This window comes from Ectothiorhodospira sp. 9100, from assembly GCF_022227565.1.
GTDB classification, from domain to species: Bacteria; Pseudomonadota; Gammaproteobacteria; order Ectothiorhodospirales; family Ectothiorhodospiraceae; genus Ectothiorhodospira; species Ectothiorhodospira marina.
Genome location: NZ_JAJNAN010000004.1, coordinates 1 through 56,854 on the forward strand (window position 1 = coordinate 1; position 56,854 = coordinate 56,854).

Consider the following 56,854-nt stretch of genomic DNA (forward strand, 5'->3'; position numbering starts at 1 on the left):
CGCCGAGCCCCTGACACCTTGACATCTTAATGATAATAATTATCATTCATTAAAGATTTGCCCAGCCCGCCAACGACCCTCCCGGGTCAGGTAGCCAGCCAGGCCGCTTGTACCACAAGCAACCCGCGACCCCGCGCCCATCGCCTGGAGGGCTTTCATGCCGCAACACCGCTATACCGTTCCTGTCATTGCCGCCTCCTTGACGCTGGCATTGCCCGCACACGCCGACACCCGGCCTGATCACGAACAGGTGGCCTCACTCACCCTGCCCACCATCATGGTGGAGTCCACCCGGGTGCCGACGGCTCTGGATCAACTGGGGGCACCCGTCGCCGTGCGTGACAGGGCCACCCTGAACCGGGATCAGGCAACGGACTTGGCGGACGTGCTGAATCGCATGCCGGGCGTGGACACCAGCGGCGGCCCCCGTACCACCGCTCTGCAACCCGTGATCCGCGGTCTCGGTGGCGAGCGGGTGGTCATCCGGGTGGATGGCGCACGTCAGAATTTTGCTTCCAGTCACAAGGGCCGGGCGTTCCTGGATCCGTTTCTGCTGGAGCAGGCCGAGGTGCTGCGCGGACCAGCCTCCAGCCTGTACGGCTCGGGCGCCCTGGGCGGCGTGGTGAACTTCCGCACCCGCGACCCGGAGAATTTCCTGGGAGACGATGCCTTCGGCGGCCGCATCACTGCGGGTTACCAGGATCAGGGCAGCCAGCAACTGCTGTCGGCCATCGTGGCCGAACAGGGTGAGCGGGGCTCCTGGCTCGGCAGCATACTCCAGCGGGATCAATCCGACCTGGAGGACGGCGATGGCGACACCATCCGTTTCACCGGCGATGACATCACTTCCGGGCTCATCAAGGGCACGCTGCGTCCCGCACCGTACCATCGGCTCACCCTGAGCCTGCAGGGATTCCGTGATGACCATGAGATCCCTTCCAATGCCACGGCCTCGGGTACCGGCGGTGGCTCGGCCGGCATCATCGTGGATCGCCGTACCGACAGCCGCACCCAGACCCTGCGCTACCAGTTCACCCCGGACAACGACTGGGTGAACCTGGACGCCACCGTTTACGGCAACCAGGTGGAACTGGAGGAAACACGGGTCGACACCGAGCGGTACGACGAGACCCGGCTGCGCACCGTGGGCCTGGACATGACCAATACCACCTGGCTGCGCACCGGCGCGGTGGATCACGAGTTGCTCGTCGGACTGGAACACTACCGGGACCGTCAGCGGGGACGGCGTGATGGAGACCGGCGGCCCCAGTATCCCGACGCCCGCCAGGACACCACCGGTGTGTTCATCACAGACCGCATCCTGATCGGTGAGCGTTGGGAGGTCTCTCCGGGCCTGCGCTACGATCGCTTCCACAAGGATGCCGACGATCAGCCCTCCATCACCGAATCGGAATGGTCAGGGCAGTTGACGGCCACCTTCATGGTGGCCCTGGGCTGGGATCTGTTCGGTGGCTATTCGGAGGCCTTCCGCGCGCCATCCCTGACCAACCTCTATGTGGGCGGGGTGCATTTTGGCAACAACTTCTTTGAGCCCAACCCCGACCTCAAGCCCGAGAAGGCTCGCAACAAGGAACTGGGACTGAGCTACCACGGGCAGGGGATCTGGCAGGCACAGGATCAGGTGCGAGCCCGGCTATCCATCTACCAGAACGATGTGGAGGACTTCATTGACCAGCGGGTGGAAATGGAAATGCCCGCGTTCGGTCCTCCCATTCCCGGCGGGCGCACCTACTTCGAAAACGTTCAGGACGCCCGTTTGCGCGGCCAGGAACTGGAATTCCAGTATCTGCACCCTGACTACTTCGTGGCCATGAACGCCAGTCGGATACGCGGAGATAACCGCACCGACGGGGAACCGCTCTCCGGCATCCCCGCGGACAGTCTAAGCCTGGAAGGTGGCATCCATATCATGGATGGACAGCTCACCCTGGGTGGACGTCTGACCCGCTCTTGGTCCCAAGATCGCGTCCCCGATGGCACCGAGTCCACTGACGGTTACACCCTCACGGATCTCTTCCTGACCCTGCAGCCAGAAGCTGCAGGCGAGCGCCTGCGACTGGATTTCGGCGTCGACAATGTCACCGACAAGACCTATCGCCCTCACCTCGCGGCCATCAATGACCCCGGCCGCAACGTGAAAGTCCAAGCCAGTTACCGATTCTGAACGAGTCACGTACCTTAACGGGAGACAACGCACATGGCAGTCATCACTCTTATTCATTGCCCAACTGCCCTGAATCACGCAACTGCCCGGCACCTCGCTGGCCAGGAGCCTTGCCGTGCATCGTCGTGACCTATTGCGCTGGCTCGGAGGTGGTGCTCTGGGGATCGCATTTAGACCGCTGACGGCCGGAACAGCCTACGCAAAACACGATATATGCGCGGAACACGATATGCGTGTAGATGGAGGTCTAGTGTCCATCGGCGGAGGACTGACCGAAACTATCTTCGCCCTAGGGGCCGGCGACCAGATTCTAGGCGCGGATACCACCAGCACCTACCCGGAGCCCGCCAATGCATTGCCCAGGGTGGGCTACCAGCACACGCTCACCCCAGAGAGCATCCTCTCCTTGCGGCCTGATGTCCTGATCCATGACGGCAGCGCCGGCCCGAGCACCACTCTGAAGCGTGTGGCCGGGGCGGGTGTCAAGCTGCTCACCGTGTCCGGGGAAACCAGCCTCAATGGCTTCAAGACTCGGGTGGTCACCCTGGGGTGCTGGCTGCGTGCCGAGGCCCGCGCCATGGAAATCATCCGCTCCGTGGAGGCGGATCTGGACGAGGCCCGGAAGATCCAGGCCGATCTGGGACGTCCGCCCCGGCTGGTCCTGCTCATGGCCCATGGCCAGGGCAATGCCGTGGCCGCCGGTCGCGACACCAAGGCGGATGCCCTGGCGCGCCTGTGTGGGGGCGAGAACGTATTCCAGGATTATTCCGGTTATCGGCCCGTGTCCCGGGAAGGTGTCATGGCCCGGCGACCGGATGCCCTGATCATCTCCGGAGAGGCGGCGGCAGACTTTGGCGGTTCGCTGTCCCGGGTGCCCCAGTATGTGGGCGACACCCTGTTCCTGCTGGGCTTTGGTCCCCGACTGGGGGAGGCCGTGCTGGATGTCAGTCGCTTCCTGAACCGGGACCTGGCCGGCCACCCCGTGGGCATCGGGCACGCATGAGTGCCGTGGCTCCCCAATGGGTGCGGCCCGGCCCGACCGTGAAGCCGGAAGGCTCCCGGTCCGCCCGTGCGCGCCTGGTGACACTGGCGCTGATCCCGGCGGTAATCCTCGCCGCCATGCTCGGACTCACCACCGGTGCCGTGGCCATGACGCCCTGGGATGTACTGCGCATCCTCACCGGGCAACTGGACGATCCCTTCCTCCACGAGGTGATCTTCAATCTCCGGCTGCCACGGGTGTTGGTGGCCATCACCGTGGGCGCTGCGCTCGCCATGAGCGGCGTGGCCCTGCAGGGGCTGTTCCGTAACCCCCTGGCCGACCCCGGCCTGATCGGCGTGTCGGCCGGTGCGGCCCTGGGGGCCGTGGCGGTGATCGTGCTGGGCACCACGGTGCTGGCCCCCCTGGTTTTGCCCCTGGGGGTGCTGGCGCTGCCCCTGGCGGCCTTTGCCGGTGGCCTGGCCACCACCTGGCTGGTCTATCGCCTGGGGAGTCGAGGTGGGCATACCTCGGTGGCCACCCTGCTGCTTGGCGGCATTGCCATCAATGCCATTGCCGGCGCCGCCACCGGGATGCTGGTCTACATGGCCGATGATCAGCAACTGCGCACCCTGACCTTCTGGAACATGGGCTCCCTCGCCCATGCCGGGTGGACCTTGTGGGCGGTCAGTGCTGGCTTCGTGGTGCTGGCCCTGGCCGCCCTGCCCTTCATTGCCCGCGCCCTCAATGGCCTCATGCTCGGCGAATCCGTGGCCACCCATCTGGGTTTCCCGGTGCATCGCATCAAGACCCTGGTGGTGATCACCGCCGCCCTGGCAGTGGGCGCTTCAGTGGCCATCGCCGGCATCATCGGTTTCGTGGGACTGGTGGTTCCCCATCTGCTGCGCCTGACCATTGGCCCGGACCACCGCTATCTGCTACCCGCCTCGGCCCTGGGCGGCGCCCTGTTGCTGCTGCTGGCCGATGCCCTGGCCCGGGTGATCGTTTCTCCGGCGGAATTGCCCATCGGGCTTTTGACCGCGCTGCTGGGCGGACCCTTCTTTTTGTGGTTGTTGATGCGTCAGCAAGGGAGGCTGGGATGATCGCCTCGATCCTTCATGGGCGATGGCCCCTGCCTGCATCCTGGCGCCTGACGGCTGGCCAGGTCCCGACCACGCCGTCTTCAGAGTCATTCTGTACCGGCATCCAGGTCCGGGATCTGTGGGTGGAACGCCAGGGCCGCACCCTGGTGGACAGGGCCAACCTGGATCTGGAACCGGGCACCGTCCATGCCCTGGTGGGCCCCAATGGTGCCGGCAAGAGCACCCTGCTGTCGGTGCTGGCGGGCGAAACCAGGCAGAACCACGGCCAGGTGACCTGGTCGGGACGGCCCCTGGATGACTGGTGCCCCAACGCCCTGGCCCGCTGTCGCGCCGTGCTGCCCCAGGAGGCGGTGGTCACCTTCCCGCTGACCGCCTGGGAGGTGGCGAAAATGGGCCGCCTGCCCCACCGCACCCCGGAACAGGATACCCCCATTGTGCACGAATGCCTGAAACGGGCCGGAGTGCTGCATCTCTCCGGCCGGGATTATCGCAGCCTGTCCGGCGGCGAACGCCAGCGGGTGCAAATGGCCCGGGTCATGGCCCAGGTGTATGAAACCGGGCCACAGCGCCCGGGGGTGCTGCTGCTGGACGAACCCACCTCGGCGCTGGACGTCCGTCATCAGCTGCGACTCATGGAGTTGCTGCGAACCGACGCCGCCAGGGGGCGCGCCATTCTGGTGGTGCTGCACGACCTGAATCTGGCCGCCGCCTTTGCCGATCGCATCACGATCCTCGAGGGCGGTCGCGTCGCGGACAGTGGTGCCCCGCGGGATGTCCTTGTGCCCGCCACCATCCGCCGGGTCTGGGGTGTCGACTGCGTGGTGGAAACGGACACACACACCCAGTGCCCCTGGGTGCGGTTGCGGTATGGCGCCTCCAACCCCCATTGCGAGCTGGAGTCCTTGCCATGATGACCCACCCAACGCGATCTCCCCAAGCCACACCCCACGACCACCGAAACACCGGACATCCCTCGGTCCATTACGAGAAACGACTCAGGAGTCACCACGACGCCCTGGCCCCTTTGCACGGACTCTCGGCCGGCGCTGTCACGTTGGGTGAACATCTGGAGGGTTGCGAGCACAATGGGGCGCCGCGGGCCATTTACGTGCACATCCCCTTCTGCCGCAAGATCTGCCATTTCTGCAACATGCGGCGCATGAAGGGCGCCCCGGACGAGGCCTATACCGATCTCCTCCTGCGCGACATGGAAGCCCTGGCCCGCTACCCCTATGTGGCCGGGGGACGCTACGGCGCCATCTATTTTGGTGGTGGCACGCCCAGTACGCTCAGTGCCTCGGCCCTTGAGCGCATCCTCGCAGGCCTGAAGCATCACTTTCATCTCACCCATGATGTGGAAATCACCCTGGAGAGCAGCGTCACGGAACTCACCGAGGAAAAACTACTGGCCTGCATGAGATCCGGGGTGAATCGGGTGAGCCTGGGCGTGCAGACCTTCGATGAAACCGGGCGCAGCCTGCTGGGCCGCAGCGGCAACGGACAATGGATTGCCGAACGTATCCGCCGTTACCGGGCCCTGGGGCTGGACAACCTGGGCATGGACCTGATCTATCACTACCCGGGGCAGACACCCGACGATCTGGCGGCGGATCTTGACAGGATAGCCGAACTGGATCTGTCCGGTTTTTCCTATTATGCACTCATGGTGCGCGACAAAAGTCGGCTGGCCCACCAGCATCCCGGGTGGATATCACAATCGGCGGAAAGCCTGCATCGAGAATGGGGCCTGTTCCAGCAAATCATGGAACACGCCCAGGATCATGATTTTCAGCTGCTGGAACTGACCAAGCTGGCGCACCCTGGTCGGGACCGCTACCGCTATGTGAATCTGCGCTACCAGGGGGGCGACACGCTGCCCCTGGGGGCGGGTGCCGGTGGTCGGCTGGGCGGCATGATGCTGATGAATCCCCTGGCAACCGAGGCCTACGCACAGGCAGTGGATAACCCGGGCGACCGCCAGGGGCTGGCCACCCGTCATCCCTACTCGGACTTGTATCACTTTATCGGCGGCATCCAGTTCGGACAGGTGGACATTGGCCGCCTACCAGCACCCTGTCGTGAGCCGGTAGCCACGCTCTGCGACAAACGGGTCGCTCAGGGCCTGCTCTCGCCCCTGGCGTCCAATCGCCTGACCCTCACCTTCGAAGGAGTCTTCTGGGGCAATAATCTCGCGGCGGAGCTGGCTACCGCGGCCATGGAGGCCCGGCAGGCATTATGATCCTAATGCTCAACTACATTAGAGCCCAACGACCCACAGGGCGGCATCCTTGGCACATAAACCTTCTCGTCTCCTCAATCCACGGTTGGCTGTGGATTGACCACGACGCTCTGGGTCAATCCGCCACGCTCAAGTCCATGGAAGCGCATAAAAATTTCTCAAGCCTGACCTGATTGATTTTGACAAAAAGAATGATTATCAAAAACAATTGTGCCACCATGCTGAGGTTGACTGGCGACGGCGAGTACCGGCGGGCACTAAACGCTGTCAAAACGTTCGCGAGAGTACCCCATGAACGAGCACAAACCCAAGTATCCGGCCACGCCCAATATCGACCATGCACAGGAAGCGCCGGTCGATGTGGAGGTGCACCCCGGCCATGAGAATCTGCTGTCCAGTCGACGCCTGTTGCAAGGAAGACGTCAGTTGCACATCGAGCATATGGGGGAGATCTATACCCTGCGACTCACCAGCAAAGGAAAGCTGATCTTGACCAAGTAGTTCCAATGCACAGGGCTCAAATCATGCCCTGCCCCCCTCACCTCCGCAACGCTCGCGGCCATGGAAGACCATCTGCGGGATCATCCTGCAGTTCGGGAGATGCGAGGCAACCCCCGGGCGGGCAGCCTGGTGGTTCAATACGATGCCGGTCACACGGCCCAGGAGGACATGGAGAAGGCCGTCCTGGAGCGTGCCTGGCACTACGTGGAGGCCGCCGAACCATCCGGCGAAGCCACACGCGCGACTGGCGGCAAGGCCGCCCCTCAACGGCGTGGCAACTTGCCCCGGCGCCGGGGGCCACGACCGCTGAGGATGCGTATCAACCGGGTGGCCAAGGTGGCCATGCTGGTGAGCCTGGGTGTCTCCCTGGCGGTGGCGGAGTTAAGGCCCCGGGGGTGGAAACACTGGCACGCGATGACCGGATGGGCTTTCGTGGTGGCCTTGAGCGCCACGGGTCAATCTCTACTCAGGGCGAAAAGACGTGCCCCGACGAGCAACCCCGTGTTCACCAGCACCAGCATGGGGGCAAAGGGCTGATCCAGCGGCAGGCTTACGCTCCAGGCCATCAGGAAACCCGTGATGGCCATCCCCTGCGTCCACAGGACGAAGCCACGCAGATCCCGCACCAGATACGCCGCGCCCCAGGCCGGAAGCAACAAAGACGCCAGGGCCGCCGGCAGGCCCAGCACCATGCTGCCAAGCACGATGGTGGCCACCAGCCATGCGGTCTCCGTCCAGCGCAGCCAGGCCGAAGGCGGCGGCGCGGCCGAGACATCGGGCAGGAGTTGGGCGTTTCTCCAGACGCGGTACAGCCCCGGCCCCAGCAACAGACTGGCCACCCCCAGCGCCGCTGAGGCCTGCAGTTCCATCGCCCCTGCAAAATAGAGTTGGCCCTCGGCCCAGGCGGCGGCGGCCAGGCTGGCCTGAGCGAAGTTCGCCGCCAGCAGCGTGATCACGGCAAGTCCCGCAAGAAAAGCCGCCAGGGGCAGGCGCTCCTTGTCGCGACTGCGTTTCAACAGGGCCATCAAACCGGCGCCCAACCCCAGCGCGACCGGCAACACCGGCCAGTGCATGACCGAGGCGAGCACGCCACCGACAGCAGCCCACTGACCAAGCGCCAGTGCCTGCCAGACCGAACCCCGCAAAAAGAGTCCGACCCCGGCCATGGCCAGTGCGAAAGTGACCAACAAGCCAGCCACGAAGGGCGCCAACAGCAAATCACTGGGCATCGACATAGCCCAGAAGCGGGTGATCTTCAACGCCCACCATCTTCAGTAAGTCACCATCGTGGCTGGTCATCAGCAACGTGGATTCATCGGCAAGCCCGGCGATCAGTTCGATGGCGTCATTACGCACTTCGGCATCCAGATGATTGGCGGGCTCATCCAGCAGGACCAGCCGTTTCGACGCCGGGCAGTCCGCGTGGCTGGACAGCGCCGCAGCCAGGCGCAACAACTGCCATTGACCGCCGCTCAAACGATCGAGACGTCGCCCTATCAGGGCCTGTACGGATGCCTGCCGGGGAGGCTCCGTCCCCATGGCGCGAAACCAGTCCCGGCCCGACATCGGCCAGGGATAGGGCCGTGGATGATCCTGCGCCAGCAGACTCACCCGCGTGCCGGGGGCGAGTTGCAGGCGACCGGCATGCAGGCGGGCCTGACCTGTCAGGCCCTTGAGCAGGAGCGACTTCCCGGCACCGTTGGGTCCCGTCAGGGCCCAGCGCCCTCCCGACGGCACCGTCAGGGACAAAGGGCCCAGCACGGGCCGGTCGAACCCCAAGCGGGCGGCATGCACCGTGAGAATGGGCTGGGGGGACTCCAAAGGCATCAGGGCTCCGGTTTGAGCAGGGGCATGAAACAAACGGGTCCCGAAACCAGAGGCTCCAGGACCCGGCAGTGAAAGGAACTTCGGCTTGACTGCCGGATGGTTATAGCACCGTTTAGCGCTGGATCAGCGTTTCGGCCCAGGTCGTCATGAGTGCCAGATAGCCGTCAAGACCCCCATCGGCAGGGGGATCCAGCGGGACCGCATGGGATGGCCAGTCCAGATGACGCTCCAGGAAGCGGGCGCCGCGTTCAGGCTGGAAGATGGCATAAAGTACTGTGCCTTCGGTACCCTTGAGATCGGCCACCAGAGTCTGAAGATGCCGCGCGCTCGGCGGGATGCCCGGGGCCGGCTCCAGGTAACCCACCACCTCGACGGGCAACCATTCCTGCAGATAGTCGAGGTCTTCATGATAAAGCACGATGCGCTGCTGCGGTTCCACCTGCTCGGCCAGCAAGTGGGCATGTTCCCGCAGTCGCGAGGCAACCGTTTGCGCCCGCTCCCGGAAGACGTCCGCCTGATCGGGGCGCAACTGCCCCATGCGTTCAGCCAGTGCCAGGGCCACATCCGCCAGGCGCAATGGATCCCCCTGAAAGTGGGGGTTGCCCTCCGCGTGCATGTGGCCGAGGTTGGGCCCGTCCAGGGTGATCGAGCGGCGCAGTTCGATCATGTCCGCCGCGCGGAAGTGGCCGGGGCGACCTGAATTGATGTCCGGGTTGCCGGCACCACGCTGGGCCGCAGGCAACCATCCCTCTTCCAGCCCGGCCCCCATCTCCAGCAGCATGTCGGCACGTCGCAGCGCCGCCATGAAACTGGGCCGGGCATCCAGGTAATGGGCATCGCGATCCGGTGGTGCGAGTACGCGTACCTCCGTCTCATCACCGCCGATCTCTCGTGCCAATACACCAAGGCTGGAGGTGGTGGCCACGATATTCAGGCCAGCCGCCGCCTGCACAGGCCACAGCACCAGCATGGTGAGCAGGACCAGCGCAATCGCGGTCAGCAGGCGGTCGATCCGGCTGCGCGCCTTATGAAGTGACATGAAAACTCCCTCAGGGATGGTTGTATGGATCTCATGGGCGCGGCATTGGGCGGGCGTTCCGTCACGGCAGCCCTTGCCACTCTGATCAGAACCGGTGCGCGCCATGGGCTCCCAGGGCCACGTTCACCTGCACCATGAACTCCAGGCCACGGTCCCGATGGCCGTGCTCGTCGACAAAATCGTTCTGTGACAACTGGCCTCGCAGGAAGACAGGCTCAACCGGGCGGAAGGTGACCTGGGCACTGTGACGATAGGAGGTATCCAGTGAGTCCGTCCTCATGGGATGGAAGCCGACAACCTTGTTGGTCAGGCCCAATGCCTCGGTACGCAGACCCGCTTCCCAGCGGGGCGCGAAACCGTACACACCCTCCACATACAGACCATCCTGCCGTTCGGAATAGTCACCGCGACGTTCCCAGTGCGTGGGGTCGTCATGTCCACGCTCCACATACTCGTCGAGGTTCCGGCGGGTATAGAAGTACTCGCCGGTGAGCTTGAAGTCGCCATGACCATAGGATTGGCCGGAATCATGGCGATAGGCCGCATCCAGGCCGGCAAACCAGGCATCCCCCTCCAGGGCATGATCATGTTTATCATGACCCTCGATAAGACCCACCTGACTGATATAACCACCGGAGACACCATACTGAACCGCGTGATCAGGCCCCAGGTCCGGACCGATTTTCGCGAATACCGTGACGATGCGAGGACCGCTGTCGCGACTGACAGGGACGCCTTCATCAAATCCGGCAATGCCCTCCTCGTCATCCCCCTGCAGTAATTCAATACCCAAGCGCGTATAGGTCTGGAGGGGGGCGACCCAGGTGGCCTGTACACCCGTTTCCTGGAGGCCATGGTCGCCGAAGAGATACTCGTTCACCAAAGGGCGCTTCACGAACGACCAGTCATGTGGGTGCCGGCTGTTGATGTAGCCGATGTCCGAGAGGAATTTCCCTGCCTTGATCTGAAACCCGGCCGGAAGTGACCGGGTGGCCAGATAAACCTCTTCCACTTCCACATCGCTATCGTCAAAGCCAAGGATGAGGGTGCCGTCCAGCAAATCTCCCAGACTGGCATCGAACACCAGTTCGGAATGCCCCAGATTGAAGCCATCGTCGAAACCGTGGTCGTGTCCATGATCATCATGCTCATGGCCGTGGTCATGGTCGTGTCCATGGCCAAAGCCTGCAGGCGTCTCATTGCCCTGCGACAACTCATTGAAATAGACACCCTCCAGGGTGACCGAGGCGTCAAGGCCCCAGTCGCCATCCGCCACCCCCGCCAGTGACTGCGCGCTGGTCATGCCGGGGACGGCGAAAGTGACTGCGGCCAGGCCAGCCAACGTTGGGCGGTGGAAGCGGGTGGGTTTCATGGCGTAGATCCTCATCAAAGGCAGTAGGTTGTCGCCACAAGCCCGAGCGCAGGTGCTCGCAACGATATATAGTTACGTTTTGAGACGTTATAAAATTACATAAGCAATTGCAAGGCAACCGAAACCCTCACCGCTGAAGGCACCTTGCGACGGGGGCTTTTCCCTCGGCCTAAAGCCCCCTGGGCGGCAGGGGTGGATACGGGGTCTGCAGGCTTGCGGGCAGGCGTGAGGTCCCCATCAGCCACAGGTCGATCTGGCGCGCCGCGTCGCGCCCCTCCCCGATGGCCCAGACCACCAGGGACTGGCCCCGGCTGGCATCGCCGGCCACGAAGACACCGGGGACCGGGGTCATCTTGCGTTCGTCCGTCTGCAGGGTGTGGCGCCGGGTCAATGTCAATCGCTCATCGTTCACTGGTGCGGCCTGTGGCCCCTCGAAGCCGATGGCGATCAGCACCCGCTCGGTGGGCATGACAATACCGGCCTCGAGCACGATCTTGTCGGTACGGCGCCCCTGATCATCTCGTTCCCACTCCACACGTTCCAGTTCCAGGGCGTCCACCCTGCCGTCCTGATCCTGGTCGAGAAAGGCGGACACGTTGAGGCTGAAGGCCTCCTCTCCCCCCTCCTGCAAGGCGTAGGTCTGCTGATGAACCTGGGGTGACTGGGGCCAGGGATTATCCGGCCGACGCGTCTCCGGCAAAGGGGGTGTTGATCTCCCCGTTGTGCACCAGATAGCGATAGGGATGGGCCAGATCCCAGGCCCCCAGGGTATTGGTGGAAAAGCGGGCATGCACCAGCGCCAGCGAAGAGTCGCGTATCGGAAAGATCAGGGAAATAACATCGGAACTGACCGCAGGTGAGCAAGCCCTTGTACACCACTGTGGTGCGCGACAGGGAGCAGATGTAGAACGTCTGCTGCCCGGCACCCACCAGGTTGCGGTATAGCACCTCATTCTCGATGGCACGCCGCAGGACATAGAGCCGCACATCCAGGGCCTTGGGTTCCAACGCCTGTTTCGGCCGGACGAAAAACTGCCAGGTCTGCGGCTCGCTGTTCAGCGCGGTCTGGCCCAGCCCCTCGTTCTGCGTGGGCACCTGCCGCCAGCCGATGAGATCGAAGCCCTCAGCCTGGCAGCGCCGGGCAATCAGCGTCCGGATGGCCGCCCGGTGATCCTCGTCCCGGGGCATGAAGACCTGGGCCACCCCATAATCATCAGGATCACCCAGCCCCGGCACCAGAGTGGAGAGGAAGGCATGGGGCTTTTGCAGCAGCATGCCGGCACCATCACCGGTGTTCTCCTCCGCGCCCCGGGCGCCCCGGTGATCCAGGTTTTCCAGGCATTCGAAGCCATCCTCGATCAGCCCATGGCTGGCGTGCCCATCCAGGTGGGCCAGCACGCCCACGCCACAGGCAGCATGCTGGTGGACTCGCAGCCCCTCCTGGGTGCTGTCATCCACCCGGGCGATCGGGCCATGATGCGGATTTGGAAAGACGGCCATGGGGAGACTCCTGACCTGGGTGGGCGCGGCACGTTCGGCACTGCCGGACCATTCTGCGCCCAGGCCAACGGCAGGATCAACGCGCCCGTTTTCTCGTGCCCTCCCTCGACTTGATGGCACCCCAGCGGACATCATGACGAGACCGACACACCACACCCTCCACCAGCGGCGAAAAAACCGTGACCCACGAACAGACCCTGATTCTCACGATCCTGCTCGCCACCATCAGCATGTTCCTGTGGGGACGATGGCGGCATGACATGGTGGCGGTGGGCGCCCTGCTGGCCTGCGTGCTGTTCGGCTTGGTGGTACCGGCGGAGGCCTTTGCCGGGTTTGGGCATCCGGCGGTGATCACCGTGGCTTGTGTACTGGTACTCAGCCGCGGGCTGCAACTCTCTGGCGCAGTGGATGTGCTCAGTCGCGCGGTATTGCCCACCCGGGCGGGCCCCACACTCAGTATTGCTGCCCTGGTCACCCTGGCCGCAGTCCTGTCCGGGTTCATGAACAATGTGGGTGCCCTGGCACTGCTCATGCCCGTGGCGGTGCAACTGGCGGGCCGTCTGGATCTCACCCCCGGCAAGGTGCTCATGCCGCTGGCCTTCGGGTCCATCCTGGGTGGCACCATGACGCTGATTGGAACACCGCCCAATCTGATCGTATCGGGGTTTCGCGCCGACCAGGAGGATGGCGGAGGGTTTGCCATGTTCGACTTCATCGGCGTGGGCCTGCCGCTGGCGCTGGTGGGTGTGCTGTTCATCGTGCTGATCGGCTGGCGACTGGTGCCACGTCGCGAGCAGCCAGGGGCCTCGGGCTTCGACACCGGCGCCTACACCACGGAGGCGCGGGTGCCTGAAGGCAGCAAGGCCGCCAACATGCGCCTGCACGAGATCGAATCCGTGCTGGATGAGGCCGATGCCCAGATCATCGGTCTGATCCGTAACGAGGTGAAGATGAGTGCCCCCAGCGGCGGCCGGTTGGTCAAGGCTGGGGATATCCTCGTGATCGAGGCGGAAGTCGAGGCGTTATCCAGTGTGCTCGGCACCCTGGGCCTGACACTGGAGGAGGCCGATTCAAACGATGAGTCGGAGGATGACGACGCTCATGGCGAGATGCAAAGGGATGCCAGTCAGGGCAAGGATAAGACTGTGGCATCAAAACAAGCCGCGGCTGAAAACTCGGCCACGGACAAGAGCAAGGACAAAACAGACGAGGCGGAATCCGACAAATCGGCGGAACGCAGCGACGACATCGTCCTCGTCGAACTGGTGGTCAGGCCGGAGTCATCGCTGGAGGGGCGCTCCGCCAAGGATATCCTGCTGCGGTCCCGTTATGGGCTGAATATGTTGGCCGTCTCCCGGGATGGCGCACGCACCAAGGCCCGTTTGCGTACTCTGAAGATCCGGGCGGGTGACCTGCTGCTGATGCAGGGGCCATCCGACACCATCACCGAATTCGCCGCGGATTTTGGTTGCGTACCTCTGGCCAAGCGGGAACTTCGCATCCCGGACAAACGCAAGGCCATCGCCGCCACGGGCATCATGCTGGCGGCGGTGGGCGTGGCAGCGATGGGCCTGTTGCCGGCGGCGGTGACCTTTGCCGCTGGGGTGCTGGCCTCCATGGCCTTGCGCACGGTGCCACCTCGATCCGTGTATGCCTCAGTGGACTGGCCGGTGATCGTCCTGCTGGCCTCCCTGCTCCCGGTGGCCGGGGCCATGCAGAGCACCGGCACGGCGGACCTGATTGCCCATATCCTCCTGGAAAACCTGGCCCAGGGCCATGCCATTCTGGGTCTGGCGGTGATCCTGATCACCACCATGATCCTCACCGATCTGATGAACAACGCTGCCACGGCGGCGGTCATGGCGCCGATCGGACTGGGGGCCGCCTTGCAACTGGGGGTCAACCCGGACACCTTCCTGATGGCCGTGGCCATCGGCGCGTCCTGCGCCTTCCTCACGCCCATCGGCCACCAGAACAACACCCTGATTCTGGGGCCAGGGGGCTTTCGTTTCGGAGACTACTGGCGCATGGGCCTCCCGGTAGATCTACTGGTGATCACCGTCAGCATTCCCTTGCTGTTGCTGGTGTGGCCGTTATAGCCGCTTCGCGGTCGCCCACCCGGGATGACATACACTCACGGCCCGACGTCCTCCCTCAACGATGCAGATCGCCCGCACTCTCGGGCTGATAGAGGATCTTGTCGATACGTACGCGGATGATACCGCCACCGGGGCGGGGCCATTCGATGCTCTCTCCCACCGACAAGCCCAAGAGGGCACTGCCCACAGGCGCCACGATAGAGATGCGGTCAGGCTCCCCGGTGCTATCGCGCGGATAAACCAGGGTCATCTCGAAAGACTCGCCGGTGGACTCCATGACGAAACGCACCGTGCTGTTCATGGTCACCACATCAGCGGGCATCTCATGGGGCTCGACCACCTCGGCCCGGTCCAGTTCTGCCTGCAGGGCGGCACGCCCCGGGAAACTGTCTGCCGGGAGGGAAGCCATCAGGGTATCCAGGCGATCATAATCCTGGCTGGAGACAATAACCTTGGGTTTATCTGTCACGTCCACACTCTTGGAAAAAGGCGTTTAACAAACCCTCATTGTAGCCTTGGCGGACGGGAAAAGCTGCCTTGACCGCAGGCGGCCAGTGTGAAGATGTCCCCAGACCTGAAATACCCTTCGTCGAAATCGTGGTGTGAAAACGCCATGTCAAGACTTGACAGATCAAGACTTTCAGGAACGCCTCTTTTAACCAGGAAACAAGAAGTTACAGATCCTGGCTACTTTTTGACCAATCTGTTCACAGGCCGCGGACCGCCGCGGCCTGTGACACGTTCATGACATTTTGCCCACAAGGTTATCCACAGGTTCTGTGGATGACCGAGGGTCTCACACAGGCTCGTGCAGACCGCACTCACGCTTGAGGCCAAAAAACCGCATCTGCTCGGGGTTTTCGATCTCGTGAACCGAGCGGGTGCTGTGCACATCACCGATGGAGAGATACCCCTGGTGCCATAGCGGGTGGTAGGGCAACCCGTGTCGGGTGAGGTACTGATGCACGTCCCTGTCAGCCCAGTCGATGATGGGGTGTATCTTGGCCCTTCCGTTCTGCCAGGCCACCACCTCAAGCCTCGCACGGGTCTCGGACTGCTGACGGCGCAGGCCAGCCAGCCAGGCATCCGCCCCCTGCTCATTCAGGGCCCGCTGCATGGGTTCAACCTTGTTGATGCGGTTGTAGTGCTTGAGCCCTTCCAGCCCCTGTTCCCACAGGCGCCCGAACCGGGCCTCCTGCCAGGCGGATGACAAGGGGGAGCGGTACACCTGAAGGTTCAGATCGAGCTGCTCCGTCAGTTCATCCACAAAACGGTAGGTCTCCGGGAAGAGATGGCCCGTGTCCACCAGGATGACGGGGATCCCAGGTCGCGCCTGGGTCACCAGATGGAGCATGACGGCTGCCTGAGCCCCGAAGCTCGAACTGAGTACGATGCGCTTCCCGAAGCAGCCCAGGGCCCAATTCACCCGGGCGCTTGCATCCATGGGTTCCAATTCACGGTTAACCCTCTCCAGGGTGTCGCGATCTCCTGAGATCCGATGGGGCGCGTGCATGGGGCCGATCCTCTTGGTGTTGAGCATGTGGGTGTTGAGCATGGCCCTACCTTAACCAAGATTGAGATTACGCAAAAAAGAATGAATAGTTTTTTATCGATTCCATCCAGTTCTTTTGAGGTTGGCAGCACTTATCTCTGATTGATCTAGATTCATTCTCATAAATTCTTTTTCGATATTGATATTTCGCATTATCTTGACCACCCAGTGGCCCTCAGCCGCGCCCCCCCTTCAGAAACCGAGGATGAGCATGTATCAGTACAGCGAATGGGATCAGGCCCTGCTCCGGGAGCGCGTGGAACAATTCCGCGACCAGACCCACCGCTTCCTGTCCGGGCAGTTGAGCGATGAGGCCTATCGGCCACTGCGGCTGATGAACGGCCTGTACCTCCAGCGCCATGCCCCCATGCTGCGAGTGGCCATCCCCTACGGCCTTCTCAGCAGCACGCAACTAAGGGGCCTGGCCCGGGTGGCGCGTGACCACGACCGGGGTTTTGGGCACTTCACCACCCGTCAGAACATCCAGTTCAACTGGCTCACGCTGGAGCAGGTCCCCGAGGTGCTCGCATCCCTGGCCGAGGTGGGCCTGCATGCCATCCAGACCAGCGGCAACTGCATCCGCAATGTCACCTGCGACCCCCTGGCCGGGCTGACGCCCGAGGAGGTGGATGATCCACTCGCCTGGTGCGAGGTCGTGCGTCAGTGGGCCACGCTGCACCCGGAGTTCAGCTATCTGCCGAGAAAATTCAAGATCGCGGTCACCGCCAGCCCCCAGGACCGGGCCGCCACCCGGATCCATGACGTGGGTCTGCAATTGGTGAGGGATCCCGCGGGTACACTGGGCTTTCGCATCCGCGTCGGTGGCGGTCTGGGTCGCGACCCCCATCTGGCCAGGACCCTGCGCGACTTCCTGCCGGCCGACGACCTGCTGGACTACCTCACCGCCATCCTGCGCGTGTACAACCTGAACGGGCGCCGGGACAACCTCTACAAGGCGCGTATCAAGGTGCTGGTAAACAGCCTGGGCCTTCAGGCCTTCAAGGGGCAGGTGGAATCGGAGTGGGCACACATCCGCCGGGAACAACCGGTATCCGCCCTGGAGGCCCACCGCCTTGTCAGCGAACGGTTTGTCACGCCCGCCTACAGGGAGGGTGGCCCATGCCGACCCCCTGCCCTGCCGGCCGGCGCGAGCACCGAACAGGCAACCGCCTATGACCGCTGGCTCAGGTTCAACACCCATGATCACCGGCAACCCGGCTACCGGGTGGTCTTCATCCCGCTGAAGGGGCCCGGACGAGCCCCCGGGGATCTGTCCGACCAGGAGATGGACGCCCTGGCCGACCTGGCCGAACGCCATGGTTTCGGCGTGCTGCGCAGCACCCACGATCAGAATCTGCTGCTGCCCGATGTCCCCATGGCCGACCTGCCCGCCCTGTGGCAGGCCCTGGAGGCCCTGGGATTGGCCCATGCCCATATCGGCACCCTCACGGACATGATCGCCTGCCCGGGGCTGGATTACTGCAACCTGGCCAACGCCGCAACGCTTCCACTGGCCCGGGACATACAGCGGCACTTCGACGATCTGGACTACCTGCATGACCTGGGCGAGGTGCAACTGAAGATCTCCGGGTGCATGAATGCCTGCGCCCACCATCATGTGGGCCACATCGGCCTGCTGGGCGTGGAAAAGCACGGGGCCTCCTGGTACCAGATCCAGTTGGGAGGATCCTCCGGCGAGCAGGCCCGGCTCGGCAAGGTCCTTGGACCCGCCGTGCCCGCCGACAAGGTGGTGGAAACTCTGGACAGGCTACTCAGGTTCTACCTGGATCAACGCCAGCCCGACGAACCCTTTCTGGATACGGTGCAGCGCATCGGTCTCAAACCTTTCAAGGAGCGCCTTTATGGCCCTGATCACTCTCGACGGGCAGATCGTGCCCGACCCGCGACGGCCCACGCCTGAAGGACGCCAGGCCGAAGGCAGACCGCAGGACGTCCTGCTCGACCTGCATCAATGGAGAGAAACGGTGGGCAATGAGGCTGTCCCCGAGGGCGTGGATGGCGTACTCCTGCAACCCGAGGATACGCTCACCGACCTCCTCCCCTGGCTGGACCGCCTGAACCTGGTGGCCCTGAACTTCCCCAGGGTCGGTGATGGGCGCCCCTATAGCATGGCCCGACAACTGCGTTGGCGTGACGGCTATAAAGGGGAGCTTCGGGCGGTGGGCGATATCCAGGTGGATCAGCTGGCCGCCATGCGACGCTGCGGCTTCGACAGCTTCGAGTTGTCGACGGGCGATCTCGCCACACAGACCGCAAGGTATCTGCAGGGCCCCCGTGCCTACCCGCACTGGCAGGACCCTGCCCCCGTAACAGGATAAGGCCATGGATCATTTCCCCATCTTCCTGGATCTGCGCGAACGCCCCTGCCTGGTGGTGGGCGGCGGTCGGGTGGCGGCCCGCAAGGCCCGGCGCCTGCTACAGGCCGGGGCCCGCGTACACCTGCTCACCCCGCACTTGGCACCCTCCCTGGCCGAGGCCGTGGATCAGGGTCTGTTCGAGCATCAGGCAGGCCGGTTTCATCCCCAGGCCGTGGAAGGCATGACCCTGGTCATTGCCGCCACGGACGATGAGGGCGTGAACCGGGCGGTCTACGACGCGGCCCGGCAGCGCGGCGTCCTGGTGAACGTGGCCGACAGACCGACGCTGTGCAGCTTCATCATGCCGGCGGTGGTGGATCGCAGCCCGCTGCTCGTGGCCATCGGCACCGGAGGTGCTGCACCGGTCCTGGCCCGGGGGCTGCGCGCCCGCCTGGAGGTACTGCTGCCACGGAATCTGGGCGCGTTGGCGCAGCTGGCGGGCGGCTGGCGCGATCGGGTGGCCCAGACCCTGCCGGAGCCGGGTCAACGTCGACGGTTCTGGGAGGCGCTGCTAGGTGGCCTGTGGCAGCCGGGCATGGAGAAACAGCCCCAGGATGAGGACTTTTCCCGTCTGCTCAACACCTGGCACAAGGCACAAAAGGCCGAGGGCGAAGTGGCGTTCATCCCCTGCCCCGGGGATGAGCCCGAGCAACTGACCCTCCAGGCCCTGCGACTCCTGCAGCACGCGGATGTGATCCTTCATGACCCGGGCACACCGGCCCCGGTCCTGGATTATGCGCGCCGGGAGGCGGAACTGATCCCGGCAGGCCACTGCAATGACCTCAATGGCATACCCCAAAGCCCCACGCTGCCGATCATGATGCGCCACGTGCGCAGCGGTGCCCGGGTGGTGCGCATTGGCCGAACAGACCCCCGCAATCCCTTCGCTTCCGACCGCGCCACCCTTGGCCAACTGGGCATCCGGGCCTACCCGGTACCGGGTGTCTCGGGCCCGACCGAAAGCCTCACTCAGGCGATGGCCAGTTGACCCAGATCACATGCCGTTTGAAACCCCTGATATTGAGTATTGTCAATATGGGCCACCCCAGCGACTGATCAAGAGGAAATCCATCATGCCCCTTGCCCCCCCGCTCACCCTTTCGCCCCACCGGTTCCGGTTACTGCTCTGCCTGCTGACGGCCCTCATCCTCCTGCCCGTCACCGCACTGGCCTCCGATCATCGTGTGAGTGAATCCTCGCCACTGGGGCAACTGATCGCCACCGACGAGGACGTCAAGGTCTTCAAGACTCCGTACTGCGGCTGCTGTAACGACTGGGTCACTCATATGGAACAGGAAGGATTCAGCGTCGAGGCCGTGGACGTGAGCCAGGAAGAGCTCAACCGGATCAAATACCACGGCGGGCTGCAACCGGGGATGGGCTCCTGCCACACGGCTTTCATCGACGGCTATCTCCTCGAGGGCCATGTGCCCGCCAGCGACGTGCGCCGCCTGTTGGAGGAGCAACCCGACGTGGCCGGACTGGCGGTGCCCGGCATGCCGGCGGGCTCTCCCGGCATGGAGATGGGTGACCGTTTTGATCCCTTCGACGTCATAACCTTTGATCGCAGTGGCCAAAGCGGGGTATTTTCTTCGCACAATCAGGACTGAGACCTCGCCGCTTCAATGGAAAAACAGAACAAGACCCTCACCATGAGCGTGCTCATGACGCCGGACATGACCAATTTCACCGGCCATGTCCACGGCGGGGCCACCCTCAAGCTACTGGACCAGGTGGCCTACGCCTGCGCCGCCCGCTACGCCCACAACTATGTGGTCACCCTCTCGGTGGACCAGGTGTTTTTCCGCGAGCCCCTGCGGGTGGGTGAACTGGTCACCTTTCTGGCCTCCGTCAACTACACGGGCAACAGCTCCATGGAGGTGGGCATCCGGGTGAACGCCGAGGACATCATTCACCAGAACGAGCGCCACGTGATGACCTCCTATTTCACCATGGTGGCGGTGGACGAGCATGGACGCCCGATGAAGGTGCGCCCGCTGGAAATCGAAACCCCCACCGAACGCAGGCGGTATGAAAACGCCGCCTTGCGCCGGGAATTCCGTCGCGAAATCGAACGGCGCAACGCAGAAATCCGCAAGACCCATGGCCCCAGTGACGATAGCCCCTGAACACTCCCGTGCCATCCAGGACCTGGCGCGGCGCCATGGTTGGTATCTGGCGGTTCTGTACGGTTCCACTGCCCGGGAGGGCGCGGGGCGGGATATCGATCTGGCCGTATTGCCAAAAAACGTGCCGGACTTCATGACTCAGGCACGTTGGTTCAGGCAACTGGAAGAGATCCTGCCCGGACCGGTGGATCTTTTGGTGGTGCATGATGGTACGGGGCCATTGATCCGTTTCCACATATTCCGTGACGGGCAGTGCCTCTACGAGGATGAACCCGGCCGGTTCCACCGTGAGCAGGACCGGGCCTTTTTCCTCTATGCCGACTCGGTTCAGTTTCTGAAACACGCCGAGGAGCCGCTGAAATCATGACCCCGGATCGCCAGGAAATCATCCAGCGAAAGCTCAAGCTGTTGAGACAATTCCTCACGGATATGGATCATTATGCGGCCCTGGATGTACCGAGCCGACGCAAGGAGCACTACGCCGTGGAGCGCCTGCTCCAACTCCTCTGCGAGTCTTCAGCGGATATTGGCCTGCAGTTGCTCCGCATGGAAGGACACTCGCTGGCATCCAGCTATCGGGAAGTCTTTGCAGTGCTTCGTGATCGTCTGGATCTACCGGAAGAACTGGCCAGCTCACTGATGGACGCCTGTGCCATGCGCAACCTCCTCACTCACCTGTACGATACGATCGATATCGATCGCGTGATCACCACCATTGAACCCGCGCTGGAAGTCTACGGGCGTTTCGAGCAATGGGTGTCAGGGAGGATCACCTGAAGGTCGGCCTGTATTCACCGGGATGGCCAAAATACCCGGAAGCCAGCTCTGCCGCCCTGCCGGCCACCGCCTCCGGTGTGAACACATAAAATCGCCACAGGCTGGCGTAACGCGCCTCCAGGGCCGAGATCTCGGCGCAGGCGGCGCTGGCCGGGTCATTGAGGCGACGCAGACCAGAGGCGGTCTCCACCCAGGCCCGTGCCTCCTTCATCACCGTCAGGGCTGGGCAATAGACGATCACCTCCTCCGGCGATACCCCAAGGTCCGCGGCAAACACCGCCTCCGCCTCGGCGCGTCGGCTGCCGGAGTCATGATAATGCGCCACCAGTGCCGCGCGTCCGGCCGGCTCCAGACTGTCGGCGGACAACACATAGGCACGCTTGAGCAGGCGCCGCCCTGCCAGGCGTTGCGCCAGGTGACGCGCTCCCGCTGGTGCGCCGGGCTGTTCCAGCCGGTCCAGCAGGGTCCAGTCGTTGAGATGCAGCAACTCAGGCTCGCTCAGCCACCGGGCCTGCAGGGCCAGTTCCACCGCCTTGGAGATCATGGCTCCCGCCACCACCTTGGTGTGGTGATAATACACGCGTTCGGTGAGGAAGTAGCGCATCCGCAGCAACTGCACCACCTCGGAGCGGGCGTCAGGTCGGTCCATGCCATGGCGGGCCATGCGCAGGGCCAGGTGATCATCGGCCACCGTGAAGTAGCGAAACACCCGGTCATCGAAGTCCTGTGTCAGGCCGGTGAACAGGCTGTCGCGGCGCAGGTAATCCAGTAGGTCCGCATCCAGCGTGGAGGCAATCACCTCCCGGGCCCAGGTGGGCAGATCGCTGGGGCTCTCGCCCAGTAGCCCTGCCACCTGCGCATGAACTCCCAGCCGCTCCAGCTCGGCCCCAAGCGCCCCTTTCAGCAATCGCGCCATTCGATCACCCTTGTCGTGACGCGGAAACAGGCGCCGTTCATCTTCCAGGGTGTGCCCAAACGGAATATGGGTGACGTCGTGCAGCAGGGCCCCCACACCGATCAGATCCTCCAGATCAGAAGGCACCGGCGTGCCCTCGCGGCGTAAGCCATCGATCATCCGGTGCGCCAGGGCGCAGGCCCCCAGGGAGTGGTCAAAACGGGTGTGCAGAGCCCCCGGATAGACGTAGTTGGCGGTACCCAGCTGCTTGATACCTCTAAGTCGCTGAACATCCTGCAAGTCCAGCACAGCCTGTTCGAGCGCGCTCAACTCGATATCCCCATGGACCGGATCCCGGATCACCATGGGTTTGAGGCGGCCCTGCACGCCCCTCACCAGGGCAGAGCCTCGCCATCGAAGGACCAGAAGCCACCGCTATCTTCGGGGCGCAACCCATCCAGCACCCGGAGCATGCAGTTCGCGCTGTAGGCGGGCGTGAACAGGGCGTCGGCGGGTACGTTGCGCTGGAAAGGTTTGGAGAGAGCTGTATCCGTCGTGCCCGGATGCAGTGACGCCAACACGAGCTGTGGATGGGTGCGTCGCAACTCGATGGAGAGGTTCCTGATCACCATGTTCAAGGCCGCCTTGGAGGCCCGGTAGCTGTACCAACCTCCCAGGGCATTCTCGCCGATGCTGCCCAGGCGCGCGGACACCGTGGCAAAGAGCGCCGGGCGATCATGGCGCATGAGCGGCGTCATGTGCTTGGCCAGCAGCAGCGTGGGCAAGGTGTTGACGCGGAAATTCTGCATCACGAACTCGGGGTCCACCTGGGCCACGCGCTTTTCGGGGCCATGCGCTCCGTCATGCAGCAGGCCCGCAGCATTGATCAGCCAGTCGATCTCGCCCATATCCTGAGCCAGTCGGGCCACGTCCGACTCATCAGTCACATCCAGAGAAACCCAATCTACCTTGGCGTCCTCCCATGCAGGTTGTGTGCTGCGGTAAGTGGCCACCACACGCTGAACCGCCCCCCGTGCCGCCAGCGTCTGTACAAAAGCGGATCCGATACCGCCGGATGCACCGATGATAAGGATATTCATCGTTGGCTATCCCGCCTTGGTGGACAATTCAGGGTGGCCAGGATCTCCTGGGAAAGGGTGTCCATGACCCACCCAAAACCTTCACCGTAATCCGACTCGTAAAAGCGCTGGCTGCCAAAACTGACACGTGAACTCACCAGCACGTCTCCCCGGGATTCTCGAGCTGCGCGCCGCTGGCCCATCAACTCGCCAGATTCGGCTTTGAACAGATACATCTCCACCTCCGCCCGACGGCTGTGCCGGTTCCTTAGCATGCCCACAGTCTCATACCCGATATCGAGCACGACGCCAGCCACCAGAAAATCCACTCCCAACTCCGCCGCGATCCCCCTGACCCGTTCCCGAACGCGGTCAGAGCGCGGATTGGGAAGATTGCCGTTGAGGGGAGAGAACAGACGGCGATGCGCGGCGCGATGAACCTCCAGCGGAGTATTCACTCCCACCCGGTGCAGAATCTCATTCGGAACGCCCATCTCAAACCCCGTAACGCCCATCAGGGTGTGCTGATGGGGCTTCAGGAGCGGGAAACTCACAGCGCCGATCCGCATCCCTGCCAGGGCTCCACAACCAGTCTGAGTCTCCTCCACACGAACCTGCACGCGATAGAGATCACCTTCCTGGCCCTCGCTGATCACCTCGTAGCGAGACACATGGGTTCCAATCCGAAACCGCGAGTCATCGGACACCACCACACCCTGACTGAGACGAATCTCTCCCCGGATGGTGGTGCCCGATTGCGACGAAGCAGACCAGAGGGCGTCCTTCAACGCCTCCCTACGGGCCTCCGGAACACTCTGGATCGTGGTTGAAGCGACCCCCTCAGCCACAATGGCCTCTCCAACCACGAGGGCAGGCCACCACAAGAGCACGATGAGCACAAACCCTCTCATGAGATCCCTTCGTGATCACTGGTAGTAATAATAGGGTGCCTGTGAGCAATAGGGCTCGGTGCAGTGCTGCCAGTCAGGAACCCGTTGCCTTGCAGGCTGCAAAGGCACCACGCGGGTGGGTGGGCAGGGACTTGCGCCGCAATACTGTTGCGTGACCACAGGCTGAAGGGGAGCCACGGGTCTGGCCGGCTGGCAGAGGTGCGGTGCGGCAACGCACCGATAGAAATCCTGACCCACGGTGTACTCAAGCGTGGTCTCGTAGATATCATCTTCAATGAGCACCACGTCGATGACGCGCGCCCCCCGAATCTTCTTGTCAATGTAGGATCTCACTCTATCACGCTCACCCGCCATGTCACGCAAGCTACTGCCGCTCTCCAACTGGAGGCCATACAGTTCCTCGGCGAGATTGCGATAGGCATCGAGACGACTGGCCCGGATGGCCATGAGTTTCTGCTGCGACTGCGTCAGGTCGGATCTTGGCACACTGGTGCCATGCCCCCTGACCCGAATGGTACGCTCTTCCATTGCCGTGTATTGATACCCTTGAACAGGTACTTGATAGGAGTGGGCACAGCCCCCTGTCAACGTTATAACACCCAAAGCCACAAGCACATACGCCATTTTTTTCATTTTATTTCTCCGTGAGGATAACCAGCCTTAGTCATTCCAGAAGCGCTCAGACCGTCGGATTCCATGGTCACAGATGACACAGCGGGCCATTGCCCGAGGACAGACTGGACTGGAGCCCCAAGCTTTGCAGACGCGGCACTTATGGTTCGTATCGGCAACCACCACCAAGGACTTTAGGCATCACGGCCAATCTCTTGAAAATGACCCGCCTGCCACTCATTCTCGCAGCCCTGATGCTCGCGCCCTTGCCGACCATGGCGCTGGAACTCCAGGGGGGTGGCCATGCCCATCGCACGCATGATCTGCTGGCACTCGCAAACACCCACGATCCCGGTTCGAACAGAGAGATGGCACAGGTACTGGCCGAAGCACGGGCCCGCCTGGATGCCGGCAAGCCAATGGAAGCCCTTCGCCAATTACCCTGGCACCTTGAAGCCCTACCAGACGAGCTGCGCGCTCAGGCGCTGGACATTCAGGCAGCCAGTGAAGCGGCTCTGGGCCGGACGATGGACGCCATCAAGACCTGGCACATTCTTTACACGGCCAGGATCAGTCCCGAGCATTCCGCACACGCGCGCCGATCCATACAGACCATGCTTCGGGGCCTCCCCCCGGGGGATATCAGGGCACTGAAACAGCGTGCCCGAAACCCCGCAACCCTGCACTGGCTGAATGATGCCCAACCCGACGCCGATCGTCCCGAGCGGGATTTTCGGAGATTGACCAGCCCTGGGAGCGTAAAGGAGCTTCCTCAAGGTGTCTATCCGGAACACGTTGCCGTCATCCTGCCGCTATCCGGTCGCTATGGGAACCTGGCCGAGGCTGTATTAAGGGGTGTGAAGGCATCCCACAGGGACGTGGCCTCGTCTCAGCGTCCGCAACTCAGCATTTACGACATGGGCGAGCCCCCGGAATCCGCCTGGCAGAAATACCAGGAAGCTGTCGAAGCTGGCGCAGAAATCATCATTGGCCCCCTCACCCGGGAAGCCGCGGCGCAATTCACTGAGCGACCCTCGCTGCCTGTACCGCTGCTCTTGCTCAATCAGCCGGGAGACGACTTCACGAGCACACCGCAGGTCATCCAGTTTGCCCTCAAACCTGAACACGAAACTGCCCAGGTGGCCCACCTGGCCTATACCCGGGGTCACCGACGTGCCGCAATCATGGCCCCGCAGTCGTCGCTGGGAGACCGCCTGGCAAGTGCCTTCAACCATCAGTTCACGCAGCAGGGCGGGCGCGTGATCTCCGTCCAGCACTATGCCCCGGAAGCCACGGATTTTCAGGTCCTGCTGCGCAGGATCCTGGCTCGGAACGTGGACATGCTGTTTCTGGTCGCAAGTCCGGAGCAAGCCAGGATGATCCAGCCCCAACTGCGTTACCTGCATGCCGGTCATCTACCGGTCTACGCCACATCCCATCTTTTTGAGGTCCAGAACCGGCATGAACAGGATCCGGATCTGGAGGGCATCATCTTTCCGGAGATGCCGGCACTGCTCAGCCGGCAAGGCGCCCAAAGAAATCACAGGCGGTTACTTCATGACAATCCGACATGGCCCCACCTTGTCGCCATGGGCATTGATGCCTTTACCCTGATCCCTGAACTTGACCGCCTGCAGCGCGATCCACAGGCCACCCACACGGGGTTGACGGGTCACCTGCGCCTGGATTCACAGGGACGCCTGATACGGGAATTCGACTGGGCCCATTTCCGCAACGGGCGGCCTGCTCCCCTGCAGGCGCACCGGGACGGCCCATGATCCTTGGTGGGTGAGCCCCCATGTGTCTTATACTCGGGCAAAAATACGGCCGAGTGCCCAAACAAAAACCACAAGGAGATCCCATGGATCATACCCTCACCACCGCCACCTGGTTCTGGCTACTGGTACCGATGTTGCTGTTGGTGCTGTTTTCGCTGGTGAGCCTGATGTTGCACAGCCTGCGGGGAGCCCGGTGATGAGCACGGAAGTGGATGTGAATTTTGCCCTGCTGGCGACCCTGGTTGCCTACCTGATTCTCATGGTTCTGGTGGGGATGCTGGCCTACCGGGTCACCACCAACCTGTCCGACTACATCCTGGGTGGGCGGCGCCTGGGGGCTGGCACGGCCGCCCTGTCTGCCGGGGCCTCGGACATGAGCGGCTGGCTGCTGCTGGGCCTGCCTGGCGCGGTATATGCCGCGGGCATGAACCAGATCTGGATCGCCGTGGGCCTGACCATCGGCGCCTATCTCAACTGGCAGTTCGTGGCTGACCGTCTGAGACGACTCACCTGGGCGGCGCGGGACTCCATCACCATTCCGGCCTATTTCGAAAACCGCTTTCGAGACGATACCTCAGCCCTGCGGGTGGTTTCGGCACTGGTGATCCTGGTATTTTTCACGTTTTACACCTCCGCGGGCTTGGTGGCGGCGGGCACCCTGTTCGAGGGCACCTTCGACATGGATTACCGCCTGGCACTGGCGGTGGGTGCGGCTGTCATCCTGGTGTACACCCTGCTGGGAGGATTCCTGGCGGTCAGCTGGACCGATTTCATCCAGGGCATCCTGATGTTCCTGGCCCTGATCCTGGTGCCTGTCATCACCGTCATGAACCTGGGCGGCTGGACCGAAACCACCCGGATGGTCGGTGAACTGGAGCCCGGGGCCCTGGATGCCTTCCATGACATGACGTTGTTCGGGATCATCTCCCTGATGGCCTGGGGGCTGGGTTATTTCGGTCAGCCACATGTACTCACCCGCTTCATGGCCATCCACAATCCCCGGGATATCCCCCTGGCACGCTTCATCGGCGTGACCTGGATGGTGGTAGCGCTGTTCGGCGCCATCTTCACCGGGTTTGCCGGCATGGCCTTCTTTGGCGAAACGGGCCTGGATAATCCCGAGACCGTGTTCATTCTCCTCATCCAGACCCTGTTCAACCCCTGGGTGGCGGGCTGTCTCATTGCGGCTGTCCTGGCAGCCATCATGAGCACCATCGACTCCCAGTTGCTGGTGTCCTCGTCAGCGCTTTCGGAAGACTTCTACAAACGCTTTTTCCGCCCTCAGGCCAGTGACACCGAATTGGTGTGGATCGGACGTGGCACGGTGCTGGGTATCGGCGTGCTGGCCACCCTGCTGGCCCTGAACCCGGAAGCCGCCGTGCTGGACCTGGTGGCCTATGCCTGGGCCGGTTTCGGCGCCGCCTTCGGTCCGGTGATCATCCTCTCGGTTTTCTGGCGTGGCATGAACCGCAATGGCGCCCTGGCCGGGATTGTGACCGGCGCGCTGACAGTGCTGATTTGGGATCGCTTCGAAGGGGGTCTGTTCGATATGTACGAGATCCTGCCTGGCTTCATTCTGGCGTCCCTGGCCATCATCCTGTTCAGCCGCGTGGGTAAGGGGCCCACGGAGGACATGCTGAGGGAGTTTGACCAGGTTCAGGCTGAGATGCGGCGGCGATGATCCGATGACCCAGGCCAAGACCGCAGGAAGCCCGTTCTCCCGGATCGCCCGGGGATTGACCGCACTACTGGCCACCCTGGCCATTGCAGTGGCCCTTTGGCAGCTCATGTCGGCGCCCCAGGGCCTGGAAATAACCCATGAACGGGTGGAGGGGGTGCCCATCACCGTGTTCAATCCGGTGACCACCGAGCCGCGACCGGTGGCGGTCATCGCCCATGGTTTTACCGGTTCCCGGCAGATGATGCAGCCCCTGGCCATCACCCTGGCCCGCCAAGGCTATCTGGCCATCACCCTGGACTTCCCAGGCCATGGGGCCAACCCCAAACCCTTTGTGCCGGATATCATGGACCTGGAACGGCGCCGCCAATTGCTGGGCGGTGCCCTGGAACATGTCGTGGACCATGCCCGCGCGCATCCCGCCAGCGATGGCCGTATCACCTTGATGGGACATTCCATGGCGGGCGACATCATGCTGAACCATGGCCAGCAACACCCCGGCCAGGTGCGCTCCATGGTGTTGATATCCCCGTTCATTGCCGAAGACACCCGCATGGAGGGGCTGGACAACCTGCTGTTCATTTTCGGGGAACTGGAGCCTGCGGCCTTGCGGGAACCGGCCCTGCCCGCTTTTGAACCTCACGATACAGCCCAGGTACAGCCCGGCATGACCTATGGTGACTTCACCCAGGGCCATGCCCGCCGCCTGGTCATCGCCGAGGGGGCCGAGCACATGGGAATCATCCACGCCCGGCAAACCTTACTGGAGGCCCTGGCCTGGATGGAGGGCGTGGATCCCTCCGAGTTGGATGCGCCCTTTGTGGATGCCAGAGGCCCCTGGCTGGGTCTGTTGTTTCTGGGCATCATTGCCCTGGCCTGGCCCCTGATGCGCGCCCTGCCCCGCGTTACCGATCCGCCGCGAGGTTCGGATATGCCATGGCGGCCACTCTGGCCGGTGGCGGTTGTCCCAGCGGTGCTCACCCCCCTGTTGCTCTGGCAAGTACCGCTGGGGGGGCTGCCGCTGCTGCTGTCTGATTACCTGACCATGCACTTCGCGGTATATGGGCTACTCACCTGGATGGGGCTCTGGCTGCTGCAGCGCCGTCGCGGCAATGTCTTCGGTCCCTTCCCGGGCCGCACGGCATGGGGCGCTCTTCTCGTGGCGGTATGCCTGGCCACAACTTACGGCACCCTGGCCGTGGGGCTGCCCATCCATGCCTTCGTCACCGGTTATCTGCCCATCCCCGAACGCCTGGTGTGGTTACCGGTGATCTTCCTGGGCACGCTGCTGTTCTTCAGTGCCGATGAGTGGCTCACTCGGGGAGAAACCGGCACGACGGGTGCCTATTTCTTCACCAAGATGCTTTTCCTGCTTTCCTTGGTCGGGGCCGTGGGCCTGCGTCTCGAGGAACTGTTCTTCCTGATCATCATCTTCCCGGCCATCGCCGTCTTCCTGCTGGTCTACGGCCTGCTGGCCCGCTGGACATTCACGGCAACCGGTCATCCCCTGGTGGGCGCCATCGCCGTGGCCTTTTCCCTGGCCTGGGGCATGAGCGTCACCTTTCCCCTGGTAGGGGACTGACCCCAGTGGCCTGTCCCCTGTCACATCACACTGAACGCCAGCTCCACAGGGAGTTCCTTGATGCATAAGCGAATCGTCACACTGACCTTGAACCCGGCCGTGGATTCCTCATGCACGGCCGACAAGGTGAAAGCCATTCACAAGGTGCGTACCACCAATGAGCGCTATGACCCTGGCGGCGGTGGCATCAACGTGGCACGCGTGCTCAACGAGTTGGGGGCCGGTAGCTTCGCCGTCTACCTGGCAGGTGGACGGCCAGGGGATGTACTGGATGAACTCATCACACAGGCAGGTGTGATGTCCCATCGGGTACATATTCTGGAATCCACACGGATGAGCCACGTGGTGTTCGAGGAGAGTTCGGGACAGGAGTTTCGCTTCACGCCCGAGGGACCGCAGATCCGGCGCAGCGAATGGCAGGCGGCCCTGGACTTCATCGAAATGCTGGATTTTGACTATGTGGTGGCCAGCGGCAGCCTGCCCCGAGGCGTGCCCGAGGATGTTTACGCCCGACTTGCCGTGTCCGTGAAGCGTCGTGGCGGTCGGCTGATCCTGGACACGTCGGGGCCCGCCCTGGCGGCGGCCCTGGAGGAAGGGGTATACATGGCCAAACCCAGCCGCGGTGAATTCGCGGGCCTGGTGGGCCGGAACCTGGAGGACCCAAAGGACCTGGAAGAGGCCGCGCAGGAGCAGGTGGCCGCAGGAGGGGCGGAACTACTGGCCATCACCCTGGGGCATGACGGCGCGATGCTGGCCACCCAGGATGGCATCCATCGCCTCGCCACCCCGAAAGTCACGGCCCGCAGCGCCGTCGGCGCTGGCGATAGCTTTGTCGCCGGCATGGCTTTTGGTCTTTCCCGAGGAGAGGATGTCCGGCGCGCCTTCGCCCTGGGTGTGGCCGCAGGTACCGCGACCGTGCTGACATCCGGCACGGAGTTGTGCCATCAATCGGATATCGAACATTTCTGGAAACTGCTGCTCACCAGTGAATGACTGAACCGACCGGTAAAAGGTTTGCGTCTATGCCAACTCTTCCACCAGACCGTCCAGTGACTGCACATCCAGGGCCAGGTAGTCGGCCAGCAGATCCTGCGTGGTCTCCCAGTCCGCATAGGTCATGCGTGCCGGGTCAACAGCAGCGGTCGCCCGAAGCGCGAGCTTGAGCATGACCAGCAGATCAGGCGCATCCGGGTGCAGCGTCACCAACCTGTCCAGACGCGCCACCTGGTATTGATGGGCCGTTGCCTGGATAACGCTTGTCGGCGCACGCCACCGCTGAGTGATCAGCGCACCCAGACGATCGTGACTGACCCCATAACGTCGCTGTTCTTCGTGAACGCTGGACTGCCAACCACTCAAATCTGCCTGGCGCTCCACCGTTTCGTAGGCCTCGCCCAACACGCTACGCAATGCCGGTACCCCAACCAGATGAAACAGCCCCAGAAGGTAGGCATCATCCACCAGATCCGGACGCTTCAACAATCGCGCCGCCCCACCACAGGCTTCCGCCAAGGTGACGCTGGACTTCCAGAACTCGTGCATCCGCGGCAAGTGAGACAAGGCGTTACGCAGGGCCACGGTGCGTGCCACCGAATAGACCCGCTTGAGCCCCAGTAGCATGACAGCCTCGCGAATGGAACCGATCTCGCGGCGGCGGCGAAACAATGGAGAGTTCACCACCAGCAGGATGCCCCCGGAGATGCTGACATCCTCCGAGACCAGTCTGGCTACCCGGGCCAGGTCCCCATGCTCATTGTCCGTCTCGGCCGCGATGGCGCGCAGCACGGTGGGCTGGGATGGGATCATGAGTTGCCCCATCATCCGTTCTTCCTCTTGGGACATAACCAGATCAGCCATGATGATGCATCCTTTAGCCCGGGCGGACACCCGTAGCGCGTGGCTTGCTGTAAGGCACAATCGATGAAGTCATTATTGTCGGCGCCAGAACTTTGCGGCGCAACAAAGGGGGGTATCCGTCGATCCCGACACGCCCTTATTCGTCAAAAAACCGACGCAGATCACCTGAAGAGCGGGCCTGCTGGCTCGGCACGAAAAATGCTTATTTTACTGACATGAGCACCGCCCATGAACAATTTCGGCAAGAACAAGCCCATGAGCAGGCTCAAGGCCACCTGGTTCGTGAGCAGAGCCTGATCACTTCCTGTGCCCTGGACGTGATTCAGACCGTCGCCCAGCAACGGGGACGCCCCCTGCAACCCCGGGACCGCATGGCCCTCAAGCTGCTTACCCCCCGCAATGCCGCACTGATGGTCAAGGGAGACAAAAAACACTTGGGTTGCCGGCAAGTGAGCTTCGAGATCCTGACCGATGATCCGGGTCTGGGCAGCTATCGGCTGGTACCGGTCGGCGTACACGTGCTCAACCCAAAAACCCAATGGTGGAGCGACGAATACGGCATCGGTCGTTTCCTGTGGAACCTCTATCTGGGCGAAGAACCGGTGGACGGCATGCATCGCATCCTGGAACGCCTGTTCAAGCTGCCTGGCCAGGATCTGGGGCCCGCACAGACCCACTTGGAAGTGCTGGGTCAGGAGCACGACATTCAAGCCAGCGTGCGCCCGGACCTGGATCTTTACATCCGTCGTCACAAGGGCAGCATCGAAACCTCCCTGCGCCGTCTGCATCGATCCGGCGGTCTTCGCCGGGCCTCGGAACTGGGCCTGGACACCCAGGGACAAGGCCGACTGGCGCTGGTATTTGGCAAGAGCCGGCGCTACGCGGTCAGTTTCGCCGTCGAGAGGGCTTGAACCCAGCGGTCACAAGGGGGCATCATCCCACGCGTCCCCAAGCGCTCCGTCCGCTTCCTTCTTTCACCCATCCAGATTCCTGAATCGAGACCTATGAGCAAAGTCCTGATCATCGGCGCCGGCGGCGTCGGCAGTGTCGTCACCCACAAGTGCGCCCAGCATCCCGAAGTCTTCTCGGAGATCTGCCTGGCCAGCCGCAATGAAACCAAGTGCCGGGATATCGCCGCCAAGCTGGATCGGCCCATCCAGACCGCCCAGGTGGACGCGGATGATGTGGATGCCCTGGTACGCCTGATCGAATCCTTCAAGCCGGATCTACTGATCCACGTGGCCCTGCCCTATCAGGACCTCACCATCATGGAGGCCTGCCTGAAGACCGGCGTGCCCTACCTGGATACGGCCAATTACGAGCACCCGGACGAGGCCAAGTTCGAATACAAGGAACAGTGGGCCTTCCAGGACCGCTATGAAAAGGCCGGCCTCATGGCCACCCTGGGTTGCGGTTTCGACCCCGGCATGACCAACATCTACTGCGCCTGGGGCCAGAAGAACCTCTTCGACGAGATCCACCAGATCGACATCCTGGACGCCAATGGCGGCGACCATGGTTATCCCTTTGCCACCAACTTCAACCCGGAGATCAACATCCGTGAGGTCACGGCCAATGGTCGTTACTGGGAGAATGGTGAGTGGAAGGAGATCCCACCCCTGTCGGAGAAGCGGGCCTTTGATTTTGACGAGATTGGTCCCAAGGACATCTATCTGCTGTACCACGAGGAACTGGAATCCCTGGTACAGAACATCCGCGGGCTCAAGCGGATCCGTTTCTGGATGACCTTCTCCCAGCAGTACCTCACGCACCTGAAGGTACTGGAGAACGTGGGCATGACAGGCATCGAACCGGTCATGTACGAAGGCAAGGAAGTGATCCCGCTGCAGTTCCTCAAATCCGTGCTGCCCGACCCGGCCTCCCTGGGGCCGCGCACCAAGGGCAAGACCAACATCGGCGTCATCCTGGACGGCATCAAGGATGGCAAGCGCCGCAAGGTGCACATCTACAACATCTGTGATCACGAGGCCTGTTATCGGGAGGTCCAGTCCCAGGCGGTGTCCTACACCACGGGCGTGCCCGCCGTCACCGGGGCCATGCTCATGCTGCAGGGCATCTGGAAGGGGGCTGGCGTATTCAACGTGGAACAGATGGACCCCGCCCCCTTCATGGAGCGCATCGGCGACATGGGCCTGCCCTGGCAGATGAAGGAACTGGATCCCGACGCGGATCCGCTGGCTTGAGCCGCGCGATCGAGGTCATGGACCACCCGTTCGATATTCAGGCCTGCCCCACGCCAGCCTTTGTGGTGGATGATGCCCTGCTGATCCGCAACCTGGAGCTGCTGCGGCAGGTCCAGGAGGACAGCGGGGCCCGCATTCTCCTGGCCCTCAAGGGCTTCGCCATGTGGGACACCTTCCCCCTGATCCGCCAGTACCTGGTGGGCACCACCGCCAGCGGCCAGGATGAGGCGCGGCTGGGCGCGGAAACCTTTGGCGGCGAGGTGCACTGCTTCTCGCCGGCCTTCTCCGACAGCGAGATGGAGGTGGTGCTCCAGTACGCCGACCACATCAGCTTCAACTCCCCCGGGCAGTGGTTGCACCACCGGGAGCGTGTTGCGGCCCACCCCCGGACCATCTCCTGTGGCCTGCGGGTCAATCCCGAACATTCGGAAGGCACCGTGGCGCTGTATGACCCCTGCACACCGGGATCACGCCTGGGCACCCGAGTCCGGGATCTGGAAGGGGTGGATCTCACCGGCCTGGAAGGATTGCATTTTCACACCCTGTGCGAACAGAACAGCGATGCGCTGGAGCGCACCCTGGGGGCCTTCGAGGCCCGCTTCGGGCAATATCTGCCCGGTCTCAAGTGGGTGAACTTCGGCGGGGGGCACCACATCACCCGGCCCGATTACGATATCGAGCGCCTGATCAAACTGGTACGCAGCTTTCGGGAGCGTCACAACGGCATCCCGGTATACCTGGAGCCTGGCGAGGCCATCGCCCTGAACACCGGCTATCTGGTGACCACGGTGCTGGACATCATTGACAATGAAGGCCCCATTGCCATTCTGGACACCTCCGCCACGGCCCACATGCCGGACGTACTGGAAATGCCCTACCGACCCGACATCATCGGCGCCGGCATGCCCGAGGAAAAGGCCCACACCTACCGCCTGGGCGGTCTCACCTGCCTGGCGGGAGACATGATCGGGGCCTATTCCTTCGACCGCCCGCTGAAGATCGGCGACCGCCTGGTGTTCACCGACATGGCCCACTACTCCATGGTGAAGACCAACACCTTCAACGGCATGCGCCTGCCGGCCATCTGCCGGGTGGACGCCAACACGCGGAAGGTGCGGGTGGTCAAGCGCTTCGGCTACGAGGCCTACAAGGAACGTTTGAGTTAACAGCAATCTGCAAGGCACGCAGGTCACCCCGCCCCTTCCCCCATGCCTCGGAGAGGGGGCGGGCCCAAACCCCGCACGAGCCGGCCGGACTCAGGCCGCTGGCGTCTCCTGCTCGATGCCCTCCAGACGATCCTCCAACTCCTCTCCGGCGCGCCGCAGGGCTTCCAGGGTCTCATCATCCGGCTGCCAGTAGTTGCGATCCGAGGCCTCCAGGAGGCGGTTGGCCATCTTCGCGGAAGCCGTTGGGTTGAGCTGTGCCAGGCGCTCGCGCATCTCCGGATCCAGCACGAAGGTCTCGGACAGTTTCTGGTACACCCAGGGCTGAACCTGGCCCGTGGTGGCCGACCAACCCATGGTATTGGTGATATGCACCTCGATCTGGCGCACTCCCTCGTACCCGTGCTTGAGGGCCCCCTCGTACCACTTGGGATTGAGCATTCGGGTGCGGGTCTCGAGAGAGACCTGCTCGGAGAGTGTGCGCACCGTGCCATCACCCTTGGTCTGGTCGCCGATATACACGGGGGCGTCCTGGCCTCCGCGGGCCTGGCGAACAGCTCGGCTGATGCCACCCAGGGTATCGAAGTAGTTATCGATGGTGGTCACGCCCAACTCCACCGAATCCAGGTTCTGGTAAGTGAGTTGCACATCCTTGAGCATGCTCTTGAGCAGGGTGTCCTGCTTCATGGGCCGGCCGCTGCGGCCATAGGCAAAGCCCTTGCGCTGGGTATAGGTGTTGGCCAACTCATCCTCGTCATCCCAGCGACCATTCTCCACCAGGTTATTGACGTTGGAACCATAGGCCCCGTCCGCATTGCCATACACGCGCAACGCGGCCGTCTCCAGATCACAGCCGTGCTCCTTCATGTATTCCAGGGTGTGGGCACGCACGAAGTTCTGTTCCGGCGGCTCGTCTGCCGACGCGGCCAGGAAGGTGGCCTCGGCCAGCAGCTTGATCTGCAGCGGCAGCAGATCCCGGAAGATGCCGGACAGGGTGATGAGCACGTCCACCCGCGGGCGCCCCAGCTCCTCCAGCGGAATCAGCGTGGCACCAGCCAGGCGGCCGTAGTTATCGAAGCGGGGTTTGGCGCCCAGCAGACCCAGGACCTGACCGATCTGGCTGCCCTCGGTCTTGAGGTTGTCACTGCCCCACAGCACCATCGCCACGGATTCGGGCAGGCCGTTGCCATCCTCCACATGGCGGGCCAGCAGGCGTTCAGCCTGCATGGCCCCATCCTTCAACGCAAAAGCGCTGGGGATGCGGAAGGGATCGAAGCCGTGGAGGTTACGACCGGTGGGCAGCACATCGGGCTGTCGCATTACGTCCCCACCCGGGGCGGGCTTGATGAAGCGACCGTCCAGGGCCTTGAGGATACCCTCCAGTTCCGTATCCCGGGACATGAGCTCATTGGAGCGGGCCAGCTGCTCGAACTGCTCGCGGCGCTCGTCGTCATTCTGGAACCCGGCCTCCTGAAGGGCATTGTCCACCGAGCCGGTTTTCACCAGGGTTTCCACCACTGAGCGCTCCAGGCGGGTGTCCTGAGAGGCCTCAGCCATGGCGACCAGCATATCGATACGCTCGTCCTCGCTCAGAGGAGTGCCCACCACATGCAAACCGTAGGGGATCAGGGTGTACTCCAGCTCCAGGATCTCCTCGCCCAGCTTGCGTACCCTTTCCTCGGCCTCGCCACCGGGCACGTCCCAGAGGGGCTCGGGCCTGGCCAGTTCCAGCTCGGCGGCCTGGGACTGGATCAGTTCGGCCAGTTCACCACGCTCATGCTCCTGAGAAGGCTCGAGACCGCGCCAGCGATCAATGGAGCTCTTCAGGTCCAGCAACCCACGATACAGCCCCGCATGGGACACCGGCGGCGTCAGGTAGCTGATCAGGGTGGCCCCGGAGCGTCGCTTGGCAATGGCACCCTCGGAGGGGTTATTGGAGGCATACAGGTACATGTTCGGGATATCGCCAATGAGGCGATCGGGCCAGCAGGCTCCAGACATGCCCACCTGCTTGCCCGGCATGAACTCCAGTGCCCCGTGGGTGCCAAAATGCAGCACCGCATGGGCCTTGAAGTCCTCGCGCAGGTAACGATAGAAGGCGGAGAAGGCATGGGTGGGGGCAAAGCCGCGCTCAAACAGCAGACGCATGGGATCGCCCTCGTAGCCGAATGAGGGCTGCACCATCACCAGCACATTGCCAAACTGCCGGCCCAGCACAAAGATGGAACTGCCGTTGGTCAGCACCTTTCCCGGTGCCGGACCCCACTGACCCTCGATCTGCTTGAGCCAGCGCTCACGGCGCACATGATCCTCGGCGGGAATCATGGTGTGTACGTTGGCATCGGCGCCGTACTGATCCTTGTTGCCGTTGATGATGCTGTCCCGCAATTCATCCACGCTGTCGGGCACCTCCACCTGATACCCCTCTTCCTTCATCGTCTTCAGGGTGTTGAGCAGCGACTCAAACACCCCCAGGTAGGCGGCGGTACCGGTGTTACCGGCATTGGGCGGATAGTTGAACAGGACGATGGCCACCTTGCGCTGGGCCCGCTCGGCGCGCCGCAACTCCACCAGACGCCGGACGCGGGATACCAGCATGCCGGTACGCTCCGGACACGTGAACATGTCCTGGGTGTTCTCGGAATCGGTGAACTTGCAATGGCGTTCGCAACCGGCGCAGATGGCGCCTTCCGGGCCTGGGCGTCCGCCGTACACCATGGGGGCGATGCAGCCGTCCAGCTCCGGAATGGCCACCATGATGGTGCTCTCCACGGGCAGCAGGCCACGCTCAGAGTTGCCCCATTGATCCAGGGTCTGGAATTCCACCGGATGGGCGGCGATATAGGGCACATCCAGCCTGGAGAGGATTTCCTGCGCGGCATTGGCATCGTTGTAGGCCGGGCCACCCACCAGGGAGAATCCGGTCAGGGAGACCACGGCATCCACCGTGGGACGACCGTCCTCCATGAAGAATGCCTCAATGGCGGGACGTGAATCCAGGCCCGAGGCAAATGCAGGCACCACCTGCAGGCCGGCCTCCTCCAGACCCCGGATCACCGGGTCGTAATGCCCAGAATTACCCGCCAGCACATAGGAGCGCAGCAGCAGCACCCCCACGCGACCCTGCGCACCGCGTCCGGACACCTTGCCCGGCAGATCCTGCAAGCGATCTGAAAGACGCTTTTTCATGTCCGGATGGTATACACCCACCTCGGGATATTCGGCGGGTGAAGCGATGGTCAGCTTGCCTCGCACACCGCGACGCGGGCCATCCGCATAGCGATCCACCAGGAAGCGGATCATGTTGGCCATGTTCTCTTCCGAGCCGCCCAGCCAGTACTGCAGGGTGATGAAATAGGCGCGCACATCCTGGGCCGTACCCGGGATGAATCGCAGCAACTGCGGAATCCGGCGCAGCATCTTCATCTGCTGAGCGCCCGCGCTGGCCTTGGAATCGCCTTCCTTTTTGCCCCGCAGCCGTTTGAGCAACGACATGGGTCCGCTGCTCGGCTTGGACATGTCAAAGCTGCCCATGCGGGTCAGCTTGGTCACATCTCCGGCCGACATGGCACACACCATGGCGTCGCAGTCATCGCGTCGGGCCTGCAGATCCGGCAGGATCTGCTGAAATTGATCCTCCAGGAACAGCATGGTGGTGATGATGATATCGGCCTGGGCCACATCGGCCTTGCACTGCTCCAGGGCCTCTTCATCGGCAGCCCACTCGGAAGCGGCATGAAGCGAGAAGTGCAACCCGGGCAACTCATGCTTGAGTTCGGCGCGGGCCCGGTCGGCGGCGCTGGCCAAGTGGGTGTCCATGGTCACGATCACCACCCGTATGGGGGTCTGATCAACTGCTGACGAGGGCTTGGATGCCATAGATTCAGGTGCCTGTCGACTTGGGTTTTTTCGGGCGCGGATCTGGATTCACCCTTGGGATGCGTGTCAAATTAGATCGACCCGCGGCGGGTGTCAACCAAGGTGGACATCCGGCTCGCGCATCCGGGCACTGATCGTGCTTCAAGCCCCGGAGACTCCCCACCCAATTCCAACCGCCGTAGCCGCACATTATAGTGTGCCGCGGCCTGGAGGTAAGTCTTGAAAGGATTGACCCGCACATTTCTCGCCGGCCTGGCTGCCATCCTGCCGATCGTCGTCACCGTCACGCTGGTGCTCTGGCTGAGTAACACCCTGGAGCAGGTGCTGGGCGCCATTCTCAAGGCCGTGTTGCCGGATGTACTTTACTTCCCCGGCATGGGCCTGCTCATCGGCATCCTGCTGATCTTCGCGCTGGGGGTGTTGCTCCGGGTTTATCTGGTACAGGGGGTCTTCCATTGGTTGGAAAGCTGGATGGAGCGCATCCCGGTGGTCAAGACCATTCATGGTGTGGTGCGGGACGTGACCCAGCTATTTTCCGGGGAGATTCATGAGCGCTTTGGCGAGGCGGTGCTCGTCACGCTGCCGGGCTTGGAATTTCGCCTGGTGGGGTTCGTGACCCGCAGTGATTTCGAGGGCCTGCCAGACAATCTGGGCACCCAGAGCACTGTTGCGGTCTATCTACCCATGAGCTACCAGATCGGTGGTTATACACTGATGCTGCCCCGCGACCGGGTGGAGCCGTTGAATCTGTCGCTGGAGGATGCCATGCGCTACACCCTCACAGCGGGCGTTTCCGCGCGACGTGAGGACTGACCGCTGGTCTGGCAATGGGCGGACCCTCTGGTCCGCCCAGGCTCATCTCGAAGACCCGGTTATCGCAGGCTGGCCTGCCCCCACTGCTCAACCACGCGCAGCAAGGCCACACCCAGACCATCCGCCAGACGGGAGAACAGATCCTGCTTGCGGGTGAAATCCACGATATCGGGCTCACCAATCACTTCCCGGGCCACGTAGCCGCTACTGCCAAGACCATCCACCAGACCCAACTCCAGGCTCTGCTCGCCGGTCCAGACCAGCCCGGAGAAGATCTCCGGATCATCCACAAGGCGATCCCCTCGTCCTTTCTTCACCGTATCCACGAACTGGCCATGGATGCCATCCAGCATGGCCTGCAAATGGGCCTGCTCTTCTTCCTTGACTGGCAGAAAGGGGTCCATCAGACCCTTGTTGCCCCCGGCAGTGAGCAGGCGCCGCTCAATCCCCAGACGATCAATGGCCTCATCGAACCCGAAACCATCCAGGCGCACGCCGATGGAACCGACGATACTGGCCTTGTCAGCGTAGATCTGATCCGCAGCGGCGGCGATATAGTACCCCCCCGAGGCGCCCACATCCGAGATGACCGCATAGACCGGAATATCCGGGTGCTTCTCCTTGAGATGGCCAATGGCATCATTGATGTAACCCGCCTGTACCGGACTGCCGCCCGGGCTATTGATGCGGATGATGACGGCCTGGGTCTGGCTGCTCTCAAAGGCGGCCTTGAGGGAGCCCACCACCCGATCGGCACTGGCGGCACTGCCTTCACTGATAATCCCTTGCACATCCACCAAGGCCGTGTGACTGCCCTTGCGATCAACATCCCCCGCGGACATACCATCCATGAAGGTGAACAGCAGGAAGAAAAGGTAAAGAAAGCCCAGTGTCTTGAAAAAGATACCCCAGCGCCGGGCCGCCCGACGTTCCTTGACGCCTGCCAGGGCGATCTCACGCAGGGCCTCCCGCTCCCAGTTTTCCGGGGCCTGATCCGAGCCGCGTTGGCTGGTGGCTTGATTTTCGTCACTCATGGTGTGGAATCCTTGCTCAGTGGTTGATGTTGCATCTGTTCATTCCCCAGCCAGACCGGTAACTGCGCCACCCCGTTCAACACAGCCAAGGGTTGATGCAGCGACAGTTCCCGGGCATCGTGCACGCCCGAGGTGACCCCCAGTCCATGCGCACCGGCATTGGCCGCCATGAGCAGATCCAGATGGCTGTCCCCCACCATCAGGGCGTCAGCCGGAGCCACACCCAGTTCATCAAAAATGGATTCGAGCATTTGGGGATGAGGCTTTGAGAAGCTCTCGTCAGCACAGCGTGTGGCCAGAAACCGTCTCTGGAGACCGGTATCCTCCAACACCCGGTCAAGCCCCACCCGGGACTTTCCGGTGGCTATCGCCAGCCAATACCCCTGCTCCGCCAGTTCATCCAGCAAGGCAGGCACGCCAGTGAACAGCTGTGCGGGTGTCTTGTCCGTGTAGAGGAAACGCTCCCGGTAAGCGGTCGTGAATGCTTGAATCAGGGCCTCGTCTGCCTGCGGATACAGTTGCAGAATCGCCTCCGGCATGCCCAGCCCGATGACGTGGCGCAACTCATCCGGCGGCCGGGTTTCCAGTTGCAAGGCAGTGATCGCCCCCTGCAGGCAGGCAATAATGCGCCCGATGGAATCCATGAGGGTTCCATCCCAGTCGAAGATGAGTAATTGATAGGGATTGGCCATAAATACTGTTGGTCTGTTGTCGATAAAACCCGGATCAGCGGGGTTCCAGCTTCTCCAGCACCTGTTCCAGGGCGGGATCCAGCGGCGCTACCACATCGTACGCACAGCCGCGGGTGGGCAGGGTAAAGCGCAGAGACGCGGCATGAAGAAACTGCCTCTTGAGGCCCAGACGCCTCATGCGCCGATTGAACTCGAAATCACCGTAATGCCGGTCACCCGCCACGGGGTGCCCTTCATGGGCGGCATGAACCCGGATCTGGTGAGTACGGCCCGTGCCGATCTGCACATCCATGAGCGTGGCCTCGGCAAACCCCTGGCGTGGTGTAAAGAAGCTATCCGCATCCTGCCCCTCCTCATCCACCTGCACCAGGCGCACCTCGCCACGACGCTCCGTGCGCGACAGACTCTGAACCACGCGCCGCGGCCCTCCCTGCCAATGACCGGCCACCAGGGTGTGGTAAACCTTATCGACTCCGCCATGACGCAACAGTTCATGAAAGGCCAGCAGGGCCGGACGATTGCGTGCCAGCACCAGGCAACCACTGGTCTCCCGGTCCAGGCGATGGGCCAGCTCCAGAAACCCCGCCTCGGGCCTGAGCCGCCGCAGGCCTTCGATGACCCCCACCGGAACGCCACTGCCCCCATGCACCGGCAGACCCGCCGGCTTGTTCAGGATGAGCAGGTCATCGTCTTCCAGTAATACGGACTCGGCCAGGGTTCGCGCCAGCCCCTCCGGCAAGGGCAGATCTTCCAGTTTCTTCTCACTGCGGGTCACTGGCGGGATGCGCACCACATCGCCCACACTGAGGCGGTAATCCGGCTTGCAGCGGCCCTTGTTGACCCGCACCTCCCCCTTGCGCAAAAGGCGGTAGATGCGACTACGGGGCACGCCTTTCAGGCGGCGCATGAGAAAGTTGTCCACGCGCTGGCCATCCTCGTCCCGAGTCACCTGGGCATGGACGACCCGCGAGGCGGGGCTTTGAGGCATTTCTGGCATGCGCGGATAATAACAGGTCATTCAAAGGTTTGATGCCCTTTTGCAACATTGCTATCATACCGTGTCGCGCTGGGTTGACTCGGCAGATATCGGATCGGCCCGGCAGTGTCTGCTGCCCGCCCGGATCGCCCCACCCCGCGACTCAACAGAACACCACCGGGAGACGCCTGCCAACGGCAAGTCACGTCTCCCTCCACGGACAATCGCTCACGAAACGCCAACATAACTTGATGATTCTGAGCGGATTTTTGGACAACCTTGCCCCCACGCCCCGGCGCGAACACCGCGCGGGCGTAGTGTTCCCATGGTTGTGCGCGTGGGCGCTGCTATTCAGCGCCGCGCGCCCCTCCCATGCAGCACCGCCGACGCCGGGTCACCGCCCGGGCGTGGCTGGGCCATGCACTCGAGACACACTTCATGAAACGAATTCTTGTCAACGCCACGCAGCCCGAAGAGCTGCGTGTGGCCATGGTGGACGGCCAGAAGCTCTTCGATCTGGATATCGAACTCCCCTCACGAGAACAGAAAAAGGCGAACGTCTACAAAGGGGTCATCACCCGGGTTGAACCCAGCCTTGAGGCCGCGTTCATCAATTATGGGGCCGACCGCCACGGGTTCCTGCCCTTCAAGGAAATCGCCCGCAGCTACCTGCCCCAGGGCGAAGACGGCGAGGTCTCGCCCAGGACCGGCCTCAAGGAGGGCATGGAGCTCATCGTTCAGGTGGAAAAGGAAGAGCGCGGCACCAAGGGCGCGGCGCTGACCACTTTCGTCAGCCTGGCCGGACGGTATCTGGTGCTGATGCCCAATAATCCCCGTGCCGGGGGTGTCTCCCGCCGTATCGAAGGCGAGGAGCGCAGCGAGATCCGCGAGTCCCTCGCGCAGCTGGAAGTCCCCCAGGGCATGGGCCTCATTGCCCGCACGGCCGGGGTGGGCCGCAGCGTCGAGGAACTCCAATGGGATCTGGAATACCTCAAGACTCTCTGGACTTCCATCGATGAAGCCGCACAGAGCCACAAGGGACCTTTCCTGATCTACCAGGAAAGTAACGTGATCATCCGCACCCTGCGGGATCACATGCGCAATGACATCGCTGAAATTGTTGTGGACGATCCCAAGGTCTTCTCCCAGGCCCAGGATTTCATGCAGCAGGTGATGCCCAACAATCTGCGCAAGCTCAAGCTTTACGAAGACCATGTTCCCCTCTTCAACCGTTATCAGATCGAGAGCCAGATCGAGGCAGCCTTCCAGCGTGACGTCACCCTGCCCTCCGGCGGCGCCATCGTCATCGATCATACGGAAGCGCTGATCTCCATTGACGTGAACTCGGCCCGCGCCACCAAGGGCAGTGACATCGAAGAAACCGCCCTGAACACCAACCTGGAGGCCGCCGAGGAAATCGCCCGGCAACTGCGTCTGCGGGACCTGGGTGGCCTGATCGTCATCGACTTCATTGACATGGCCCCCAACAAGAACCAGCGGGAAGTGGAAAATCGACTTCGGTCGGCCCTGGAAATGGATCGCGCCCGGGTACAAGTGGGGCGGATTTCCCGCTTTGGCCTGCTCGAGATGTCCCGCCAACGCCTGCGACCTTCTCTGGGAGAATCCAGTCAGAACGTCTGTCCCCGCTGCAATGGCCACGGCCACATCCGCAGCGTGGAATCCCTCTCCTTATCGGTGCTGCGACTGGTGGAGGAAGAGGCCATGAAGGAGAAAACCAACCGGGTGCTGGCACACCTACCGGTGGATGTTTCCACCTTCCTGCTCAACGAAAAGCGTCAGGTGATCTCCACCATCGAGTCCCGCTATCACGTGGACATCACGCTGATTCCCAGCCCCAATCTCCTCACGCCCCATTTCACCGTGCGTCGCATGCGTGATGACGAAACCGCCGACGAAATCGGCGACAAGAGCAGCCACCAACTGCTGTCGGAGGAGGAGCCCGAACTGGTCAGCCAGCCACGGGCAGCACGCCTGGAAAAGGCCTTGGTGCAGACCATTTCACCGCCCACTCCAGCCCCGGCGGAGACGCCAACACGGACCGACGCACCCCCCGGGCAGAAAAAGCCGGTTTCTCCCGTCTCGCTCCCCGGCCTTTTCAGCCGCATCTGGACCAGCCTGTTCTCCAATGGCGGCCAACGCCCCGAGTCCCGCAGCATTGATGGCGACAGCCGCGCTTCTCGCCCCCCTCAGCGCACCGCCTCCTCCGGGCAAGGCACACGCACCGGCAGCGGGCAACGCCCCGCACGCACCCGCAACGTGGCTCCCGGCGGCCCCCAACGTCGCGAGCGTCCGCAAGCGGACAAGGACAAAGAGAAAGAGAGCGGCAACGGCAGCCGCAGCAACCGCACACGCCGCAGTGGCAGCCGTACGCGCCGAGGCACCCGCGATGGCAACGAGAACCTGAACGAGGACAAGAACCAGAACCGCAACACACAACCCGACGCCACTGACGAAGCCCCGCAGGCCAAGTCCGCCGAGACCGACAAGGGCCCGCAGGCCAGCGATACCAAAGGCGGTCAAAATGGTCAGAACGATGACGCCCGGCGTCGTGAAAAGGGCAGCCAGACCGCCAGGACGCAGCCCGAGAACCGCTCCCATGAGGCCAGCGAGGCACAGACTGATCCATCCCCGGCCGAGGCCACACCACAAGAGGGCAGCAGCGATCAACCGCGGGAGAAGGAAGGCTCAAACGGCGGTAACCGCAGCAGCAGTGGTCGCAGTCGGGGTCGTCGCGGGGGCCGTCGCCGTCGCCGTAGCAACACCGGCAATACGGATGGGCAACAGGATGGGAACGAGTCCAGTGTCCCGGGTGAAGGCGAATCGGACGATGCCAGATCCAGCGCCGAACAGCCCCCCAAGCGGCAGGGTGCCGATCAACGGGAACGCTCCGACGCCCCAGGGGAAAAGTCAGCCGCAGGCAAGGCCGAAACGCAGACGAGTGATGAGGCTTCTGGAGATAGGGGAGGTCAAAGGGCACCCACCAAGGCCCGGTCAGGCACCGGGGACACGCCGGAGGTGGCAAAACTGACCCACGAGGACGCCGTACCTCACGCCCGCGCCCTGCAAAAGCCGGACGAAGAGGCAAGCACCACGCGCACGGCCGACACATCCACCTCGGCAACCGGTGACGGTGACTCCGAAGAGAAGGCAAAGGCGGATGCCCCGAAAGGGCAGGAGAAGAGTGGTTCATCCGGGCGTGCCCGGGGCAGCCGGAGAAGTTCAGGACGTAGTGAACGTCATGACGAAGGCCAGGGTGCTGGCGGCGGCGAGCGCCGGGTATCGCGGGAAGAGATGGAAAAACTCCAGGCCGTGGCCAAGCAGGCCGCTTCCACCCCTGAGGAATCACAGACCCAGTCCGACCAGCCTCCCAGCGAGACTTCAGACTCGCGGAAGCCGGACCAGTGAGGCAGTACTGGGGTGGGCCCTGGCGGCCCACCCCACCCACGGAGGCAGCGCCCCGGCCCTAGAAACCATGCTCGCGGCGGATCTGCGCCAGCAGACCCCGCGACGCATCATCGATCATATCCAGCACGCGCTCAAAACCATGGGTGCCCCCGTAATAGGGATCAGGCACCTCTTTCTCCGTCCAGGCCCGCGAGTGCTCCATCATCAGACCCACCTGCCCCATCGGGGTCGTTTTCATCAGCGCCCGGATGTTGGCGAGATTATCGCGATCCATGGCCAACACGTAATGAAAGCGCTGCAGATCCCCCGCCTCCAAACGACGGCCCCTCTGGCGACTCAGATCAATGCCACGACTCATGGCCGCCTTGCGGGCACGATCATCCGGCGGCTCCCCCACGTGATACGCATGGGTGCCGGCGGAATCCACGTGAATCCGATCCGTCATCCCCTGTTCCGCCAATAGATGCTCGAACACACCCTGTGCTGTGGGTGAGCGGCAGATATTGCCCAGACACACGAACAGCACCCCCACCCGGGAACTGCTGCCACCCTGCTCGGATTCGGACTGTAATACACGCTGAAACCATCTCATGAGTCGATCTTCTTTGCCGATTAAATCATCAGTAAACACCGGGGCTGGGGCCGCCCTGCGCACCCATGGCGTCTGCCGTGCCTTCTAACCCCGGCCAAGGGGAGTTGACTTCAGCGCCCCGGACATGAGAACAAGTCCCCTCCACCGGGGACATTGCATCCGTATTCCATTGACCACGTTCCCATCCCGGGATTCCATGTCAGCTCAGGTCCATCCGATTCAATGATCGACATCCCCACCAACCTGCCTCGGGTCCAGCTAGCCGACTCTGGCATCATGACCCAGCGCACCCTGCAGGTGGGACAGGTGCTTCAGGCCCGCGTGGTAGGGCAGCCCGCCATGGCGGGTCAGCCGGTGCAATTGAGACTAGGCGGGCAGACGATCGAGGCGCGTCTGCCCGCGCCTGTGCAAACCGGCGATAGCCTGCGACTGCAAGTGGCCAGCGTCAAGCCCCGGTTGGAACTGGCCCTGATGCGTGACGGGCTCCGTGGCGCCGGCCCAAGCATGAACAACCCGCTCCCCCCATTGCTACGTCAGTGGGCTCCTCAACAGGGCAGCCAAGGCCCGCTGATGGCCTCTTTGCAACAACTGAATCAGACTGGAAGCCCGGCTGCTCAGCAACTCCCGCCAGCAGTGCGACAGGCACTGGAAGCTCTCTGGCAGGCCATGCCCAACCGGGAACGGGCCATGACCGGCGAAGGGCTTAAACAGACAATCCGTGACTCAGGCCTGTTCCTGGAGGCCCGCCTGGCCGGCGCAGCCACCACCGGCACGGATCCACGGGGCATCATCCATCAAGACCTCAAGGGCCGCCTGTTATCCCTGGCGGAGCAACTGCGTTCCACTCCCGTGCTCCACCGCCAGGCACGCCTCCCTTCCGGCGATACTCCGCCCCCCCTGCGGGACACACCCCCCGTGGCCCAGGCACGTGCGGCGCCGGCACAACTGGCCGGCCTGATGCCTGAACCCTTGCTGGATACGCTGCGTCAGCAAGTGGAACGCTCTCTGGCGCGCATGGTGATGCATCAGCTGTCCAGCGCTGAAAAGCCCGAGGAAGCGACGCCCCGCTGGCTGATGGAATTGGCGCTGCGCAATGGGCAGAACACCGATCTGGTGCACCTGCGTCTGGACCGCGACACTCGACGGGACAAGGACGCCGAAGAGCGTTCCTGGCGCGCCGACCTGGCCCTGCATCTCCCGGAACTCGGCCCGCTCAACATCCGCGTGGTGGTGCGCGGGGATCACGTCAGCACCCAGTTCTGGTCGGATTCCGAGAATGCCCGGGAGACCATCCAGACCGCCCTGCCCCAGCTGCGCCAGAACCTGGAATCCCGGGATCTTCAGGTGCTGAACATGAGTTGCCGTGAAGGGGAGCCCCCGAAGGACCCTCCGTCCCCCGCGGCCACCCCGACACGCGGCCCCATTGTGGATGGACACGCATGAACGGCAAGGAGTCCAGACCCGACTCCCGACAGGCCATTGCCCTGAAATACACCGGCAAGGGGGCACCCCGGTTGACCGCCAAGGGTGCCGGGGACATCGCCCGGCAGATTCTCGATCTGGCCGATGAGCATGGGGTGCCGATACACGAGGATGCCGCTCTGACCTCGGCACTGGCCCAGATCCCTCTCGGCGATGAAATCCCGGAAAACCTTTACGTGGCCGTGGCCGAGGTGCTGGCCTTCGTCTACATGCTCAGCGGCCGCCGACCCGGCGACCTCCAACCCGAACAGGCCCCTGATAAGGACAAGGACGTTGTATCAGTCACGCCGAGACGGGACCGAAGGTCTCAGGAAGGCGACTGATCCCGGCGCATGGCCAGCAGAAGTTCCGCCTCACCCACCGACAGACCACATTGTTCCACCAACGCCTCGCGCCCGGCCCCCTGCCGCGCCAGTCTCAGGGCATGCTGATAGGCCCCCTCATCCGGCACCCTCAGCAACATGTCTTCCTGCTTTTCAGCCAGCCGTGCGATCTGGCGCTCAATCCGCGCACGATACTCCTCGGCATGCTGGTCCTCCACATGCAGGGCGCTCAGGGCGCCACGCAAAGCCCCCAGGGAACGCTCCTGAGTCTCCAGGCGCGCTCGCAGATCCTTGATTCTTTGGAACTGCCAGACGCACGTCAGCATGCTGGCCACGGAGAGGGTCAGGGCCAGTATCAATACGCCGCCAATTGCTATTGTTAGGGTCATGCGTACTCGTCGATGTGATCGGGATCCTGATCCTTGGGCGGTGGCGGGGGGCGGCCCTTGTCCTGGGTATCATCCCCACCGCCCTCCGGTTCTTTTCGCTCGGGTCGGCGACGGGGATGACGCCGGTGATCATCCCCGTCTTCGAGAACCGGGCGAGCCGGAATACCGGGCTGAATCGGGGCAATCGGAGTTTCAGCCGCCATCGTGACCTTCCCCCTTGAAAAAGTACCCGAGAAAGGCCCACGGGGCCTTCGGGTTCACCCATCAGAACGCTGAATCCCCCAGGAAATGCCGTGCATGACGGCACTCGGAGACATACAGCCTCATCGGGAGGCCGCGCTCAGGCAAGGCCCAAGCGAGTGGCCCACTAGAGATTCGCCACCTCTGCCCACTCGTCGTCGGTGAGCAGTTTGTTCAGATCCACCACAATAGTCAATTCGCCTTCGCGACTGGCCACGCCCTGAATGTATTTGGAACTCTCATCATTACCCACATTGGGCGCCGGATCCACATCCTTTTCGGCCAGTTCGATCACCTCCGCAACACTGTCCACCAGGATACCGATGACCTGTCCACTCACTTCAATGATCACCACTCTGGAGGAATCATCCGATTCCTTATCCATCAACCCCATACGCCGCCGGGCATCGATCACTGTCACCACATTGCCGCGCAGATTGATAATACCCAAAACATAGTGTGGTGCCCCAGGCACCGGGGCAATCTCGGCGACCCGCAGCACCTCCTGCACCTGCATGACATTGATCGCATAGGTTTCCTCGGCCAGCCGGAACGTAACGTACTGGGTGGCGTGGGTCGCGGAGGCGGATTGGGATTCTTTGGCCATGAGAGAGTTGAACCTCAGTCTGTTTTTTACGTGACCTGAAGCTGCCGGTTCCGACGCCTGCCCGGAACCCACCAACACAGCAGCCTGTCAGGTGATTCTGAATCCGTTGAGTGCTCAACCCCAGTTGCCGTCTTCCAGGGAAGACGCCAGATAATCGACATCCAGGATGGCACACAGATGCTGGATCATGGTGCCCGCCAACCAGGGCCTCTTGCCCTGAGCCGATCGCCAGCGTACCTGATCCGCCGTGACGGTCAGGGTTTCTTCAACCCTGTCGCAGGCCAGCCCCCATCGAGCGTCATCAATCAGGATGAGATTGCGCGGGGGGGCACGCTCGTGAATCCGGTCCCGGGGCATCACCAATTGGGTAATGTCCACCACCTTCACCTTGCGCCCGTGACGATTCACCAGCCCCATGAACAGCGGACTATGACCTGGCATGGGCGTAATCTTCTCGGGCATTTCCATGATGCCGTTGAGCTTGATCAAAGGCACCGACAGCGGCAATCCAGCCAGCCGGAACAGCAGACACTGGAAGGCGCCATGGGCCCAGTCAGGGGGCATGGCTTGCCGCGAGGCAACCTGGACAGCAGGCACCGGAGGAGGCACATCAGGCACGGATACCAGCTTCGCCCGGGTCATCACCCGGGGGGGCGCTTCCACCCTGACGTCTGTGGGCTCGGGGTCCACCTCGTCGAGGGCAATCTCCTGGAGCAGTCCGTCCAGATAGGCAGTCAGGGCCTGCTGCTCTTCCACGACCAGGGTTTTCTGGGAACGCTCCTTCATGACACGGCCTTCTGCTGGTAGTGGCTGGCGGAATTGAGCAACCAGTCCAGCAACCGTGCATAGGCCTGACTCCCCCGCGCCTCGGGCATCATCACGGGCAGGGGCTCTCCGGCCACGCTGGCCTCGCGGAACTTGGTGTCCACGGTGATCACACCGGGCCACAGGCAATCGCGGTATTGATCCCGCAATTCCCAGAGTGCCTGGGTGGAGGCCCGCGTGCGGCGATCAAATAAAGTGGGCACTACCAGGTACTCCAGGGGCTGTTTGCGTGATTTCTGGACCATTTGCAGGGTATGGAGCATGCGATCGAGGCCGCGAATGGCAAGAAACTCCGTCTGTACGGGGATCAACAATCGGTCACAGGCCGCCAGCGCATTCACCATCAATACGCCAAGCATGGGTGGACAGTCCAGCAGCACGAAATCAAAGCGATCCTGCATGCTGGCAATGGCACGCTTGATGACCAATCCCATTCCTTCACGAGTCCCCAGCTGCCGGTCCAAGGTGGCCTGAGCCGTGGATGCCGGCATCACGTACAGGTGCTCATAGCGGGTCTGGCGCACGGCGGCATAGGCATCCAGCGGCTTGCGCTCCGCAGAACGCTGATAAAGACTGTAGACACCCCCGGTGGCGCCTTCGGGATCGAAGCCGAAATAGGCTGTCAGGGAACCATGGGGATCCAGATCCACCAGCAGGGTGTCGTGTCCCCGCAAAGCAAGAAGTCCCCCCAGGGTCACGGTGGTCGTGGTCTTCCCCACACCGCCCTTTTGATTGGCTACAGCCCAGGTCACGGTACTCATCAGAACCCCTCCGGACTCACGCGACGCCGCTCCAGCAACATCTCCATGTCCTCCCTGAGCATCTCGGGCGGATCCCCATCCTCGGCACGCGGGCGCTGACCGGCCAGGATGACGATGGTCACTCGCCGGTTTTCCCGCCGACCCTCCGGCGTCTCATTGGTGGCAATGGGTCGATATTCACCAAAACCGATGGCGGCCATCTGGTCCGGGTCCAGGCCATTGCGCGCCAGCAAGTTCACCACTGTCGCCGCCCGTCCGGAAGAAAGCTCCCAGTTGGACGGATACACGGGACTGCTGATGGGAACATTATCCGTATGCCCTTCCACATGGACACGCACCGGGAAACGACTGAGGATCCCGGCCAGCGTTTCCAGCACCGGTATGGCCTCCACGGCCAGGTCCGCACTGCCGCTGGTAAACAGGATGCTGGTATTGATCTGGACCTCGATCCACAAACGATCCCGCCCCACGTCGATCATTCCGGCCTCGATCAAGGGTCGCATGGCCTCACTGATTTCATCGGCCATGAAATTGATCCCGGCCACGGCCTCCGCAAGACCCTCCACATCCACATCCGCCAGCATGGATTCCAGGCTGCGGGTCATCTCCGGCATTTCGATGGGGGCGGTCAACGGTGGGGTCTCGAGAATCGCGGGGCGTGGTGAACGGACAGGCTCACCCACCTGAATCGGGTCCACGGCCCGTGGTGGAGTGCCAAAGGCATTCACGAGAGATTCCGACAACACCCGATATTTACCCTCGTTCACCGAGGAAATGGCGTACATCACCACAAAAAAGGCCAACAACAGCACGAGCAGATCCGCATAGGGAATGGCCCATGCCTCGTGATTCACGTGGTCCTCATGTTTTTTGCGGCGTTTGGCCATAGTGTCAATATCGGCATAAAAGCAATTTTCTCAAGGCCCTAGCGCTGCAGATAACCTTGCAGTTTGGTCTCGATATTACGTGGATTCTCTCCTTCCGCGATGGAGATGATGCCCTCCACGATCATTTCCCGATGGGCAGTCTGATTCTGAACCGTGGTCTTGAGCTTGTTACTCATGGGGAGAAAGAACAGATTGGCCGAAGCGATACCATAGATTGTAGCAACGAAGGCCGCGGCAATACCGGATCCCAGCCGACTCGGATCCGAAAGATTCTGCATCACGGCCATCAGGCCCATGACCGCTCCGATAATGCCCATGGTGGGTGCGTAGATGCCCATGCTCTCGAACACCTTGGCCGCCTGGGTATCGAAGTCCTCCTTGGTGCCCATTTCCACCTCGAGGATCGTGCGAATATTGTCTGGTTCCGTGCCATCCACCAGCAGTTGCAGGCCCTTCCTGGCAAACACATCCGTCTCTTCCTCAGCGAGGGACTCCAGGCCCAGCAAGCCTTCCTTGCGGGCCACCTGGCTCCAATTGACGATCTTCTCGATTGTCGCCTCGGGCTCGAGCCGTGGCTGCACGAACACCCAGGGAAGAATGCGAAAGGCGCGCATGAAAACCGCTGGACGGGTCTGCACCAGGGCCGCCGCAATCGTACCCAGGATCACGATGATGAATGCTGCCGCGTTCCACAAGGCAGCCAGACCACTGCCCTTGGCAATGGTCCCCCCCAGCAGCGCCACCAGGGCAAGCATTACACCGATGAGGGTGAGGATATCCATGATATCAACTGGCCTCCGCCAACAACTTGCCAATCTGGGGCAAAGGTAATATCCGGTCCGCCAATCCCGCCTCGGCTATCGCCGCGGGCATCCCATAGACCACGCAGGTGGCCTCGTCCTGTGCCCAGACCGTGGAACCGCACCGCTTCAACAAGCGGGCACCTTCACGACCATCCGCCCCCATGCCGGTCATCACGATGGCCAGGGCATCGCCGCGGAAACAGGCAGCCGCGGAATTGAAGGTGACGTCCACGCAGGGCCGATAATGCTGATCGGCCGCACTCTCGGTGATTCGCACCCGTGATTGCCCGCCCCGACACTCCACCTGCATCTGTTGCCCCCCAGGGGCAAGCAAGGCCAGCCCTGGCTGCAGGGCATCACCATCCTCCGCCTCCTTGACACGGATTTTGCAGAGTTGATCCAGACGCTGCGCAAAGGCCGGCGTAAAACTGGCCGGCATATGCTGCACCAGCAGCAAGGGGAGTGGAAAATGGGCCGGCAGGGCCGCAAGCACCTTCTGCAACGCCAGGGGCCCCCCCGTTGAGGTGCCAATCAAGACCACCTTGAAATCGCTCAGCACCGGTGGCGCCCGGTCACCGCTTCCCCGGGGTGTTGTACGGGCTGTTGTTGTGGCGGGCGGGGGAACCCCCTGTCGCGCCGTCGGGGCGGGCGCCGACCGTGGCGCTGGCGCTGGGGCGCGGGCACCCAGGTCGCGTCCTGATCTGACAGATGCGCGGCGGCCAATGGCACGCACCCGACGACAGAGGACATCCCGGGCCTCCTGCTGATCGCGGGCAATATCCTCAAAACGCTTGGGCAGAAAATCCACGGCACCGGCTTCCAGCGCATCCAGGGTGGCCTTGGCCCCCTCAAAGGTGAGCGACGAAAACATGAGAATGGCCGTGGGCTGGCGCGCCATGATACGTCGCACCGCCGTGATGCCATCCATCACCGGCATCTCGATATCCATGGTCACCACATCGGGCTTGAGGGCAACCACCTGATCGATGGCTTCCTGGCCATTGCTGGCCGTACCCACCACCTCAAGAGACGGATCCGCATTCAGGATATCCACGATGCGACGCCGGAAGAAGCCGGAATCATCCACCACCAGAACGCGAACCGCCATTCACTGCCTCCGTTATCCATGAGCCCATCCAGCGGGCCGCAATGCTACAGAAGAACCCGACATTCACAAACGCCGGGCGTAACTTTTCAACAGACCGGGCACATCCAGGATCAGGGCAATCCCCCCATCGCCGGTGATGGTGGCCCCGGCCAGACCGGGCACTCCATGCAGGACATTCCCCAGTGGCTTGATCACCACTTCTTCCTGACCGATGAGGCTATCCACCACGAACCCCACACGCTGGTTACCCGCAAAGACCACCACCACATGCCCCACACCCTCTCCAGCAGGCGCGTCGCCGGAGATCAGCCAGCGCCGCAGGTAGTAAAGCGGCAAGGAACGGTTGCGCACCATGATGACCTCCTGGTCATCCACTCGGTTGGTGCGCGACAGATCCAGATCAAAGATCTCGCTGACATTGGCCAGCGGCAATGCAAAACGCTGCTTGCCCAGCACCACCATCAACGTGGGCAGGATGGCCAGGGTCAGGGGCAGGCGGATACTGAGCGTGCTGCCCTGCCCCGGTGCCGAGGTGATCTCCACGCGACCGTTGAGTTGGGCGATGCGGGTCTTGACCACATCCATGCCCACGCCGCGGCCCGAGACGTCGGAGATCTCCGCCTTGGTGGAAAAGCCCGCCCTGAAGATCAGGTTGAAGGCATCATGATCCGTCAGGCGCCCGGCGGCGTCCTCGTCCATCATACCCTTCTCGACGGCCTTGGCCCGCAACACGTCGGGATCCATGCCCTTGCCGTCATCAGAGATGGTCAGCAGGATATGGTCCCCTTCCTGGTTGGCCGACAGAACAACCCGGCCAGCCCGTGGCTTGCCCACCGCCTCGCGCTCATCGGGAGACTCGATGCCATGGTCAACCGCGTTGCGTACCAGATGCACCAGAGGGTCGGCCAGCGCCTCCACCAGATTCTTGTCCAGATCGGTATCCTCTCCCTCCAGCTCCAGGTTGATCTCTTTCTTGAGCGTACGCGCCAGATCACGGACCACCCGGGGAAAACGACCAAACACCTTCTTGATGGGTTGCATCCGGGTTTTCATGACTGCCGCCTGCAGGTCCGCGGTCACCACGTCCAGGTTGGTCACCGCCTTGGAGACCTGCTCATCCTTCATGCGTGAGCGCAGCGTGGCCAGGCGGTTGCGCACCAGGACCAGTTCACCCACCAGGTTCATGATGTCATCCAGGCGCTTGGTATCCACCCGCACTGAAGTCTCCGGGGGCGCCGCTTTGGCTGGCGCTGGCGCAGCCGCGGGCGGCGGAGTGCTGTCGCCACCGGAGGCCGCCTTGGCCGGTGGCACGGACCTGGCCGCCTGGGCCCCGGCCTGATCTGACTGACTGCCCGGCGGTTGCCCGGATTGAGGGCTCTGGCCCTTGCCATGCAACTGATCCAGCAAATTCTCGAATTCGTCCTCGGAGATCAGATCATCCCCGCCCTTGCCAGTCGTCGGCACGGCGGCTGGCCCGTCCGGCTGGCCGCCCTTGCCCTGAAGTTCGTCCAGTAACTGCTCGAACTCTGCGTCCGTGATCTCATCGCTGCCTTGATCAGATCCTTGGGTGGCGGATGCTTTCGGCGGGACACCCCCCCCCGTGGCCGTTCCGGACCCTCCGTTGTCCTTACCTTCCTGCATGGCGTCCAGGAGCGCCTCGAACTCCTCGTCAGTGATATCCCCATCAGCCGCATTTGCGTCCTGCGGGGCTGGCTCCGCCGGGGCAGGTTCTGGCTCGGCGATCACCTCAGGCGCTGCAGCGGCAGGGGGTGACAGATGTGCCGGCTCTTCCCCCTCGGGATAGGTCAGGGGCTCCAGGGCTGCCAGCAGGTGATCAGGTGCCGGTTCGGGCATCTGACCAGCGCGCAACTCATCGAACATCCGATTGAGGACATCCAGCACCTGCAGGATGATATCCATCAGGTTGCTGTCGGCACGTCGCTGTCCCTGGCGCAACAGATTGAATACATCCTCGGCGCGGTGACAGATCTTGACCAGGTTCTCCAGGTTCAGGAACCCCGCGCCGCCCTTGATGGTGTGAAAACTCCGAAAGACGGAGTTCAGCAGATCCTTATCTTCAGGCGTTCGCTCCAACTGCACCAACTGCTCACCGAGGGCGTCCAGGATCTCGCTGGCCTCAATGAGAAAGTCGTTCAGGATTTCGTCGTCGGTGTCCAGAGTCATGCCTTGTTCTCGCGCGTCGTGCGGATGCCCTTCTCACTCCCAGGTTGGCGGCCAACTCCGGGAATTCTGAAATGGGCATACACCCGGGGGTGGGCCCTTGGAACCGTTCAAAAGCCCAGGCTGGAGAGCAGATCGTCCACATCATCCTGCCCGCTGACCACTTCTCCCTTGTCGGAAGTCCCTGAGACCGCCGGTCCGGTCCCGGCACTGGCGGGACCGGTATTGTCACCGGGATCTGCCGACTTCCTGTCACTGTCGGGTTTGGTAAGTCGCTGTCCTGACACCTTGACAAGCCCAACCAGGTTATCCTCCAGATCCTGCACCAGGGTCATGACCCGGCGAATCACCTGACCGGTCAGATCCTGAAAATCCTGGGCCATGAGCACTTCGGACA

General features: G+C 62.7%; 54 protein-coding genes and 1 pseudogene (1 of these 55 cut by a window edge). 27 read left to right on the forward strand and 28 right to left on the reverse strand.

What is annotated here, in order from left to right; translation table 11 throughout:
- The first annotated feature begins 157 nt into the window (after window positions 1-157).
- The 7 genes from LPW29_RS02225 to LPW29_RS02255 all read left to right on the forward strand — a co-directional run bounded on the left by LPW29_RS02225 (window position 158) and on the right by LPW29_RS02255 (window position 7,544).
- Window positions 158-2,185: a TonB-dependent hemoglobin/transferrin/lactoferrin family receptor gene (locus LPW29_RS02225; protein WP_238626621.1), complete on the forward strand. Its 2,028-nt coding sequence runs from the start codon at window positions 158-160 to the stop codon at window positions 2,183-2,185.
- Between the two features lie 229 nt (window positions 2,186-2,414).
- Window positions 2,415-3,188, forward strand: coding sequence for a heme/hemin ABC transporter substrate-binding protein (locus LPW29_RS02230; protein WP_238626622.1), 774 nt, complete (start codon window positions 2,415-2,417; stop codon window positions 3,186-3,188).
- Window positions 3,185-4,267 carry a FecCD family ABC transporter permease gene (locus LPW29_RS02235; protein ID WP_238626623.1) on the forward strand — a complete coding sequence of 361 codons (1,083 nt, stop codon included), beginning with the start codon at window positions 3,185-3,187 and terminating at the stop codon, window positions 4,265-4,267. The genes LPW29_RS02230 and LPW29_RS02235 overlap by 4 nt, the downstream gene beginning before the upstream one ends.
- Window positions 4,264-5,178 (forward strand): heme ABC transporter ATP-binding protein, encoded by a 915-nt coding sequence (locus LPW29_RS02240; protein WP_238626624.1) that lies wholly within the window; start codon window positions 4,264-4,266, stop codon window positions 5,176-5,178. Before LPW29_RS02235 ends, LPW29_RS02240 begins: the two co-directional genes overlap by 4 nt.
- Entirely contained in the window at window positions 5,175-6,506 is a 1,332-nt protein-coding gene (locus LPW29_RS02245; RefSeq protein WP_238626625.1) for a coproporphyrinogen-III oxidase family protein, read from the forward strand. The genes LPW29_RS02240 and LPW29_RS02245 overlap by 4 nt, the downstream gene beginning before the upstream one ends.
- Before the next feature lie 291 nt (window positions 6,507-6,797).
- The gene (hemP, locus tag LPW29_RS02250) at window positions 6,798-7,007 is read left to right on the forward strand and encodes a hemin uptake protein HemP (RefSeq protein WP_238626626.1); all 210 of its coding nucleotides are present in this window, start codon (window positions 6,798-6,800) and stop codon (window positions 7,005-7,007) included.
- A gap of 60 nt (window positions 7,008-7,067) precedes the next feature.
- Window positions 7,068-7,544: a hypothetical protein gene (locus LPW29_RS02255; RefSeq protein ID WP_238626627.1), complete on the forward strand. Its 477-nt coding sequence runs from the start codon at window positions 7,068-7,070 to the stop codon at window positions 7,542-7,544.
- On the opposite strand, the gene LPW29_RS02260 is transcribed toward LPW29_RS02255, so the two are convergent.
- The 6 genes and pseudogenes from LPW29_RS02260 to LPW29_RS15725 all read right to left on the reverse strand — a co-directional run bounded on the left by LPW29_RS02260 (window position 7,463) and on the right by LPW29_RS15725 (window position 12,607).
- A complete protein-coding gene (locus LPW29_RS02260) occupies window positions 7,463-8,236 on the reverse strand; it encodes an ABC transporter (RefSeq protein WP_238626628.1) in 774 nt (257 codons plus the stop codon). The genes LPW29_RS02255 and LPW29_RS02260 overlap by 82 nt on opposite strands.
- Window positions 8,226-8,834 carry an ATP-binding cassette domain-containing protein gene (locus LPW29_RS02265; protein ID WP_238626629.1) on the reverse strand — a complete coding sequence of 203 codons (609 nt, stop codon included), beginning with the start codon at window positions 8,832-8,834 and terminating at the stop codon, window positions 8,226-8,228. The genes LPW29_RS02260 and LPW29_RS02265 overlap by 11 nt, the downstream gene beginning before the upstream one ends.
- Window positions 8,835-8,946: 112 nt before the next feature.
- Window positions 8,947-9,873 (reverse strand): metal ABC transporter substrate-binding protein, encoded by a 927-nt coding sequence (locus LPW29_RS02270; protein ID WP_238626630.1) that lies wholly within the window; start codon window positions 9,871-9,873, stop codon window positions 8,947-8,949.
- A gap of 85 nt (window positions 9,874-9,958) precedes the next feature.
- Window positions 9,959-11,245 carry a zinc-regulated TonB-dependent outer membrane receptor gene (locus LPW29_RS02275; RefSeq protein ID WP_238626631.1) on the reverse strand — a complete coding sequence of 429 codons (1,287 nt, stop codon included), beginning with the start codon at window positions 11,243-11,245 and terminating at the stop codon, window positions 9,959-9,961.
- A 169-nt stretch (window positions 11,246-11,414) separates the two neighbouring features.
- Entirely contained in the window at window positions 11,415-11,945 is a 531-nt protein-coding gene (locus tag LPW29_RS02280; protein ID WP_238626632.1) for an FAD-dependent oxidoreductase, read from the reverse strand.
- Window positions 11,920-12,607, reverse strand: a pseudogene (locus LPW29_RS15725) (hypothetical protein). Before LPW29_RS15725 ends, LPW29_RS02280 begins: the two are co-directional and overlap by 26 nt.
- Here LPW29_RS15725 and LPW29_RS02290 point away from each other — a divergent pair.
- A complete protein-coding gene (locus tag LPW29_RS02290) occupies window positions 12,500-12,859 on the forward strand; it encodes a hypothetical protein (RefSeq protein WP_238626634.1) in 360 nt (119 codons plus the stop codon). The pseudogene LPW29_RS15725 and the gene LPW29_RS02290 overlap by 108 nt on opposite strands.
- A 65-nt stretch (window positions 12,860-12,924) precedes the next feature.
- Window positions 12,925-14,844, forward strand: coding sequence for an SLC13 family permease (locus tag LPW29_RS02295; RefSeq protein ID WP_238626635.1), 1,920 nt, complete (start codon window positions 12,925-12,927; stop codon window positions 14,842-14,844).
- Between the two features lie 55 nt (window positions 14,845-14,899).
- Here the strand turns inward: LPW29_RS02295 and rnk are convergent, their stop codons facing one another.
- Together rnk and LPW29_RS02305 are read right to left on the reverse strand one after the other, a co-directional pair.
- The gene (gene rnk / locus LPW29_RS02300) at window positions 14,900-15,313 is read right to left on the reverse strand and encodes a nucleoside diphosphate kinase regulator (RefSeq protein ID WP_090253935.1); all 414 of its coding nucleotides are present in this window, start codon (window positions 15,311-15,313) and stop codon (window positions 14,900-14,902) included.
- A gap of 327 nt (window positions 15,314-15,640) precedes the next feature.
- Complete coding sequence (locus tag LPW29_RS02305) at window positions 15,641-16,357, reverse strand: phosphoadenylyl-sulfate reductase (RefSeq protein WP_238626729.1); 717 nt, start codon at window positions 16,355-16,357, stop codon at window positions 15,641-15,643.
- A gap of 250 nt (window positions 16,358-16,607) precedes the next feature.
- On the opposite strand from LPW29_RS02305, the gene LPW29_RS02310 reads away from it, so the two are divergent.
- From LPW29_RS02310 to hepT, 7 genes are all read left to right on the forward strand, one after another.
- Window positions 16,608-18,317: a nitrite/sulfite reductase gene (locus LPW29_RS02310; RefSeq protein WP_238626636.1), complete on the forward strand. Its 1,710-nt coding sequence runs from the start codon at window positions 16,608-16,610 to the stop codon at window positions 18,315-18,317.
- The gene (locus tag LPW29_RS02315) at window positions 18,259-18,735 is read left to right on the forward strand and encodes a DUF934 domain-containing protein (RefSeq protein ID WP_238626637.1); all 477 of its coding nucleotides are present in this window, start codon (window positions 18,259-18,261) and stop codon (window positions 18,733-18,735) included. The genes LPW29_RS02310 and LPW29_RS02315 overlap by 59 nt, the downstream gene beginning before the upstream one ends.
- Window positions 18,736-18,739: 4 nt before the next feature.
- Window positions 18,740-19,762, forward strand: a complete 1,023-nt coding sequence (locus LPW29_RS02320; protein WP_238626638.1) for an NAD(P)-dependent oxidoreductase — start codon at window positions 18,740-18,742, stop codon at window positions 19,760-19,762.
- Between the two features lie 85 nt (window positions 19,763-19,847).
- Window positions 19,848-20,384: a DUF411 domain-containing protein gene (locus LPW29_RS02325; RefSeq protein ID WP_238626639.1), complete on the forward strand. Its 537-nt coding sequence runs from the start codon at window positions 19,848-19,850 to the stop codon at window positions 20,382-20,384.
- Between the two features lie 15 nt (window positions 20,385-20,399).
- Complete coding sequence (locus tag LPW29_RS02330) at window positions 20,400-20,903, forward strand: acyl-CoA thioesterase (RefSeq protein WP_238626640.1); 504 nt, start codon at window positions 20,400-20,402, stop codon at window positions 20,901-20,903.
- Window positions 20,893-21,270 carry a nucleotidyltransferase family protein gene (locus tag LPW29_RS02335; RefSeq protein ID WP_238626730.1) on the forward strand — a complete coding sequence of 126 codons (378 nt, stop codon included), beginning with the start codon at window positions 20,893-20,895 and terminating at the stop codon, window positions 21,268-21,270. The genes LPW29_RS02330 and LPW29_RS02335 overlap by 11 nt, the downstream gene beginning before the upstream one ends.
- Window positions 21,267-21,680 carry a type VII toxin-antitoxin system HepT family RNase toxin gene (gene hepT / locus LPW29_RS02340; protein ID WP_238626641.1) on the forward strand — a complete coding sequence of 138 codons (414 nt, stop codon included), beginning with the start codon at window positions 21,267-21,269 and terminating at the stop codon, window positions 21,678-21,680. The genes LPW29_RS02335 and hepT overlap by 4 nt, the downstream gene beginning before the upstream one ends.
- Here hepT and LPW29_RS02345 read toward each other — a convergent pair.
- From LPW29_RS02345 to LPW29_RS02360, 4 genes are read right to left on the reverse strand one after another with little or no spacing between them, the layout of a single operon-like run.
- On the reverse strand, window positions 21,673-22,962 hold the full coding sequence (locus LPW29_RS02345; protein ID WP_238626642.1) for an HD domain-containing protein: 1,290 nt from the start codon (window positions 22,960-22,962) through the stop codon (window positions 21,673-21,675). The genes hepT and LPW29_RS02345 overlap by 8 nt on opposite strands.
- Before the next feature lie 5 nt (window positions 22,963-22,967).
- Window positions 22,968-23,675 carry an SDR family NAD(P)-dependent oxidoreductase gene (locus tag LPW29_RS02350; protein ID WP_238626643.1) on the reverse strand — a complete coding sequence of 236 codons (708 nt, stop codon included), beginning with the start codon at window positions 23,673-23,675 and terminating at the stop codon, window positions 22,968-22,970.
- On the reverse strand, window positions 23,672-24,565 hold the full coding sequence (locus LPW29_RS02355; protein ID WP_238626644.1) for a flagellar assembly protein T N-terminal domain-containing protein: 894 nt from the start codon (window positions 24,563-24,565) through the stop codon (window positions 23,672-23,674). The genes LPW29_RS02350 and LPW29_RS02355 overlap by 4 nt, the downstream gene beginning before the upstream one ends.
- 15 nt (window positions 24,566-24,580) lie before the next feature.
- Window positions 24,581-25,051: an LPP20 family lipoprotein gene (locus LPW29_RS02360; protein ID WP_238626645.1), complete on the reverse strand. Its 471-nt coding sequence runs from the start codon at window positions 25,049-25,051 to the stop codon at window positions 24,581-24,583.
- Between the two features lie 347 nt (window positions 25,052-25,398).
- Between LPW29_RS02360 and LPW29_RS02365 the strand changes: the two genes are divergently transcribed.
- From LPW29_RS02365 to LPW29_RS02380, 4 genes are all read left to right on the forward strand, one after another.
- Window positions 25,399-26,955, forward strand: coding sequence for a penicillin-binding protein activator (locus tag LPW29_RS02365; protein ID WP_238626732.1), 1,557 nt, complete (start codon window positions 25,399-25,401; stop codon window positions 26,953-26,955).
- Between the two features lie 196 nt (window positions 26,956-27,151).
- Complete coding sequence (putP, locus tag LPW29_RS02370) at window positions 27,152-28,636, forward strand: sodium/proline symporter PutP (RefSeq protein ID WP_255705399.1); 1,485 nt, start codon at window positions 27,152-27,154, stop codon at window positions 28,634-28,636.
- A 4-nt stretch (window positions 28,637-28,640) separates the two neighbouring features.
- A complete protein-coding gene (locus LPW29_RS02375; protein WP_238626646.1) occupies window positions 28,641-30,215 on the forward strand; it encodes an alpha/beta hydrolase in 1,575 nt (524 codons plus the stop codon).
- Between the two features lie 60 nt (window positions 30,216-30,275).
- On the forward strand, window positions 30,276-31,208 hold the full coding sequence (locus LPW29_RS02380) for a 1-phosphofructokinase family hexose kinase (RefSeq protein WP_090253792.1): 933 nt from the start codon (window positions 30,276-30,278) through the stop codon (window positions 31,206-31,208).
- 27 nt (window positions 31,209-31,235) lie between these two features.
- Here the strand turns inward: LPW29_RS02380 and LPW29_RS02385 are convergent, their stop codons facing one another.
- On the reverse strand, window positions 31,236-32,072 hold the full coding sequence (locus LPW29_RS02385; RefSeq protein WP_090253793.1) for an HDOD domain-containing protein: 837 nt from the start codon (window positions 32,070-32,072) through the stop codon (window positions 31,236-31,238).
- 215 nt (window positions 32,073-32,287) lie between these two features.
- Between LPW29_RS02385 and LPW29_RS02390 the strand changes: the two genes are divergently transcribed.
- The 3 genes from LPW29_RS02390 to nspC all read left to right on the forward strand — a co-directional run bounded on the left by LPW29_RS02390 (window position 32,288) and on the right by nspC (window position 35,442).
- Window positions 32,288-32,983, forward strand: coding sequence for a hypothetical protein (locus LPW29_RS02390; RefSeq protein ID WP_238626647.1), 696 nt, complete (start codon window positions 32,288-32,290; stop codon window positions 32,981-32,983).
- Between the two features lie 93 nt (window positions 32,984-33,076).
- The gene (locus LPW29_RS02395) at window positions 33,077-34,276 is read left to right on the forward strand and encodes a saccharopine dehydrogenase family protein (protein WP_238626648.1); all 1,200 of its coding nucleotides are present in this window, start codon (window positions 33,077-33,079) and stop codon (window positions 34,274-34,276) included.
- On the forward strand, window positions 34,273-35,442 hold the full coding sequence (gene nspC, locus LPW29_RS02400; protein WP_238626649.1) for a carboxynorspermidine decarboxylase: 1,170 nt from the start codon (window positions 34,273-34,275) through the stop codon (window positions 35,440-35,442). Before LPW29_RS02395 ends, nspC begins: the two co-directional genes overlap by 4 nt.
- Window positions 35,443-35,532: 90 nt before the next feature.
- Here nspC and LPW29_RS02405 read toward each other — a convergent pair whose 3' ends face one another.
- On the reverse strand, window positions 35,533-39,318 hold the full coding sequence (locus LPW29_RS02405; protein ID WP_238626650.1) for a magnesium chelatase subunit H: 3,786 nt from the start codon (window positions 39,316-39,318) through the stop codon (window positions 35,533-35,535).
- A gap of 219 nt (window positions 39,319-39,537) precedes the next feature.
- Here LPW29_RS02405 and LPW29_RS02410 point away from each other — a divergent pair, with 219 nt between their 5' ends.
- On the forward strand, window positions 39,538-40,131 hold the full coding sequence (locus tag LPW29_RS02410; protein ID WP_238626651.1) for a DUF502 domain-containing protein: 594 nt from the start codon (window positions 39,538-39,540) through the stop codon (window positions 40,129-40,131).
- A gap of 59 nt (window positions 40,132-40,190) precedes the next feature.
- On the opposite strand, the gene LPW29_RS02415 is transcribed toward LPW29_RS02410, so the two are convergent.
- The 3 genes from LPW29_RS02415 to LPW29_RS02425 are packed head-to-tail and all read right to left on the reverse strand — an operon-like array spanning window position 40,191 to window position 42,845.
- Window positions 40,191-41,165, reverse strand: a complete 975-nt coding sequence (locus LPW29_RS02415) for a S49 family peptidase (protein WP_238626652.1) — start codon at window positions 41,163-41,165, stop codon at window positions 40,191-40,193.
- Window positions 41,162-41,857, reverse strand: a complete 696-nt coding sequence (locus tag LPW29_RS02420) for an HAD-IIIA family hydrolase (RefSeq protein WP_238626653.1) — start codon at window positions 41,855-41,857, stop codon at window positions 41,162-41,164. The genes LPW29_RS02415 and LPW29_RS02420 overlap by 4 nt, the downstream gene beginning before the upstream one ends.
- Window positions 41,858-41,891: 34 nt before the next feature.
- Window positions 41,892-42,845 (reverse strand): RluA family pseudouridine synthase, encoded by a 954-nt coding sequence (locus tag LPW29_RS02425; protein ID WP_238626654.1) that lies wholly within the window; start codon window positions 42,843-42,845, stop codon window positions 41,892-41,894.
- Between the two features lie 426 nt (window positions 42,846-43,271).
- Between LPW29_RS02425 and LPW29_RS02430 the strand changes: the two genes are divergently transcribed.
- Window positions 43,272-46,259, forward strand: a complete 2,988-nt coding sequence (locus LPW29_RS02430) for an Rne/Rng family ribonuclease (protein WP_238626655.1) — start codon at window positions 43,272-43,274, stop codon at window positions 46,257-46,259.
- A 58-nt stretch (window positions 46,260-46,317) separates the two neighbouring features.
- Here the strand turns inward: LPW29_RS02430 and LPW29_RS02435 are convergent, their stop codons facing one another.
- Complete coding sequence (locus LPW29_RS02435) at window positions 46,318-46,851, reverse strand: low molecular weight protein-tyrosine-phosphatase (RefSeq protein WP_238626656.1); 534 nt, start codon at window positions 46,849-46,851, stop codon at window positions 46,318-46,320.
- A 222-nt stretch (window positions 46,852-47,073) separates the two neighbouring features.
- On the opposite strand from LPW29_RS02435, the gene fliK reads away from it, so the two are divergent.
- Window positions 47,074-48,294 (forward strand): flagellar hook-length control protein FliK, encoded by a 1,221-nt coding sequence (gene fliK, locus LPW29_RS02440; RefSeq protein WP_238626657.1) that lies wholly within the window; start codon window positions 47,074-47,076, stop codon window positions 48,292-48,294.
- Window positions 48,291-48,656, forward strand: coding sequence for an EscU/YscU/HrcU family type III secretion system export apparatus switch protein (locus LPW29_RS02445; protein ID WP_238626659.1), 366 nt, complete (start codon window positions 48,291-48,293; stop codon window positions 48,654-48,656). Before fliK ends, LPW29_RS02445 begins: the two co-directional genes overlap by 4 nt.
- Here the strand turns inward: LPW29_RS02445 and LPW29_RS02450 are convergent.
- The 10 genes from LPW29_RS02450 to LPW29_RS02495 form a co-directional block, all read right to left on the reverse strand.
- Window positions 48,641-49,045: a DUF2802 domain-containing protein gene (locus tag LPW29_RS02450; protein ID WP_090253812.1), complete on the reverse strand. Its 405-nt coding sequence runs from the start codon at window positions 49,043-49,045 to the stop codon at window positions 48,641-48,643. The genes LPW29_RS02445 and LPW29_RS02450 overlap by 16 nt on opposite strands.
- The gene (locus LPW29_RS02455; RefSeq protein WP_238626660.1) at window positions 49,042-49,248 is read right to left on the reverse strand and encodes a hypothetical protein; all 207 of its coding nucleotides are present in this window, start codon (window positions 49,246-49,248) and stop codon (window positions 49,042-49,044) included. Before LPW29_RS02455 ends, LPW29_RS02450 begins: the two co-directional genes overlap by 4 nt.
- A 164-nt stretch (window positions 49,249-49,412) precedes the next feature.
- Window positions 49,413-49,892, reverse strand: coding sequence for a chemotaxis protein CheW (locus LPW29_RS02460; RefSeq protein ID WP_090253816.1), 480 nt, complete (start codon window positions 49,890-49,892; stop codon window positions 49,413-49,415).
- A 114-nt stretch (window positions 49,893-50,006) separates the two neighbouring features.
- Window positions 50,007-50,678 (reverse strand): chemotaxis protein CheW, encoded by a 672-nt coding sequence (locus tag LPW29_RS02465; protein ID WP_238626661.1) that lies wholly within the window; start codon window positions 50,676-50,678, stop codon window positions 50,007-50,009.
- Window positions 50,675-51,478, reverse strand: coding sequence for a ParA family protein (locus LPW29_RS02470; RefSeq protein ID WP_238626662.1), 804 nt, complete (start codon window positions 51,476-51,478; stop codon window positions 50,675-50,677). The genes LPW29_RS02465 and LPW29_RS02470 overlap by 4 nt, the downstream gene beginning before the upstream one ends.
- Complete coding sequence (motD, locus tag LPW29_RS02475) at window positions 51,478-52,365, reverse strand: flagellar motor protein MotD (RefSeq protein ID WP_238626663.1); 888 nt, start codon at window positions 52,363-52,365, stop codon at window positions 51,478-51,480. Before motD ends, LPW29_RS02470 begins: the two co-directional genes overlap by 1 nt.
- 38 nt (window positions 52,366-52,403) lie before the next feature.
- Window positions 52,404-53,147, reverse strand: coding sequence for a flagellar motor protein (locus LPW29_RS02480; protein WP_090253824.1), 744 nt, complete (start codon window positions 53,145-53,147; stop codon window positions 52,404-52,406).
- Window positions 53,148-53,151: 4 nt separating this feature from the next.
- Window positions 53,152-54,276, reverse strand: coding sequence for a protein-glutamate methylesterase/protein-glutamine glutaminase (locus tag LPW29_RS02485; protein WP_238626664.1), 1,125 nt, complete (start codon window positions 54,274-54,276; stop codon window positions 53,152-53,154).
- Between the two features lie 63 nt (window positions 54,277-54,339).
- On the reverse strand, window positions 54,340-56,460 hold the full coding sequence (locus LPW29_RS02490) for a chemotaxis protein CheA (RefSeq protein WP_238626665.1): 2,121 nt from the start codon (window positions 56,458-56,460) through the stop codon (window positions 54,340-54,342).
- A gap of 107 nt (window positions 56,461-56,567) precedes the next feature.
- Window positions 56,568-56,854 carry the 3' portion of a protein phosphatase CheZ gene (locus LPW29_RS02495; protein WP_090253829.1) on the reverse strand. The gene runs 499 nt beyond the window's last position, so only the last 287 of its 786 coding nucleotides appear in the window; the start codon falls outside the window, past its right edge; its stop codon occupies window positions 56,568-56,570.

Excerpts from the sequence above, each read along its gene's own strand:
- LPW29_RS02225 (WP_238626621.1), top strand. The coding sequence starts at position 158 with ATGCCGCAACACCGCTATACCGTTCCTGTCATTGCCGCCTCCTTGACG.
- LPW29_RS02230 (WP_238626622.1), top strand. The coding sequence starts at position 2,415 with ATGCGTGTAGATGGAGGTCTAGTGTCCATCGGCGGAGGACTGACCGAA.
- LPW29_RS02235 (WP_238626623.1), top strand. The coding sequence starts at position 3,185 with ATGAGTGCCGTGGCTCCCCAATGGGTGCGGCCCGGCCCGACCGTGAAG.
- LPW29_RS02240 (WP_238626624.1), top strand. The coding sequence starts at position 4,264 with ATGATCGCCTCGATCCTTCATGGGCGATGGCCCCTGCCTGCATCCTGG.
- LPW29_RS02245 (WP_238626625.1), top strand. The coding sequence starts at position 5,175 with ATGATGACCCACCCAACGCGATCTCCCCAAGCCACACCCCACGACCAC.
- hemP (WP_238626626.1), top strand. The coding sequence starts at position 6,798 with ATGAACGAGCACAAACCCAAGTATCCGGCCACGCCCAATATCGACCAT.
- LPW29_RS02255 (WP_238626627.1), top strand. The coding sequence starts at position 7,068 with ATGGAAGACCATCTGCGGGATCATCCTGCAGTTCGGGAGATGCGAGGC.
- LPW29_RS02260 (WP_238626628.1), bottom strand. The coding sequence starts at position 8,236 with ATGCCCAGTGATTTGCTGTTGGCGCCCTTCGTGGCTGGCTTGTTGGTC.
- LPW29_RS02265 (WP_238626629.1), bottom strand. The coding sequence starts at position 8,834 with ATGCCTTTGGAGTCCCCCCAGCCCATTCTCACGGTGCATGCCGCCCGC.
- LPW29_RS02270 (WP_238626630.1), bottom strand. The coding sequence starts at position 9,873 with ATGTCACTTCATAAGGCGCGCAGCCGGATCGACCGCCTGCTGACCGCG.
- LPW29_RS02275 (WP_238626631.1), bottom strand. The coding sequence starts at position 11,245 with ATGAAACCCACCCGCTTCCACCGCCCAACGTTGGCTGGCCTGGCCGCA.
- LPW29_RS02290 (WP_238626634.1), top strand. The coding sequence starts at position 12,500 with ATGGGGCTTTTGCAGCAGCATGCCGGCACCATCACCGGTGTTCTCCTC.
- LPW29_RS02305 (WP_238626729.1), bottom strand. The coding sequence starts at position 16,357 with ATGCACGCGCCCCATCGGATCTCAGGAGATCGCGACACCCTGGAGAGG.
- LPW29_RS02310 (WP_238626636.1), top strand. The coding sequence starts at position 16,608 with ATGTATCAGTACAGCGAATGGGATCAGGCCCTGCTCCGGGAGCGCGTG.
- LPW29_RS02315 (WP_238626637.1), top strand. The coding sequence starts at position 18,259 with ATGGCCCTGATCACTCTCGACGGGCAGATCGTGCCCGACCCGCGACGG.
- LPW29_RS02320 (WP_238626638.1), top strand. The coding sequence starts at position 18,740 with ATGGATCATTTCCCCATCTTCCTGGATCTGCGCGAACGCCCCTGCCTG.
- LPW29_RS02325 (WP_238626639.1), top strand. The coding sequence starts at position 19,848 with ATGCCCCTTGCCCCCCCGCTCACCCTTTCGCCCCACCGGTTCCGGTTA.
- LPW29_RS02330 (WP_238626640.1), top strand. The coding sequence starts at position 20,400 with ATGGAAAAACAGAACAAGACCCTCACCATGAGCGTGCTCATGACGCCG.
- hepT (WP_238626641.1), top strand. The coding sequence starts at position 21,267 with ATGACCCCGGATCGCCAGGAAATCATCCAGCGAAAGCTCAAGCTGTTG.
- LPW29_RS02350 (WP_238626643.1), bottom strand. The coding sequence starts at position 23,675 with ATGAATATCCTTATCATCGGTGCATCCGGCGGTATCGGATCCGCTTTT.
- LPW29_RS02355 (WP_238626644.1), bottom strand. The coding sequence starts at position 24,565 with ATGAGAGGGTTTGTGCTCATCGTGCTCTTGTGGTGGCCTGCCCTCGTG.
- LPW29_RS02365 (WP_238626732.1), top strand. The coding sequence starts at position 25,399 with ATGACCCGCCTGCCACTCATTCTCGCAGCCCTGATGCTCGCGCCCTTG.
- putP (WP_255705399.1), top strand. The coding sequence starts at position 27,152 with ATGAGCACGGAAGTGGATGTGAATTTTGCCCTGCTGGCGACCCTGGTT.
- LPW29_RS02375 (WP_238626646.1), top strand. The coding sequence starts at position 28,641 with ATGACCCAGGCCAAGACCGCAGGAAGCCCGTTCTCCCGGATCGCCCGG.
- LPW29_RS02380 (WP_090253792.1), top strand. The coding sequence starts at position 30,276 with ATGCATAAGCGAATCGTCACACTGACCTTGAACCCGGCCGTGGATTCC.
- LPW29_RS02385 (WP_090253793.1), bottom strand. The coding sequence starts at position 32,072 with ATGGCTGATCTGGTTATGTCCCAAGAGGAAGAACGGATGATGGGGCAA.
- LPW29_RS02390 (WP_238626647.1), top strand. The coding sequence starts at position 32,288 with ATGAGCACCGCCCATGAACAATTTCGGCAAGAACAAGCCCATGAGCAG.
- LPW29_RS02395 (WP_238626648.1), top strand. The coding sequence starts at position 33,077 with ATGAGCAAAGTCCTGATCATCGGCGCCGGCGGCGTCGGCAGTGTCGTC.
- LPW29_RS02405 (WP_238626650.1), bottom strand. The coding sequence starts at position 39,318 with ATGGCATCCAAGCCCTCGTCAGCAGTTGATCAGACCCCCATACGGGTG.
- LPW29_RS02415 (WP_238626652.1), bottom strand. The coding sequence starts at position 41,165 with ATGAGTGACGAAAATCAAGCCACCAGCCAACGCGGCTCGGATCAGGCC.
- LPW29_RS02420 (WP_238626653.1), bottom strand. The coding sequence starts at position 41,857 with ATGGCCAATCCCTATCAATTACTCATCTTCGACTGGGATGGAACCCTC.
- LPW29_RS02425 (WP_238626654.1), bottom strand. The coding sequence starts at position 42,845 with ATGCCTCAAAGCCCCGCCTCGCGGGTCGTCCATGCCCAGGTGACTCGG.
- LPW29_RS02430 (WP_238626655.1), top strand. The coding sequence starts at position 43,272 with ATGAAACGAATTCTTGTCAACGCCACGCAGCCCGAAGAGCTGCGTGTG.
- LPW29_RS02435 (WP_238626656.1), bottom strand. The coding sequence starts at position 46,851 with ATGAGATGGTTTCAGCGTGTATTACAGTCCGAATCCGAGCAGGGTGGC.
- fliK (WP_238626657.1), top strand. The coding sequence starts at position 47,074 with ATGATCGACATCCCCACCAACCTGCCTCGGGTCCAGCTAGCCGACTCT.
- LPW29_RS02445 (WP_238626659.1), top strand. The coding sequence starts at position 48,291 with ATGAACGGCAAGGAGTCCAGACCCGACTCCCGACAGGCCATTGCCCTG.
- LPW29_RS02450 (WP_090253812.1), bottom strand. The coding sequence starts at position 49,045 with ATGACCCTAACAATAGCAATTGGCGGCGTATTGATACTGGCCCTGACC.
- LPW29_RS02455 (WP_238626660.1), bottom strand. The coding sequence starts at position 49,248 with ATGGCGGCTGAAACTCCGATTGCCCCGATTCAGCCCGGTATTCCGGCT.
- LPW29_RS02460 (WP_090253816.1), bottom strand. The coding sequence starts at position 49,892 with ATGGCCAAAGAATCCCAATCCGCCTCCGCGACCCACGCCACCCAGTAC.
- LPW29_RS02465 (WP_238626661.1), bottom strand. The coding sequence starts at position 50,678 with ATGAAGGAGCGTTCCCAGAAAACCCTGGTCGTGGAAGAGCAGCAGGCC.
- LPW29_RS02470 (WP_238626662.1), bottom strand. The coding sequence starts at position 51,478 with ATGAGTACCGTGACCTGGGCTGTAGCCAATCAAAAGGGCGGTGTGGGG.
- motD (WP_238626663.1), bottom strand. The coding sequence starts at position 52,365 with ATGGCCAAACGCCGCAAAAAACATGAGGACCACGTGAATCACGAGGCA.
- LPW29_RS02480 (WP_090253824.1), bottom strand. The coding sequence starts at position 53,147 with ATGGATATCCTCACCCTCATCGGTGTAATGCTTGCCCTGGTGGCGCTG.
- LPW29_RS02485 (WP_238626664.1), bottom strand. The coding sequence starts at position 54,276 with ATGGCGGTTCGCGTTCTGGTGGTGGATGATTCCGGCTTCTTCCGGCGT.
- LPW29_RS02490 (WP_238626665.1), bottom strand. The coding sequence starts at position 56,460 with ATGACTCTGGACACCGACGACGAAATCCTGAACGACTTTCTCATTGAG.